We start from the raw sequence: 54,584 nt of genomic DNA, 5'->3' as shown, positions 1-54,584 counted from the left end.
GCGCCGTTGCCGCGGCAGAGCAAACCTGCGGAAGGTTCTTCTGAATCGCAGTGTCGATTGAGGTCGTCGAGGTGCAAGCGGACAGCACAAAGGCCGCCGCTGCCAGAAGCAGAAAGCGCATGTGATTTTCCTTCGATGTTGGAGGTGGTTAGAGACGTTCTTTGACTTCGGCGCGCATCTTGTCGCCGCATGCTTTGGCGCCGATGACGTTCGGCGCGAACGGAAGGCGGGTGAAATCCCACTTCCCGGCTTGCTGGATGCCCAGGTTCGGCTGAACCTCAGCATGGGAAACGATCGTCTTCGGAGTGACCGGGATCTTGTAGAACTCGGCCAGGTGCGCGATGACGTCCATGGCGCGGTGCCACTGTGTTTCCGTCATCGGGAACTTGCCGGCGTGGAACGGGCTTTCGACTGCGCCGGCCATGCAGGCGAGTGAAACGCCGATCGATCCGGTGTTGCAGCGGCGCGTATGGCCCGCATAATCGTCGTCGGTCGTGTTCACGTTGTCCGCAATCGTGTGATCACCGCGGACCACATTGCCGGATCCCTCGACGATGAAGTGATAGTGCTCCTTGTCGAGCTCAGAAGCTCGATAGGCGCCGGCGCTCCAGTGCGCGATGATGCGCGACATCTTCACCGGCTGGAGCCATTCCAGCGGTAGGCGGTAGGTCATAGCGATGTCCTTGTTGAGAGTGAACCTTGCCAGCTCGACAACTTGCCGGCGATCTGGTTGATTGCCCTGTCAGTTGTGGGGGCTTTCATGAAAATACGCATACTGTCCGCGGTCATGGCCGCGGCGTTTCTGGCCGGCTGTCAAACACAGACCGTCGAGGAAATGAGCTTCACCCAGCGCAAGCAGCTTGCCGAAGTCATCAAACAGCGCTGCTACGCCCAGGGCGTTACAGAGAAGTCAGGCGAGTTTGGCTGGTGCATCAAGACTGAAACCGAGGGTGAGATCGCCCGGCGTCAACGTGCAAGCGCGCGCGAGGATATGGCCGCGGCACAGCCACGCATAACCGTTCAGCCCCAGCCGCAACAGGTCACCTGCACCAGATGGGCTTACACCGGTGACATTACCTGCCGTTAACTCGAAGTGATCTGCCGCCCGGCATACACCGGGCGGGAATCATCCCCGAACATTCGAGAGCGACGGGAAGAGTTTCCCGAGCCAGTGCATTTACCTCTTCGTTAGGAAAACAGGCCACCATCCAAGGCACGGCATGATGCCGGCTGGGGGAACATGATGGGCTATGATTGGGATGGCGCTCGCGGGCGCCGAATGAAGATCGCGCGATTTGGAACGGCCGTCGCACTGGCGGCATTGCTGGTATCGGTCGCGGCTCAGGTGGTGACGCGAGCGATCTGAGCGCCTACTCGGACGGCAATTCCCCTCCGAGCATCGCCGCCCGCTCCATCGGCCAAACGAAGGGGCAAGCCGCCTCAAGCTCGCCCATGAACTCGGCGACGGTCGGCTGCGGCCGCTCTCCCGCCATCACCTTCGCCAGCTCGGCCGAGGAGAACGTCCAGACGGCCGAGCGCCATGCAAACAGCGCGGTTGCCTCGGCCGCAAAGTTCGGGTTCGGATCGTCCCGGTAGCCGATCGCCGTGTGGATGCCGTCATACTGGCGCTCGCGGGCTTTGGCGTCGAGATGCGCCTGGATCGCGGCGGAGTAGTCGGCCTGGGTGACTGGTGGCGCCGGTGGATAGTATGGCACGACTGCCGTGCCGTCCCATTTGCGGCGGCCGGTATTGGAGATGAATTCCATCCACTGCTCGTCGGTGATCTCGATCGCGCCGGCCGGGATCTTGCAATCGGGATTGGGCTCGTCGCCAATCACCTCGCGTTCTCCCGTCTCCTCGTCGGGCTCGCTGTAAACCGGGCGTTTCTTCGGGCCGTGGATGCCCTCATTGTAAAACGCCGCCGGGAAACCGTCGTTGAACTCCGCAAATTTTCTCATTGTTAGTATCCTACCGAGATCCAAAGCGCGCCTTGACCAGCGCCGCCCACCGCTCCGCCTGAATTGACGGCTCTTGCTCGGATGTCGAACCCGAACTTATCCACGTTGCTTGTCGACACGGTTACGGCCGTTGTTGTCGGCAGATCAGATGAGGCCATGGTCGCAACTGCTGCGAAGCAGGTTGTGGTGAAGGCGACTGGGAATACTTTGCGAAAGTCCCCCGACCCAGTAGGTTCATAGCCCCACTGCAGCATGAAGCCGTTTGGGAATTTGTAGTAACCGGCGCTCGCCGCATTCCACAAAACTGCGCTATCGGTCCAGACCCTGCCAAGATCGAAGGCATCGACCGTCGCCTTCAAAGCACTGGTTCCGTTCCAGCCGATGTAGAGTTTGTTCCCCGTCTGCCCCACGCCCCCACCTTGCTGCACCGGCGTAAAACCGAGCGCGGCTTGTGCCCCGATAGTCCCTCGCATTGTCGCCTGGTCGGGATCGTTGAGCAGATTGCGGGCCAATGCGGTCAGGCCTGTGAGCGCCGCCGCGCCCACGTCGGAAAGATAGGGCAGCTTGTCGGCCGCAGCGTTCCCAGCCAGATTGAGCAGCGCCTTTGCCGCGTCCGTGACGGTGAACCACTCCATAGCATTGGCGCTGAGCCCGCGCGGCACTTTGCCCGCCGCCATCTGAGAGGCGATCGCCGCAAGCGCAGCGATGGACGGCCGATCGAGATCGAGGCTGACTTCAAGCAGCTTGGTATGAATGGCGTCGACTGTTTTCAGGTAGGCGGTGTCCTTCACCAAGGCGTAGGGATAGGTGCCGCTCGCCCCTTTCCACTTCGTCGCAGCGACCGCCTGCGTGTCGCTATCGATGCTCCAAATCGGCAGCGGGTTTCCGCCCGGTGCTTCGGGATAGATGATGCCGCCAGAAACGCCTGCCGTCTGCCAGTTGGTGTCTGTGCCGGCAATGATCGCCGAGTTTTGCGTAAGCGTTATCGTGCCGCTGGTGTGGGGGATGGTCATGGCTGCTCCTAAGCCGGGATGCCGAAGATGTAGTAGCGGATGCCGATGGGCGGATAGGCGCCGGAAGTGCGCCAGTTTCCGGGGCTGTCACCCCGATTGTAGTAATCGCCGACGTTGCCCCTGAAGGTATGGAACCGGACGTTGTTGGCTGTCAGTTCGCAATAGGTGCTTTCGCCCGCGTGATACTGATTGCCGCCGTAGATGTATTTGAGCCGCTTCACGAACGGCAGCCGGTACATCGCGTTCCAGGTTCCAGAGACCGTGAAGCCGAGCGTCTGATAGGAGCCGCCGCCGTGGGTCGTGATGTACTTCACCATGGGGAACATCCCGGTTCCGTCGAAGGGGATATCAACCATGAGGTCGTTGCCCTCCGCGACGTCGAAGTAGCCCTCTTTCAGGATCTGCACCTGCGGCCACCGGCTATCGATGATGATGTCTGCCCATGAAGGCGGGTTGGCCGCGCCAGGACGAAGGAACTGAGTGACCTTCACACCGTTCTCGATGAACTGCCGGAACACCATGAAGGAGCCACCGGTGGGCGCGCTGTTGTCCTCAAGGTAGAGGTAGAACCGAGCGCGCATTGCCTGTGTGGCGTCGAAGTAGATCTTGGTGCCGTCGAACCAGTACTCAGCACCGAAATCGAGATCGACCGGCGACGACGGGTAGTGGATCACCGAGCCCGTGTAAAAGTGCACATCAAGCGCGACCATGTCGGGAAGCGCAATGCCGGTCTCGTAGAAACTGACGCCAGCCGGAAGCGCGATGTCGGCCGCCTTGATCACCTTTACCGGAAGGCGATTATTGGAGAACGCAAGCTCCCGAACTGTTGCTGTCCGAACGTCATAGCCCGGCTTGCTGGCCCCCACGAAGTTCGGGCTGACCTGAATGATCCTGCTGCCGTTCGGAGGCAACGGCGGGGCTTCATCGATCGGATCGCTGTTGCCCGGCAGGTTCCAGACGTTCAGCCGCTTGTCGCGTGACAGGAACTTGTTGAACCCGTCAATCGTGTCGTTGGCATAGAGCCTGGTCAGAGCGCCGAACGCCATCGAGCCGTACTGGCTGACCGTCCCTGTGAAGCCTTGCACCCAACCAACTTGAGCCCAGTTTCCAACGGCGTAGTAGCCGCCCTGGCCGCGATAGTAGGCACCGCTGTCGGCCCAGGCGACCATCTGCTGGTTATAGCGGTTGCTGCCGCCGCCCTTCTTCGTCTTCCAGTCAAAAAGCGGGACGTTGTAGCGCAACGTCGGGAACGCGGAGTTTCGATAGAACCACTCGCTTAGGCCGCTGCCCGAGCCCTCGCATCTCTGGTAGTTGCCCGAATTCGAGCCGGCGGGGTGGTAGTTGTAGACCGCGCTGTCGTTCAGGCCGGGGCGGGATATGACGTTGCACAACTCCATATCCGCGAAGTTCGCCTGGATAGAGAACTTGCTGTTGTAGCGGAACTTCCAGCGCTCGCTGTCAGGCGTGGTGCGCGGATCGTCTGCATCGTTGGTCATCTTGATGCAGGGATAGCCGGTCGTATCGAGGCCGAAGAAGGTTCTAACCATCAGTGATTGACCGCAAAGCCGTTGGCGTCGAGGATCACCTTGCCGCCGCCAAAATTGATCGTGCCGGCGTAAACGGTGCCGATGTTCGCAATGTTGAGCTCGAGCACACCGCCCTCGTAAACCATCGGATAGTTCCGCGTCGTGCCGTCCGAGACCACCCACTGATCGGCGATCGTCGCCGAACGTGACTTGAGCACGCCGTTGACGGTGTAGATTTCGAGGTACTGGCCGACCTCCTTGTAGGCGTCGGCGATATTGGCGCGAGCCACCATCGCGTAGCGCACATTGACGCCCGACTGATCCGCCGCCGCGCTGAACTTGACCATGCCGCCAGCGAAGCGGTCCTTGAGTTCTGCGCTGATCGTGAGCGTGCTCTGGCTGAGGGCGGCGGTCTCCGTTGCCCGCGTGATTTCCTCCTGCGCAAGGCGCGCGTTGGTCGTGTTGAGACTCGCTTGCATGACAAGGACCGACTGCGCCAACGCCTCCTCGGTTGTGACGCGCACCCGGCGTTCCTCGTCGATGCGCGCGAGCGCGTTGCCGAGCTCCGCTCGCAGCGTCAGGCGCTGGCGCTGCCCAATCGCGTTCGCCAGCGAAAACTCCAGCATCTTCGTGTCCATCCGATCGATCGAATCCGAGAGTTCCTTCTGGAGATCCTTGAACCGATTGAGCACGTCTTCGCGGGTTTGCCCGAGGCCGACCGAAACATCGGTGATCAGGATGTTCGGCGTCAGCACATCGAGCCACGCGGAGGCTTCCGTTTCGCGCGTTGAGAACGGCACGTATCGCCCCTGCGCCTGATAAAGGCTGACCGGCAGGCACCAGGCGCCCGACAGCACCCATTCGTAGCTCGCTCCTGTACCCGGCCGCGGATAAGGCGTCTGGTCGCTATCGAACACGACGATACCGGTCGCCTTCACCCGAACCGTGACATGAATACGGGCGACATCGTCGAGATCGGCGGAGCAGGCAATCTTGATACCTGGACGCCGAGCCGCGCCGGTCGCATCCGGAACCTCCGCGGGGGAAACGGCCCATCCCGTCATCGGCTGCGGCGGCGGCACGATCGGCCCGGTCGGCCCGATCGAGACTGGCAACTCCTTGTCCGACGACCAGCTGTAATCGGCCGGGTCGATCTCACGGAAAGCCACCACCTGGTTGACGCCCGGCAAATCGTCCATGTCGCCCATGAGGAAGGCTTTGCCATCGTACCCGTTGCGCGCCGAGGTCCACTCGATCGGGTCGAGCGGTTCCAGCAGCCAGGCTTCCGGCGGCAATGTGCCGGTGTGGCGAATGAAACGGCGCTCTTCCGCGATCGCCGCATACATCAGCCGCTGCACCTGCGTGCCATAGGGCACCATCGGATAGGAGAGGTCTGCAATCAGGCGCTGGCCGTCGTCGGCCGCCTCATAGGCCGCATTGTAGCGCGGCGGGGCGTCCTTCGTGGTCCAGTCTTCAGCCGGCTCCGGATAGCTGGCATGCGCGCCGTTATAGGTCTGCTCATGTGCCGGAAACGGATCCTGCTGCTGTTCGCTCGTGATGACGATATCCTCGTCAGTGAACGAATAGACAGGCAAGCCCGGCATGCCGCAGATCGTCTTGTAGATGCCGCCAAGCGCGGCGGTGCGGCCATTGCAGCTCTTGTCCAGCTCCTTGATCGCCTCGATCGGCTGATAGTTCAGCGCGATTTCGGCGCCGCAGCGGAACTGCCTTTCCGTGCCGCCGGCAGCAATCGCCACCTGACGGTCGCACTCGTTCATTGCCGCCATCCAATTGGACGCCGGCAACTGGAACGCTGCAAGGTTCTGCCCGCCGTAGAACCATTCGCCGTTGTAGGAAAGGCCGCGCAGAAGGTTGTACTGGGCGACCTTCGTGTTGTCGCTCCATTCCCAGGTCGCCGGATCGCTCCACCGATGCGAGCCCGAGCCGCCGGCTGTCGTATCCTTGCGGATGTCATAGAGCTTGATGCCCTGCAGCACGAACTTGCAGCGCGGCGGACTGGTCATGACTTCGCGGTTGACGCGCGCGGTAATGATCGCATAGGCGACGCCGCGGCCGATCATATCTGCGAGCCACGGCCGCGTGGCGTCGATCCCGAACGTGGTCAACAGGTACGGATCGACAGCCGTCTGCGTGCCGTCGCGGAAACGCACCCAGAGGTGATCCTTGCCGCTTTGGCGATACTGCAGCACCGGATAGCCCGCATCCGTGGGTGCGGCGTTCCAGTCGATCGTGCATTTCTCGCCGTTGATCCAGACGGTGCTGGACATGCCGGCAATCGGCAGATCGGAGAGCGAAACCACCTGCACGAGGTAGGCATTCGGCGTCTTGCCGGCCTGACCGTAGGAGTTGACATACTCAAGCTGGCCGGCCGTGGCGTAGGTGCCGATGATGAACGACATCGGATTGTCGCCACCGACCGTCATCGAGCCCTTGACGCCAGCCGGGCGCTGTTCCTCTCGCTTCGAGCGCGCACGCGCCAGCAGCGACATACCAGCCTTGAGCGCAACACCAAGAACGAGCTGCCCGATCGTGCCGATCTTGGCGACTGCGCTGATGATGCCGACGATCGCCGAAACCGGATCGGCATAGGCATGGGAGGTCGTTGCCAGCAGGAACCAGCCCGCCAGCAGCAGAACGGAAAGACGCATGAAGGATCAGACCCGGAAGAGGCGAGACGCCGTGAGAAGGTCGACAGAGCCGAGGCCGGCGCTATCCGGTTGCGTGACGAAGATGCGGGAGCCCTGCACGAGCCCGAGCGACCAGGCGCCGCCGAGGTCGAAGGCGGCGATGTCGCCGATCTGGGCGAAGGCCGGACCCTCGATCACTTCGGGCAGGATCGATGCTGCGAAGTCGGCGTGATTGTCGAACCCCAGACGACGGAGCTTCTTGAGCCCGCCCGCAAGCGTCGAATACTTGCCGCGGAGCTTTGCGGCCGGGTCGATGCCCGTCATCGCCGCGACCGCCCCGGCCGCAAACAGCGCGCAGTCGTGTCGACCGTATTCGAAGGGCAAACGGCGCACGCTCGAGACATAGGCGGCAAGCCGCGGATACCAGTCGTCGAACCGCTTCATTGGCCGCCCCTGAACTGTTCCTGATTGCTGGATGCCGGCGGCGGCGTCAGCGTACCCTTGTGCTCGCCCCACCAGAATTCCCATTGGCCGGCGACGCCGCCATATCGGCGGAAACGATCCCCGCTCCGGCGCTTCTGGCTTTCGTCCGACTTTTTCGCCGGGTTGGTGCGGGTAAGCACGCGGGCATGCGAAACGACATCGACGGCAATCCCGCCTTCGCCACCCTTGGCCGGCGTTTTGATCGGCGCCTTGTTGATGAAGCCGAAGTGCTGGATGACCGGCGGCGCGATAAGCTCGTGCGTGTCGAGATCGAGGAAACCACGATGGATCTCGATTGGCGCCAGCCGAGTGTTGTAGCCGCGAAACGCCTGTTGCACGGCGGCGCTCACCTGGCTGAGCACGAGCTGCACCGTGCGCACGGCAATTTCCGGCGACCGCTTGATCTGGCCGACGCTCAGGAGCGAGCCCCAGGCGTGGTAGGTGCGCGTGACCGGCAAGCCCGTCTCGCCGGACATCACGGTTACGTCGACCGTATCCTCGCCATTCCAGAACCCGATCGATTCCGGCGCACCCGTGGTGCGGTTCTTGGCCGTAATCCAGACGAAGCTGCGCGGGATTACTCCTTGGCGCGCCTGCACATAGGCAGACGTTGCGCCGTCTACTGCTCTGACCACGTCTGATTTCCTTAGAGGGTCTGCTGCGCCTGAAAGCGCATGCCTGATGTAAAGACGTTTTCGCCGGTCCCCGGATCGAATGAGCCGGGAATGATCTTCATCTTGGGCGCGGGCTTGACCAGCTTGATCGCCTGCCCGACCGCCGCACCCGCCTTCAGGTGAGGGCGGATTTCGAAGGGGTTCGTGATGCCGCTACCGTTCGCGGTGGCGACTTCCGCGACGCGATGAAACGCGCGGCGCGCGGGATTGCTGCCGTAGTCGAAATGGAAGAGGTCGCCGACCGAAAGCACGTATCCGGCAGGCAACCCCGAAACTGACAGTGATTTCCGGTTTGCACCGATTGAGGCGATCACCGGATTGGCGGCCCCCAAGGTGACGCCACCGCGATCGAGCCGCGGATACTGCTTGCGGATGTCGTAGAGATAGAACGTGCCGATCGAACCATCCATGCTCTCGATCAACGCCTGCACCTCGGAGGCATCGGCGTGGCGCAACTCCGTGATCGTGACATCCGCCTTCCAGATCTTCGGACCAAGGTCGGCGGCCAGGAATTCACCGGAGCCGAGCCCCGAAAATTCCTCCTGCCCATCCAGCCAGAATTTCACCGAGGACAGCCGGAGCTTGTCGGCAAACTCCGCGACCGGCCGAGGAAAAACGAGTGCCATAGTCAGCCCACCGCATAAGGGTCGTTGTTGATCTCGCTGACGCGGCCGGGTAATACCGCCCGCGAAAACTCGTCGAAGCCCGCCTGCATCTGCTGTTCGGTCGCGAGCCTCATACGCTCCATCAGCTCCTTGTCTCCGTTGCCGGAGACCGAGATCTTGCTGTGAAATTCGAAGCGCACGACGCCGCCCTGATTTGTCGGGCGACCGACTGCGGCCAAAACTCCCAGCCGTCCGGTCGCATCCCGCCGCAATGGCATAATCGCTTCCGGCCCGGCCTCTCCCATCAACCCCGTGCCCTTCGCAAAAGGAAAGAGCGTCGGGCGATCGACAATCTGGTTGGTGAAGGCGCCGCCCTTGGCGAACGCGGTCAGTCCCGTACGGCCGAAGACGCCGCCATTGGCGTAGAGACCCAAACCACCTCCCGAGGCGATGCCCCACTGCGAACGGCCACCACCGAAGAGCGCGGCAAGAATGCCGCCCGAGCCTCCGCCGCTGCCCAACGCTCCATTGACCTGCCCAATCGCATCAAGAGCGTCATTCAGCAGTTTGTCGGTCAGCCGATCGAGCACACCCATGCCCGCGTCCCCGAAAGCCTCCCACGCCTTGCCGCCGCGCTCGATCGTCGAAAAGAAATCGCGGATGGCTCCGCCGGCAGTGTCACGAACCATCCGAGCATGTTCGTCTGCCTGTTGCGTAACGAGCTTCAGCTGTTCGGAGACGGTGCCCAGCGGCTTTCGCAAACCATCCCAGGCGTCGCGGCTTTCGACAGCAGCTTGCCTCACGGTCAATCCGGCCGCCCTCGCGTCGGAACCGGCGGCGTTGAAGGTCAGCTTGAGGGCGTCTTGCAGCCGGAGGGCGGCGACTTCGTTGAGGGCCAGTTCCGCCTGCATCTTCTTGAGCTCGAGGGAGATTGGGCTGGCATCAATAATCTCCTGCGTCTTTCGTAGTGCGGTGATTTCGTCGGGGAGACGAACAAGATTCCCCACTTTAGGGTCGTAGAAGCCTCCCCGCTCGACCTCCCCCATGTTAGGGAAAACGGACTGCGCGATCTCCTTTTTCAGTTCATGTCCGGTCCGCCGTATGTCGGCACGCTGGCTGTCGAGAAGTGCCTGCTGATAACGAAGCTGGATTTCCAGCAGGCTCTTCTTCGCATTGAACTCTTTTTCCGTATTGGCGAGGATCGTCGCCGTCATTGCGCCATGCGTCCCGGCGGTGGCCGAAAGCGCACGGTCGTAGGTCGTCTGGATACTCGTCAGCTCGGAAATCATGCTTGTGACGGAGCCGGCGGAAACCGCCTGCTCCGCAAGCGCCCGCGTCAGGCTCCCGACTTCGTAGGCTGCAGCTGCGGAGTTCCGCGTCAGAATTTCATAGGCGCCGTAGACACCGGCTGCGGCCGCCGCCAACGGCCAAAGACGCGCGATCAAGCTCGTCGCCATCGTCGCGGTTTCGCGGAACGCGCGGCCGATGCCGCCTTCGCCCGGGCCGTAGATCTGCGCGATCTGTGGACCCTGCTGAAGTAGGATCTGGATGATCGGCATGCCCAATGCCCAGGACTGGAAGACATCGTTCAGCTGGAACGCTAGTTGACGTTGCCCAACTCCATTATCGTTCGCCGCCATCGCAAGCCGGCGGTGCGCGAGCGCGGCGGAATCCAACGCAGCCTCTTCGGCCGCCAACTTCGCATGAACGACTGTCGCCGCAGCCGCAAGCTGGTGCTGTCCCGCAGCGGCGAGATCCGCGCCGTTGGCAACCAGGCCGTATCGACGATAGATCCCGGTCAGGATCGTGTCGACGCGGTCCATTGGCACGGCGCCCTTGTCGATCGCCCTACCAAGCCTTGAAACCGCCTGTTCGAACCCCGCCGCATTCTTGTAACCGTCAATGTACATGCGCGAGAGCATCGCGAGGGCGCCACCGGACGTGCCGGCCTGCGCATCGGTGCGGGCAAGCGCCGCCCCGACCTCGTTGCTCGATGCCGCGCCCGCCTTGTCCGCGGCAATCTTCTGGTTCATGCCCGTCAGATACTGCCGGGTGTCCATCTGCGCATCGACTCTCAGAGATCGAAGAGCTACCGTCATGACCTATCCACCTATTTAAGGTTGTCGTGATATTTGGGGAACTGGGATGAACTTGAGAATTGCCGCTGTGAAAATCGCAGCCTGCGTTGCGGTCGGAGTTTTGCTGTCCGCTAGCGGATCTACCGCAGCGATGACATGCCCTGAAGGCTCGCGAGATGTGCTTAAAGTGGTGCGATGGAGCATCTCGGCCCCCGCCAGCGAAAGTTTTGCAGCCACCGTTACGGTAGACAGCATCAACGGAAAGATCATCTCGCTGACGCGTGGGCGAGTATACTTCTCGGACGAGTTAGGCGCCGCAATCGGCTCGACGGAGATCGACCCAGACGAAGTCATTATTCCGAAGGTAGGAGCAACAACGTGGTTCGATGCGCGAACCTTTCCAAGACTTCGAAGCGTCAAGCCCAAGCACGTGGGGGCCGTCGCCTGTGTAACGGGCGTCGTCTATTCAGACGGCACCAAGGAGATGTTCTAGGGCCGCTTTTCCTTCTCCGAACGCCAGTCTAACCACTCCGCATCGATCGCCTGAAGGAAGGTCAGGAAATCACCGAAGTGATCGCCGCCAATGCCATGGTCGGCGGCGTACCGGCTGATCGCCGTGTAGGAAATCGGCCCTTCGCCGCCGAACGCGCCATAGAAACGATCAAAGCGCAGTGCCTCCCATGCCCGGAAATAGAGGCCGTGCCATGGTTCGATTTTCGCATCGGCGGGCTGCTCCGGTACTTCTATAAAGTCGGCCTCGCCGGGGTTGTCGTGTGCCAGCTTCCGCAGCCACTCGGACTGGCCTTCCTGTGTCAGCCGCCAGCGAAAGCTGGCTCGGACTTTTTTACGGTCATCTCCGTAAATTCGATGTTCATGCGCGCAATCTGGCTGGCGCACCACTCCACCGCCTCGGTGACATATCGATAGGCCGGGTCCGTCAGGATTTCGAGCGCGACCGATGGCGAATATTCGACATCGAGGCCGCGCCACCCATTCAGCACCTCTGCGCAATAGAGCGCGCCGGTCTCCCGCGCCGCGACATCTGCCGGAGGCGTTTCATTGCCGTAGGTCCGTGCGAGCCGTTGCAGCACAAGGTCGCGCTTAGTCACGTAGCTCGGCGCTCGGAGAGAACGCACATTGAAGGCAACGCCCGGCAGTGGCGGATAATCGATCCAGTCGCCAACCACCTCGCGCTCCAGATCAGCGCGCAGGGATGCAAGTTTTACAGTCATTATCAAATCCCTTGTCGGAAGGAGGCGAGGCGGCGCCGACACGCCGCCTCGCCGTGATGCGCATCAGTTTCGTTCCCGTGGTCGGCGGGAACCTCGTCAAGCCTGGTAGTATTCGAAGCGGTCGAGCAGGAGGTGCGCTTCGGTCAGCGCGTCCTTTGAGGCGGTCGCTGTCAGCGGAAGCATAGTATCCTGGTTCTTGCCACCGGCAGAGACCGAACCCTCGGTGAAGGTGATGCGGGGCACACCGTAGACCAGCGCCTGGTTGTCCTTGGCGATACGGGCATTAATGTTGGTCGGGACCGAATTGAACAGCTTCTCCAGCAGAACCTTCGAACCGAAAAAGGTCTCCATCGAGACCGTCACCGTCGCGCTACCCATGCCGATATCGACCGCGCCGACTTTTTCGTCGCTGCGTATCGCGTTCAGCATGCGCTGATTGTTGTTGAGCGTGATGCCGAGTGTACGAACGAAGTTCGGCCCGCCGACCGGCACCCCGTTTTCGGCGATACGGCCAACGTTGACCGCCGCCGCCATCACGCGGTTCTGTGTGACCGGCTCCGGCGTGGCGTCGAGCGAGGCCGTCGCGAGTTCGCCGGTCAGACCGTTCAACGTCAGCACATAGCGGGCGATCTGCTCACTCTCGAAGCTGAACTCGATCTGCCCCACCTCCATGCCGCGCTGGATGATGTAGGTCGGAACTGTCTGCCCCATCCAACCGCGCTCGATGGTCTGAGCGAACTGCGTCACGCCGTTCTTGATCCGGTCGCCGAAGAACACGCGCAGCGTCTTGCCGGCGCCCGCATCCGCAGCCCATCCGGTCGGCAGGTTGTCGAGCGTCAGCTTGGCTGCGGCGATCCCGACGATACGTGCCCAGCCGTTCAAAGCTTCTGCGCCGAACCGATAACCGGCCCCGGAGCCGCCAATCTTCACCCACTGGCCCACCGCGAGACCGAGCGTCGTGAAATCAAGCGCCGTCGACGCAAGGCCATCGGCAGCCGCCGTGATATCGCCAGCAATACCCTCGAAACCGACCACCTTCATGCGCGCCGCAGCTGCCGGCGCCGCCTCGTCCGTCAACAGAGCGGCGCCGACTGCCGGAACGGTCGCCGACCCCGTGGCGATCTTGAAAAGCCCGTTGTTTCCGGCCTGAGCGAACCCTGTCAGCCGCACCAGATGACCGACCACGAAGGCCGGGCCGACGAGGACGGTAATCACACCGGTCGCCGCAGAAACGCCGGTGATCACACTATCCGCCGTGCCGTCATTGTCCCGCTGTGGCGTGTTCGCCCAGGTATTGGCAAAAACGCTTTCAATGAACAGCGAAAGCGGCGATCCGTCGACCGGGTAGGAAAGCTCCCCGTTGATCGTGCCCTGATTGGTCTCGTTCACCTTCACCGGATCGGAATCCATGCGATCGTCACGGATCTCTTCGGAGTTGGTGAAGACAGGCTGAAACTGCAAAGCCTCGCCGGTAAAGCGATGGGCGCGCATGCGGGGATTGGCGGGCGTTTCGCCGCGCGTGGTTTCGCGGGTGACGGTCATCCGCACCCGGTTCGTATCGGAACCAGCCATAGGTTTTCTCCGTGGTGATGATGCCGCGAGCAGCGGCCAAGGTTCATTCGTCGCGCTGCCAGTCGATGGTGACCGTCATGCGGAAATAGCTGCCATCCGCCTTGCCGGGTTCACCGGCTCCAATCGAGGCGTCGCGAAAGACAACGCCGGCAATTTCCTGCCCGCGAAACAGGTCGGCGATCTGGCTGGCATACAAGCGTGCCGTGCGCGTTCCGGCGCCGCGGGGCGTCATGACATGCACGTAGATCTGCCCCGCTTCGCGCCAGAGGTTGGCGGCTTGCGTTTCAGCACCAATGCTCTCTTGCGCGAAAAGGTCGCCGAACACCTCGACGAACAACCACGTCTCCGCGTCGGTCGGTGGCTCGAAACGGTCATTCTCAAACGCGATGGGCGTCGTCGACCAGTTGGCGATCAGATAGTCATGAACGGCATCGTAGCTCTGAGGGGTCGACATCACTGCACCATGTTCATGATGATCGCCGGATAGGTGATCGGCATTCCGGCTTGCCTATCCTTGCGTCGCCCCTGATTGCGCTTGAGCCGGTAGGGGATCAGCGGATGGAGCCCGGCGCCGAGATCCAAGAACCGCATCTCGAAACTGAAATTCTGCGAGCCATAGCGGCGCACCAGGCTCGTCTTGGCTTTGTCAAACATGCGGGCGGGAACGCTCATCTGCATCGCACCCACCTGCACCTTGCGGACATAAGGCTGCGTGTTGGTGATGATCACCTCGGCCGAAGGCGCAATGTCCTCGAAATCGATCACCACCTTGCCGCCGACGATGACAATGAACGACGAGGCATAACGCCCGCTCTTTCGCGGGCTGTGTTTCACCAGGGCATCGAGCGCGTAGCGGATGACCACCCGCCACCATGAAAACTCATAAAGGATCGGCCCCGGCGCCTGCACCGTCTCTTCCGAGACTCCCCGGCGACCGTTGACGAACACATCATAGACCGGCGTCGCGGCGCCCGTCTGGATCGCCTCTGCGAGCTGCTGGCGCGCAAATCGTGCCAGATGCGCGGAAATCTGATCCTGCGCGATGTCCGCCGTCGCAAGGCTGATCTGTTTGTCGAAGGTCTCAAACCCTGCCATCAGCCTTTGATCCTCAATTCGATACGCACCACCACATCATTCAGCTTGCGGTGATCGTGTTCCTCAACGACCCGAAACCGGCCATCGACCTCGCACCAATCGCCCTTCTGAGGAAAGGGCCGCGGCCAGGCGGCAAGATCGGATGGGGAAAGCACCACCTTGCTATCGGTCTGCGAGACGCCGCTTTCACCCACGACATCGTCGGCCTTGTAGCCACGAACGAACCCAAGCATCGCGGCAATCGCGACCTGCGCGTCCTTTGGCCCACGGCGAACCCGCACGGCCTGACCGTGTCTGGCGAGCTGCCTATCGAGCGCGGCAATCGCTTGTGCCGGGGTCATACTGAAAACACCCGTAGAGTGGACAACAGCCGCCCGCACGTGCGCTCGATCACAGCAGCCATCTTGTCGCTGTCGAGATACGTCGCCGTACCGACCCCCTCGACTTCTTCAGAACGGATGTCGGCGTCAGACGCCCGGACGCGCACCAGATCTTGTACCGACAGAATGATTGCTTGACGCGCGCGCTCCGGAACCTTACCCGTCTGGGCCTCTCCAGGTGCCGCGCCCGCCGTGCCGTTGTATCCAGCTGAGTAACGGACGCGATGGCGGTAGTCTGTAACCCAACGCGCTCCAGTCGATACGACAAGCGTGTCGCCGTCCTGACGCCAGGTCGAGGAGTCTGCCGGCGTAGCGTTTCCATCTTCGTCTTCAGTCACGATGCTGATGATCTTGATGACCGGACCAAACGGCAGCTTCTGCCGCTCGCGGAAGAAGAGACCGGCCACCTCGATCGTCTGAGGTCCGAGGCATCGCCCAAGCCAGCCGTCAGGGCCATCGATCTGCTCCGTGGTCGCGGCAATCAGGGCCGCGATTCCGGCGTCAGTGCCCGGGTGCGAACCCGGAACATCCGAAGGCGTCACGATGGGCGCCGGAGGAGTGATGACCCTGACGTCCATGGTTACTCGGACTCCAATGCAGTTGCAGCGCCGATAGCGACCAGCCGGTCGGCTTCGTTCGCGTCGAGTTCGATGACCGAACCCGGTCCGCTTTCGCCGTAGTAGGCAGAAAGCAAGACGGACTTCAGATCGATATGCACTTCAGCATCATTCCCCGATGCATCGGGGTTCTTTTTGGTCGTGGTCATGGGAGGTTTCCTTTCGCTGAGAAAAAGGGACGACCGGTCGGAGCTATCGCCCCGGACCGCGCATCGCCAAGTTCGACGGGTTACGATGCGGCGTTGACGAAGACCTTCACGGCGCCGCCGACATCGAGCAGATTGCCGCCCGAACGCATCCAGGCGAGGAAACCGACCTGTCCGCGCTTGGTGTAAGCGGAGTCCGCAAAACGGAACATCTGGACCGCCATGACATCGCGGATCGTGTAGTGCTTGAAGTCGCCGTAGCCGATCGAGCGCGCGCTTGCCGCCATCTTGGCAACGTTCTGGTTGACCTTGATGGGGTCTCCAAGGAGCCGGTCGGGAGCGCCACCCGGTACGTTCACTTCATAGCCGGGAACGAAGATCGGGCGCTGCTGTCCGTCCTTGATCTTGCGAACGATCCGGACGGTATCGTCGTTCATCATCCAACGGCAATTGCCGCCTTCGCGATAGGCCGGATCGACAGAATGCTGAAGATCCACAAGGCTGTCGTAGGTAACAAGCGCGACCTGAGAGCTTCCGTTCGCCGCCGCGACGCCAACCTGCGCGGCCGTGAATGCTCCGTTCGGCTGGCTGACGCCGGTACCGATGGTGAAATGCTTGTTGGTAACGCGCCCGAGACGCCGGATCAGACGCCCGCGTACGAAGCCCTCGATATCGACGCTGCTGTCGGTCAGCAGCTCCCACGGAACGGCGACGACCTTGGAAGAGTACTTGTAGACCGAGAGCCCGGCCGTGCCGAAACCGACATCCTGATCCGTGGCCGGCTGGTTTTCCGGCACGATTTCGCCCTCTTCATTCGTCCCATCCGAGGTCGGGAACGACATTGCGTTGCCGCCCGACGTCTGGAGCACGTCGGCAACTTCGCGCATGCCGCCGTAGGCCTTCAGCGCATCGAGCGTAGTCTTGGCAACTTCGGTTGCCACCGTGTATCCGCCTTCGGCCGGCGTGGTCGTCGACATCGTATTGCGGATCGTCTGCCAGTCTTCGGCGTTGAGCGCATTGTCACCACCGCGCAGCCACTTGGCATAGACGGCGGCGCCTGCGGACTGCTGATCCTTACCGGCACGCTCGGATGCTTCGATCACGCTGTTTTCCAGCGTGTCGCGGGCAACCCGCTCATTCATATCGGTGATGCGCTTGATACGCGCGTCAATTTCGTCGATCTCGGCCATGCCGGCGTCATAGATCGGCTGGTCGGTTTCCGGCTTCCAGTCCTTCTTTTCGACCAGATCCTTCAGCGCCTTGGCTTTGGCCGCGCGCTGTTCTCGAAGTGCCTGAATAGACATCTCGTCATCCTTTCAACGATGTAGGAGAGCGGCCGCGAGCGCGGCCAGTTACCTGCTCAGCGCGGCGCGCTTAGGCAGCTTTTTCCAGCATGCGTGCGGCATGAAGCCGAACGCGATGTGAAACTTCATTCTCGTCAGCAGCGGCAGGCGCCGGGGGGGGCGACGACGGTTCTGGCAACGCGGGCGCGGCGTTGAAAGCGCTCAAATCCCATTTCGCGGACGCCTTGCCCTGCCCTTCGGCCACTGCATCGGCAAGCCCGAGCGACACCGCCTCCGAAGCCGTGAACCAGGTCTCGGCAGACATGTAATCCCGGAAGATCGCAGCGTCCTTCTCGCTCTTGGCGGCGTAAGAATCGGCGATACTGCCGTCGATCTTGTCGAGTAGTGCGGCCGAGGACAGTAAATCTTCCTTGTTGCCGACGACGAAGGTCCAGGCGTTGTGGATCATCATGAAAGAGCCCGGAGCCATGATGACCTTGGGAGCGCATACGGCGATCACGGAAGCGGCCGAAGCGGCATAACCATCGACATGCACGGTGATCGCGCCAGTGTGTTCACGCATCGCCTGGCAGATGGCGACTGCACCGAAGACGTCGCCACCCGGAGAATTGATCCGGATGGCCACATCCCCCTTGATCGTGCGCAGTTGCTCGATGAAAGCCGCTGGCGAAACACCGCCCCACCACTCGGCCTCGAACTCGTCGGCCACGATCATGTCGTAGAGGTAGATCGTGTTTCCTTCAGCCCGGAATGACCCTCGTTTCTGGTTTGCGGCAAGGAGTGCGCGAAGCCTATTCATTGCGAGGGTTCCTTCTGTTCGGTCGGTGCCCGACCCGGATTGGTGCCGACGAAACCGCCCTTGTCGTCACGCTTCAGGCGCAGCCTTTCGCGAGCTTCGTTGGCCGACATGATTTGCGGCTCGCCAGCGCGGCCGACAGCGATGCGGAGAGATTCGAAGAGAGACTTCATGTCCGCCCGCTCAAGTTCGGAAGTATCGAACTCGGCCACGCGCGAGGCCGTGCGGAAGAGTTTCCGGTTGATCTCGTTTTCGATCTTCGTCAGATGCTGCCGAAGCGCGAACCGAACGAAGCCGATCGACATCGCTTCGACACCGGAACCCCAGCTTGTCGTCTTCTCATTGTGACCGATCATGAAGGGAGGAACGCCATAGATGCGTGCGATCTCCTCGATCTGGAGGTGCCGCAACGCGACCAACTCCATGTCCTTCATCGGCATTGTGATCGGCAGGATTTTCAATCCGCCGTGGAGCAACATCGGCCGATGGGAGTTTTGCACGCCCTGGTGCTTCCTCTCGATCTCGTCGCGAAGATCATCGACCTGCGGCTTTGTCAACGTCTGGTCGGTGCCAAGCGCATAGTCGGGTCGCGCCGAGTTGGCGAAGAAGTTTGCCGAAAACTCCTGCATCGCGATCGACGAAGCGCCGGTTATCCGCAGGGCATGGCGCAGCGGAGACAGACCGCGAAACCCATCAAAGCCGAAGCCGGCGATATGCAGCATGTCATCCTGGTCGTAGATCTGAAAGCCGTCCTTGTCGGACGCGGTCAGTTCGGGCGCCACCGCATAAACGAGCCTCGATCCATCCGGCCAAAGCCCAACGGTCACGCGGTCGGGATGAACGGGGGTGAAACCGATCGGCTTGTCGCCCCGACGCTGGATCGGCGCGAAGGCGTCGCCCTGAAGGAGCAACGACTGGCATAGGAACTCCCAGCCACTCGCTGACATCCACCGCGGGCTCATTTGCTCATTGAAGACCCAATGCAGATCATCGTTGTAGATCCGGCCACGCTCGCCATTCTCGCCGTTCACGCGATAGATGTTCACCGGCAACGACGATATGGCTCCGGCGATCAGGTTGACGCACGCGTAAATCGCCGAAACCATGAGCGCCGTCCGCTCCGTCGGCGCCGGCAGCTTCCCGACTATCTCGACGAAATCACCCCACATCGACGTGCCCGGCAAGATGGCCGGCAAGGGCGTAAAGTTCTCCGTGCCGCCCTTGTCAAAAACAGGGTCCACCGCCCGATCAACGACCGGTTCGGCCACGTCTCGTCCCGCGACCCATCCAGCAATACGGTTCCGCCACGCGCTCATAGAAACTCCAGGGCTGGCCGCGAGGGCTCTTCTTCCATCATCGAAAGGCCGACGCCCATGACGGCGGCGACAATTCCGTCGATCTTCTCGGCGCTCTTCTTTTTGGTCGGCGCATAGTTCAGGTTCTCGTCAAAGCGAACCGCGACGTTGCCAGCCATCCAACGAAGGATCGGGTGGCCGCCGTGGTCGAGATGTCCCGAGATGACCAGTCGCTCGAAGAGCTTGGTCGGTTCGCCAAGCGTCGGGATGCCCTGACGCATGGTCACAAACATCCCTTCCTGCACGCCGTCTTTCTGCATGTCCGTGACGAGCTTGGTCGCGTTCCACGGGTCATAGCCGATGGACGCTACGTCATACCGTTCCAGATCTTCGGCTAGCGCCTTCCGCACATAATCCTGATCGACGTAGTCGCCCGGCGTCTGCTCTAAAGCCTCGATGCCGAGCCATTTGTCGTAGGAGACACGATCCTGCCGCGATCGGCGCGCGATCGTGTCTTCGGGAACCCAGAACCGTGCCGACAAAATCCACCGCTTGATCTTGTCGTCTGGCGGAAAAGCGAGCAGCCGCGCGGTGATGTCCTGATTGGACGATACGTCAATCGCCGCGTAGCATTTTCGCCCTTCGAGGCCGCGCCCATCACGCCAGCCTTTCCAAGCCTCGGTGTCCGTCGCGCATGCGTCCCACTTCTTCAGGCTGAGCCAGCGCGTTACCGCGTCGATCCACTGATTGAGGTGGTAGCAGCGGAAATGTTGTTCGGCGCGCGGGTTATCTGCAGCGATTGCCGCCTCGCGACGCAGAAACTGCATCGTGGGCGAGATGCCGAGCGACGGGTTAGCCTTCGGCCAGTTCGCTTCGTCGGCCCAATCGTCATCAGGATCGAGCGCAAAGATAACAACCAGCGTCGAGGGGTCATCGATCCGCCCTTCGAGGATCGACAGGCTTTCCTCCCAAAGAGCATAGCCGGTCTTGTTCGACTTGATGCCGGCAGTCGACGCGTAGAGTTCGATCGGCTCCAATCGGGTGCCGGTGCCCTGCCGCAGGAAGTTCGCCAGATCCGGCGTCTCCCATTCGTGCATCTCGTCGCCCGCTATGACGGTCGGCGATTTCCCGTGCTTTCCCTCGGGCTTTCCTGTCAGAAGTTCGAACAACGCCCGGATTTTCGGGAGATAGATCGACTTCTTGTAGATCTGCGTGTCACCCATGTTGGGCGCCATGCTGATCATGGCCTTCATCTTGTTGAAGATGATCTTGGCCTGACTTTCGTCGCGGGCGAACACATAGCCTTGTCCGCCAACGACACCGTCGAGAATGAAGAACAGCAGCGCCAGCGCCGCCAGAAACTCCGACTTGCCGTTTTTCCGAGGCACCCACAACATGAGGCGTCGGAATATACGGACATGGACAAAGGCGGGTTGCCCGGTCTGCTCGTCAACGATCTCGATCGGCGCCTTCCAGCCGACGAGAAGGCGAACGATACATTCTTGCCATAGGCCGAGGCGAAAGGGCTTTCCGGCAAAACGGTCATCCGTGAGCCGGAAGACCTTCGGAAACAGGTGAATGGCGGCGGCCGCTTTCGCCTCGTCGAACCAAGAACCGGCTACGCGGGAGCATCGCTCCCAGGCGAGACGAACCCACGCCCACCCCTTCGCGTCTGCAGCTTCCTTGACCCACTCCGGTTCCGGCCACAACCGATGGCCGGCAGCAGCCTGCACCGCAACAGCAGAGACTTCCATGGCATCAGTTCAGCGAGCCGGGAGGCATCGAGTTGTGGGCGCCGAGAATGCCGATGATGTCATCAGGGTCGGGCTGCGCAGCTGCCGGCGCACCGTCTCCCGATTTCTCCTCATCCCTGTCGGGCGTATTGCCCCAGAGCGGAAGGTCACCCAGACCACGCGCCGCCGCCTGGTCGCGCATGATCTTGTAGCGGGCATCCGGACGCATACCGAAGGTCGCCTCCAGATCGCGCAACATCTTTTCGATGTCTTGTGCCGCCTGCCAAGCCGGATGCCGTTTTTTGGTCGGCGCCCCGTTCGTATCGGTGGTGTCGAACCAGGTGCCTTCCTTCTGGACGGCCACGTCCGCCGCGATCCACTCGACGACGTATCGGCAGTAGCGCGCGAGCGGTCCGGCGTCGAGGTCGGTCAGGAGGTTAAGGCGCTGAAGCTTTGGCGCAAGATCGTTCCACACCTCGGTCGCCTTGCGGCTCCGCTTGAGCCACTTCGGCGGGCGGACGTTACCGATGGAGATCGGCTCCGCCGCCTTTTTCGACCGAACTGTCGCAACATCCTTCTGGGTCATCCGCTTTCCGGGCGCACCTTTATCCGCCTGCTGCTGGTCGGTGTCAGGCTTACGACCACGCGTCATCTCGCCCTCCATCGGTTGGCGTGTCAGAAAAAAAAAGATTTCGCTATTTTCGCGGCGACGTGAGCGAGCACACCCACCGGTCTAGCCCTCTGGCGGCCTAGACTTTTGACCCACCCCCGGTCCCCTGCCGCTCTTCGGCCTGGACGTCGATGTCGTGGTGGTCGGGGCACAATGGCTCCCAATTGTCCCGGTCCCAGAACAACACCTCCTCGCCGTGATGCCGCTGCACATGGTTCACGACCAGGTGCATACGACGACGGTTCGTTTCGAGTGTGCCGTCCTTGCGGTAGATGCCGGGATTGAGCAGTCCGTTTGCTTGGCAACGAACACAGAACTGGTTGTCCGGATCAGCCAGGAAGTCGGCTCGCGCCTGCTGCCACTTGGCCGTCTTGTACCATCTCCGCCATGGCTGCTGATCCCGCTCCCGATCGTACGCTTGTTCGCGTTGCACCGCTGATGGCCTGCCGTTCGGCCGGAATGACTTGGGCTTTGCGACCATCGTACCCGATAGCGAAAAGGCGACCTCTCGGCCGCCTGTCGTTTTCTCATAGCTTTCGCACTGACCCTGAATCGATGCGTCTCGCTTGGGAGACTGTCAGGGTTGGGGCTGACCGGCGTACCTACCTCGGGATTTCTCCCCGCTGTTTAGGCGTTCTCAGAGGCTCACTACAGGATCATCAGCTTGTCCAATGGCGAAATAACTCTCACAACCTTTCGAGCAATGCAAGAGGCACCGTCACAGGAACCTCTCCCCCCATGATGCTGATGGAAACGACTACGTCACCCCGACCACGCTTATTCGGAGTAATCACTGTCGCCTTGAAGTTGGTGAATGGACCGGCAGTCACTCGAAGGCTCTCCCCCGCCGATACCATTAGGTCAGCGGGGCGCTCGAAATCATACTTACCGCCGCGAGCAAGAGCACTGAATCTGCTGACTTCTTTGTCACTCAACCGCATCGGCTTTTCACACCCACCGAGCACGTCAATGGCATGCTCTATGCCCTGCAACCCGGCGAGATATTCGGGCTGGGCAAGCAACTGCACGAGCACGTAACCATGAATGACAGGCATCATCTGGCCCTCGATCAGACGATGGCGACGACGCAGATCCGGGCCTTTCCGCATAGGTACGAGCGACCGAACACCCATTTCTTCGAGCGATTTTTCCACAACCCTCTCCCGGCCAGTCCATACCCGAAGGGCAAACCAAGGCGCTTTCCCGCCGTTTATTCGGCAATTCACCGTCAACAGCGCCCCTTCATCGAGGAGGCTGTCCGTGATTCGCCGCATCCGATCCCTGAACCCGTCCTTCGACTCGGTCGCGATCGGCGCTCCCGTCATTCCCCTATGCTGCATCATTATGGCTCCGATCTACCGCAATGGCTGCGCGCGCAGCCGCTTCAAACTCTTTCAGGCCCTGCGGCCCGCCCTTCGGGAACCAAACGACTTCCATCGAGACCGGGTCTGGAACGAAGGGCCAGACCATTGCGGCATGGTGCTCGCGCCAATGCTCGTACATTTCGCATCCGACTGGCACGGCCTCGCACAGCTCCAGGAACACGCTGCACCAGGCAGGCACCCTCTCGGGTCCGCGAAGACGGTCGAGCCTGCTGACCTCTGCGTAGCCGGTCTCAAGGACGCGTTTGCGATACTCAGTACCCTCGAAGTCGATTGGGAAAACCAGTGAGCCGTCGTCATCCAGGCGGATGCCCTTCCGCGCGAGATAGGCTTGCGCGTGCGCGTCATTCAGCTCGCAGAGACGATCGAAGGTGCTGCGCGCCGTCTGCCGGGGATCAACCGGCATTTCGACATCCACCGGACCCTTGAGCAGCCGCAGCATCCGCAGCCCCGCCCAAACCGGCCCGAAGGGCTTGCAGAGGACGACGGATGCCTTCCCTGCATCTCGCTCGCCGTCCTCGGGCAGCTTCTCCCAACGCCGCTCCTTGCAGTAGATGGCGAAACTGCAAATCTTTCCCTTGGTGCGCCGAACAGCCGCCACATACACGACCTGCCGCTCCGCAGCCACGTGCTGGTCATCCTCGGACAGCGCGAAGAACGCCCGCTCTGCCGCTGGCCCGCTGTCGGAGAGAAACGTGGGCCAGTCCCGGTGAGCCTTCCGGAAGAGCCGCATGACACTGTCGCGCTTCGGTGCATCAACCGCGGTCATTTCGCACCGCCTTCCATCGCGCTCACGTCGTGACCGGCCTGGAACGCCCTCACGAGCTTGCGGACGCGCGCCTTCGCCTCCTCGCTGTGCTTCGGCAGCTGCGCATCGTTTGCCTCGATCATGCGACGGCGATGGTCTTCGGGAGAGAGATATCCCGCCTCGCCGGGATGGCGGGGCTCGGCCCGTAGCGCGACAGCGAGCTGCGGCAGCTTGGGGGGAAAGTCGAGCGACTGCCCGTCCACCTGCCCGAGGCGGTAGCGGTCAACGACACGCGAGACCAGGCTGACCGGATAGGCATCGGCGACGACGATCATATCCCTGATTACGGCCTCACTCACGGTCGCCTCCGATGAGCCGAAGGCCTCCATCAAGCGGCTGATCTGTTCGGCGATTTCCAGTCTCATCTCCGGTCTCCTTGGCAATCTGGATGGCATTTCGAAGCTTCTGCGCAGGTGATGGCGGCTTGTCGGGCAGTCGTGGCGGCGCACGGCCTCCCTTCCGGTTTTCCAGCCATTCGGGCTCGAAACCCTGCCAGCCATTGCCGATCATCGCGTCGGCCGCTGCGTTCGGGTTCGGCATCAGGGCGAAGCGGCGAGCAAGGAGCTTGGCCGCATGGGGCGTCAACCGGCGCCGCATCGCGACGCGATGGTCGATCACCGCTTGCGCATGGTCGCGGTCGAGCACCGTCATCAGCTCCGCAAGCACGGACCCGCGCGGCGGCGGGCCACCAATCCGAACAGAGTGAGGATTGGTATCGTTAATAGAAGATACGTTAATTAGGTGCCGATCTGGATCGGCAGGGGGTGCCGGTGTATCGGCAGGGGTGCCGACTGGCCGGCAGGGGGCTGAAGGTGAAACTTCATCCCGGTCACGAACATCGAGAACGACCCGATACTCGTGCGCACTGTCGCGTTGTCCGGCCTCGCCCGGAACCTTGAGCATGCGCCGTTCGACCCAGCCGGCATCGACAAGGCGATTGATGGAGGCCTGCACCGTCGAGCGCGCGACCTCCAACTGCTTCGCCATCTTGACCTGACTGCGCCGGCACCAGCCTGTATCGGTATCGGCAGAGATCCCGAGCAGGCAAAGCACATCGAGATCGCCGCGCATCAATCGACGGTCGAGCACCGCCCCAGACGGGATCACGGAGAAACGTGGACCGCTCATATGCTGCCGCCTTCCGGCGCGAGCTGCGCCGCGCCCAGGAAAGCCTTGAACCGTCCACACATCAAAACAAACCTGTAACCTTCATCATGCCAGTTCATGCCGCCGCCCTTTGCACTGCCAGATGGTTGCAATTGGCCGCGACCAGGGCGCGCGCGACGGGCGGGCAAACGCTGTTGCCGACGCACGAAACCTGCACGGATTTGGAGAAAGGCACCCAGACCGGCCCGCCATTGTGGCCGATGCCCGGAGGCTTCCAGGCGCCGTCGATGATGTAGTCCGAGGGGAAGCCCTGCGCGTTGTAGAGTTCGCGCGGCGTCAGCATCCGCATGCCGATATCGACGATGACAAATGTCAGTCCGTCGATCTCGACCGTTACAAACTCGCGGTCGTCCCACAGGCCATGCGCGCGCATGAAATCGGCAACCTGACGTGCGCGATAGGCCTGCGCCTCGGTGAATGGCGGAACATCAACAACCGCCTCGACGAGCCCGTGCCGGGGCTTCACCGTCGCCGTGCGCATCGCCTCATCGGCCCGGCTACCCTCGCCGGTCGCGTAGTAGGATTGCAGATAGGGCATGATCAACTGGCTCTTGCCTTGCCCTTCGGTTGTGATCGTGCCTGCCGCGCGCTCGACGCTGTGACATGCCCCCGTCCCAAACTGCCGCGCGATATAGGCTGAAACCACCTGCTGGTGACTGCCAGACTGCGTGATCGTCGAAGCAGCCTCGTCGACGCTCCGGCCGGGATTGACGCCGCCGATGCGACGGCTGTCGTTGTTGGCCTGCGCCATGAAGGCGCACATGACTGAGTTTTGATCCTTGTCGCTGGCGGTGATCGTGTGAGCCTGCCCCGCGACCGAGCGCACCGCCCCGCCTTGCTGCGCATAAGTCAGTACAGGCGCGAGAAGCCCAAGCGGCGCGGCGCCACCCGGGCGCTTGATGTAGCCGTTTGCCGTTATCGTCGGCAGTTGATCGCGCACGTCGCAACCAACGGCGCCGCCATTGAAGCGTTGAACGGATGGGGAGATCAGCGCCTTTTCGCCTCGATGAGCGGCGGTGATAGTCCGCATCGCCTCATCGACACTTTCGATGCGCCCACCGTGAGTGAGATTGACGAGGAATGGCCGATTTGCCCGGATCACGAAACGGTCGAGGCCGCGCGCGATCCGCTCGTGCGAATTGCCGGCCAGCGGACGCTTCGCCCGCACCTGGTGTTTTTCCCAGATCTCGTCGGCCGTGTCGAAGATCGAAGGGCACGGAATGCTCCAGTCGATGCAGTCGGCGACGATCGGCCAAGGCAGCTTGCGGCCGGCGATCACGTCACGGTCGTTCGGGTCGCCGTGCGTTGGCTGCGGCCAGACGATCTTTTGCCCGTCAAAGCGCATGATGATGAACAGGCGCTTACGGATCGTCGGCGCGCCAAAGTCACGGCCCCGTAGCTCCCGGCTTTCCATCTTCGCGCCGAGGCCGCGCAGCGTGCGGCACCATTTGCGATAGGTCGCGCCCTTCCGTTCGGGATCGGGACGAAGGCCGTTACCGGTCTCGATCAGAGGGCCGTAGTCCTTGAACTCCTCGACATTCTCCATGATGACGACATCGACCTTGCCGCCGCTGTTCTGGATGCGCTCGACCCAGCCGGGAATGATCCAGCAGAGGTCGCGAATGTTGCGCTCCACCGGCTTGCCGCCCTTGGCCTTCGAGAAGTGCTTGCAGTCAGGCGAGAACCAGGCGAGCCCGATATGCTTCCCGCGCATATGGTCGAGCGGATCAACCTTGTAGACGTTCTCGGACAAATGCAGCGTGTCGGGATGGTTGGCCGCGTGCAGCGCGAGAGCGTCGGCGCTGTGGTTGATCGCGATGTCGGGCGACCGACCCAAAGCCATCTCTATGCCGGTAGAGGCACCGCCGCCCCCGGCAAAGCTGTCTACGATCAAGGGAACATCGCCCCATCCGGACGACATTGCGGCCATGCTGGTTTCCGCGAAGAGTTCGGCCCGAAACATCAGCAGCCTCCCTTCGCGATATCCCGTGCCGCATGCAGCGTGCGATAAACAGCGTCCTCACCACAGCGAAGGGCGGCGGCGATATCGGCGGTATCGAAATGGCCGGAGTTCCAGAGGATGATGGCGGCAAGCGCCTGCCGCTCATCCATTTTGCCGCTCATGGCGGCAGATCGGGAACGACGAGGGTCGCCCCGGTTAAGACCCAGCATTCTCGGCCTCCAAAGTCTCGATATCATCGGAAGGTGAAAGTTCACCGGGTCGAACGGCCTGCCACCGGCCCTCCCCGTCAGGTACGATCAGCCCTTCGCCTTCAAAGCCGGCCAGCAGGGCACCGGCCACCAGTCCGCGAATGGCCACGCCGCGCCGCATGGCGGCGATGTCGAAGGGTTCAGTCTGTTCACGAAGCCATTCAAGCGCCCGGTTTCGCTCCTCGGTCACACGCTGGTCGAGTGGCTTGCGGGGCGTCTCTCGGGCAAATTCGTCGGGCTTTGCAGCAAACGACATCGGCGAGATGGAGCCACCGGCCCCGGGCAACAGCGGCTTGGCTTCCTCGAAGTCCTTCCAGTCCACGCGGATGATGCGCGGGAAACCGTCGCCATAGGTCCCGTCGTCGTTGCGCTCCCAGACGAAGAAAGCCGTGTTCATCTGGCTCGAAGCTTCGGGTCCGTCCCACCCGTCCCGGTGCATCATCGGCAGGCGACGTGTGAAGACATAGATCCGCGACGGCGGGTTTTCGTCCATCAGGTAGCGGCGATCTGGATCGTCGAAACCGCACATGAAATTGAGATTGAGCAGCGCCGCGATCTTGCGTGGCTTATGGACGCGCACGGCGTGCGCCAAGAAGGCATTGGCGACGCTGCCATAGGGCGGATTGATCACCATATCCATGCCTTCGGTCTCGCCGGGCATGGACTTCAGGAAGTCGCCGACCTGCTGCAGCTCGCCGTGGCGCGTGGCGGTGCCCCGGTCGCGCAGATCCGAAATGATCGCGTCATACCCCGCCGCCTCAAGCACACGGAGGATCGCTCCGCGTCCGACTTCCGGCAGCTTTACGACCGCCGAGAAGCTTTCGAGCGCCAGAACTGTCCTCGTTGCCTCGACCGGCGTTTCGTAAAGCTGATCGCCCTTTTCATCCGTCGACGCCGATCGCGTGCCGATCGCATGGCGTATGGCATTACGGGTCGGGGCAAGTCCCGCCTCGATCCGATCAGCGATAGCGCGCTCGACGACGCCGGGCGCCTTTAGTTCCGCGTCGCGAAGCTTTCGCGCCTGGTGAAGGGCACGACGATCGACGCCGATTTCCTCAAGCTTGAAAATGTCGTCAGTCTGGACATTTTTCGGACGACCCCGGCCCGACACTTCACCGCGCCCTTGCGCGGCATCGACCAGTTCCGCGAGCCGGATGGTCGCATAGGTCTCCACCTTCAGCGCGTCCGCCTGGATGGCGCGAAACTTCGTGATCAGTTCCCGGCTGGCTTTGACCTTCTCGGCATAGTTCGCCGCCGCCTTGGCCTCTTCGTAGGCGCCGCCCGAAAGCACCAGGGCGTGGCGAACATCGTCTTCGGTCAACGCGGTGCGCGCCCGCTCGACGGTTGCCAGCAGTTCGTTTTCGTCGCCGCGAGCCGCAATGACGGCCGGCTCTCTCGGCTTCGAATAGGAGGCGCACGGCGGCGAAATCGTCAAAACTTCAACGCCGCCGCCGTCGAGCCCGATATCAATGCTGACCGGAAGCACTGCATGCACCGTCGCGTGGTTGGCGGCGTGGCGGGCGATGGCCTCGCCGCCGTGGTCCACAAGGTCGGCATCGAACGCCGGCCGGTCCACGCCCGTCAGTTCATACGCCCTGTCGGTCGGATACCAGATGCTGGCGTCCTGCTGGTTTCGCCGCAACAGTCCGCGACTGTTGAGGTTCCGGCAGGTTCTCATGTCCGCTTCGGTCCCGACAACCAGCACACCCTCGGCCATCGCGGCGGCCATGAACCGCTCGGCCTTCTCGCCCATGTTTTTCGGAAGGTTGCCGGTCACGATGCCGCCCCCTCGTCGAGACCGGCGTCAACCTCCTCCAAGGCGCGGATTGCCTCACGCAGCTCCTTGCGGATCGTCTTGCGGTCCAGCGCATCCACATTGCCGTCACGGAAGGCGTCGAGGATGGCGCGCGCGACGTCCGTCGCCTCGTAGAGCACCCGGTGCGCGTCTGCCTCGGTCACCGCGGCGCATGCCTGCTGCGACGCCATCGGCACCAGATCAAAGCCGAGCACCCGGGCCATTGCCTTGACAATCACGGGAGATTTCGCCCGCCGGTCCGCCTCGATCGCAACGTCGATCGGGATCAGCCGCTTCTTGTTGCGCTCGTCGAAGCTTGCGTACTCGGAGAGCTTGCCGGTGGTTACACGGGTCAGCGGCTCGAAGCCGGTCACGCCGCCGCCGAGCTTGTAGCAAGCCTCGGTATCCGCTTTCAGCGTACGGATCTCTTCATCGGAAATTGTGCGAATGCCGGACATGCGAAAACACCCCGCAGAAGTGGCAAGGGAAGGATTTTGGGAAAGGATTCGATGACGCTTAGCGGCGTCGCGCGTAGGGTCAGGCCATCAGATCAAGGGAGGCCCGCATGGATAGGCGGAGACAAAGACAGAGGCAGGGACGCGACGGTAGGAGATGTCGCGCCCCCGCCAGCCAGCAAGGCGCCCGGGCGGGAGGAGGAAACCCAGTCTTCTCGCGCCTTGCCAAGACAAATTCATCATTAGGCCGCCTCAATCGAGTGGAGGGGCAATACAAGCGGAACTCCGCGAGCAAGGCAGTTCGCACCGTAGAGTTCAACGGGTCCGTACTCCGTCATGCCGATAATGACGGGCCAGTGGCGATCGGGGATGCCGGTCTTGCTCCACTTGTACACAGCGTCTTTCGAGATATCGCCGCCCAAACTGACGATGGCTGTCGCGATGACTTCCGCGCCGCCTGCGTCCTTTATGATTTGTCGAACCGTTGTGCTCATGCATGCAGCAATACTGGATTTTAAATCCATCTTCAAGACATCGAAATCCAACCCGGAAAATAATTCCGAAATTATGATAGCGACCATGACAACCTGGTGGAAAAGATTAGACGAACGACGCAACGAGCTTGGCTGGAACAAAGCCGAGCTTTCGCGGCGATCGGGCATCCCCTACGACAACATCAACAAGTATCTGCGCGGCGACATCGAGCAACCACGCGGCGACGTCATGGAAACCCTAGCGAGAACCATCAAGCGGCCTTTAGCATGGCTGCGTGATGGGGTTGAGACCGCCAATGCCGAACTCACTTTAGCGCCAGGCCGAATGGTTGCGGCGCAAGTCGTCGGCCGCGTCGAGGCGGGGGCATTTCGCGAGGTGGATGAGTTCGATCAGTCTGAGCGAGAAATAATCTCGGTACCGCCAGACGAGCGTTTCCCTAACGCGCGGCAAATGGTCTACGACGTGACGGGCGATTCCATGAATAACCTTCGGCCACGCCCGATCTTTGATGGTGACAGAGTTATTGCGGTCGCCTACGAGGATGTGGCTCATGAGGCTGTGTTGCGTGACGGCATGGTTGTGGTCGTTGAGCGCACCCGCGATGGCGGCCATACGCGCGAATGGTCAGTTAAGCAGGTCGAGATTTACGAGGGGCGCACCGAATTTCACCCTCGATCGACCAACCCAAAGCACCGCCCTATCGTGGTTGAGCGAAATCTAGAAGCCGACGACGGTACGCGCGTCGAGGTCATTGGCCTGGTTCGCCGCATCCAAAATGATCTGCCGTTCTAGGCAGCCATGCGCCGATCTCCGAAGGCATGGCAGGCGCTACGAATCTCGCCTATCAGCCAATTCGGCGGCTCGTTGCAGACATAGCTCCGGTTGTCAGCACCAATGAAATTCATAACTGGATAGATCCCAAAGCGATCACCAGCGTCAACTGGGGCAATCGCCGCCAACTTGAACGAATACCCCGGAAACAGACGGCGCAGATGCGCCATGAGGCGTACGCTTTCCCGCCGCCCTCGAAGCGGCGGCGGAACGATAGTGAACGCCGTTACATCCTTTGGATCATGCATAGCTGCGCTCCTGACTAACTCCAATCACGCGCCCAATCTGGCAGTCGCAATGCCGGCAACGAAATCCCAGCGTATCCATAAAACCACTCTCCGCTAGCTCGTCCGCGTCGCACGGCGCGTCGTCGACCGCCGGCACCTCGATCGCCCGAGAAACCTCCCGCAGGCAATTGTCGCACCGGATGTGCAAGGCAAAAATCCGCGGCTTGTGGCGTAGTGCAACGGTCATGTTTGTTCTCCTTTCGTTCTCATAATCCAGAGAAACGCAACCGAGTCGAGTCGATTTCATGAGTTGGAAAATAAATCCATACACCGATTGACACTATCCAATAGTTGGATTTATTTTCCATATCGTTGAAAACTCATTTGTAGGAGATCCACATGCAACCGAACGGCGGACTTAAGACCCGAAACACTCTCAACCGCATGGTTCTCGCCATGGTCGAACATGGCGACGGCTGCACGGCCGAAGATCTGAAGCGCAAAAACTTCACCCCTGAAGAAATTCGTGTGCTCGGCCCGAAGGCCGCAGACCTCGCCACCGCCCGGGCGAACGCGGCGTAAAGCCCGTGGCGAAGAGAGCCCGCCGCCACGATCCGCAGGTGTCCCCTGATAACGATACGCCTGTCTGGATCGTGCGCGGCGCGCTCGGCGCCATCGCCTCAAGCCTCATCCTCTTTGCGGCCTTCTTCTGGACCCTCTCATCATGACCCAATCCACGAACGGTTGGCTTCAAACTGTCCGCCAATCCCACGGCACGCGGCTCGCCGCTGCCCTCGTCGACTGCCGCCTTGGTAGCCTGAGCGACGCGACCGAGAGCTTCCAGGAGATCGCCGACCGCCACGGCGTCGATCCGCACGACCTCTGCGCCCTCTGGCTCGATGATCCCACCCGGCCTTTCGCCACCGATTTCAAGCCACCGCTCCAGACACCGGCACCTCGGCCGACCGCGGGCGCGTGCTCAGCTAAGGAGCAAGCAGCATGAGCGTGATTACCAAGGAAATGCGAGAAGCAGCACACGCCGTCCTTTGGGAGCGTGACAGCGCAGTATGTAGCCCCGACGCCGTCGACGCTGCTTTGCGCGCCGCCCTCAGCCATGTGTCGGAGGAACCGGTAGCGTGGCTCCGCCCCGGCGAGTACGAACCCATCCAGAACGCGCCTTTCGGCGCGATGTGGATCAGCGACAAAGACGATCTGCGCGCGTTCCCGGTCTACGCACGCCCGCCCTTCGATCAGCCGTCGGCGGCTGTGCCGAAGGTTTGGCAACTGGTCCCGACCGAGCCTACCGATGAGATGCTGAAAGCCTTAGCTGGCGGCCACAGCGTCACCGAGGGACACTATGCCGCGTCAATGCGCCGGGTTGCCTTGAGACAGTACGCCGCCCTGCTCACAGCCGTTCCCAATCTCGCCGCACGGGAAGATCTGGTGACTTACTACGCGCGGCAAATCGAGTGGTCCCGTGAGACGTTCGGCCCCGCGCTCCGCACGCGCGGTATCATAGACCATATCCGCAAGGAGCTTCGCGAGATCGAGCAGGATCCACGCGACCTATCGGAGTGGATCGATGTTGTCATTCTCGCCATGGACGGCTTCTGGCGCCATGGCGGGCAGGCAAGCGATCTGATGCCGGCCCTTCTCGGTAAGCAGAAAAAGAACATGGCACGTGTTTGGCCCGACTGGCGGTCGATGAGCGAAGATCAGGCCATCGAGCACGACCGCTCCGTTGACCAGCCTGAGCTTCCTGTGACCGATGAGAACGACAACCCGCCGAGAACATTGGAGGACCTCGAGCCCCCGATGCCCGAATGGGTCGAGCGCGTTTACCGCTACATGGCCGAAGGCGACCTTGCCGCCGCCATGGACGAGTTTTCCCGCGAGTTCGGGCTTGCCGCCCCGTCCCATGCAAAAGCGGTCGCGGACATGCTTTCCGGCGCAAAGGTCTGATCTGATGGCCGAGATCTGGTTTACCCTCCACCGCTCAACGCTCCACCAGGCGCTTTCCCGCGTCATGGGCGCGATCGATGTCCGCAACACGATCCCGATCCTCTCCCACGTGCTGCTGGAGCCGATTGGCGAGGCGGTGCTGTTGCGCGGCTCCAATCTCGACCTGCAGATCGACGCCGAGTGCGAGGCGATCGCGATCAAGGAGCCTATCCCCTTTGCGATCCCCGCCGACAAGTTCAAGGAAATCCTCGCCAGCCTGCCGGAGAACGCCGAAGTGAGCTTTGGTCCCGGCCGCAGCAAGGACAGTATCGCGATCTCGGCGGGCAATTCGCGCCTGTCCATTCCCTTCCTGCCAGCCAACGACTTTCCCGCGATCCCAATCAAGGCGGAACTCGGCTGGACAGAGATCGCCGGTAAGCCCTTGGCGGCTGCACTCGACAAGGCTTCCTTCCCTCTCAAGAAGGTGGACGATCGCCCGTGGATTACCGGCTACTGCATCCATGCCGAAAAGGGTGGGGACGGTATGGTGGTGGCGACAACCGATGGCCTTAGCCTCGCACGGATCTCCGCCCCTACTGGCGCATGCCCGGCCCTCCCGACGCACAATCATTCGGCCTATCCGCACATCATCCTGCCGCCCCGCGCAGCGGAGAGCGTGCGCAAGCTACTCGATGCCTCAACTCAAGGAGCACTGATCGCCGCGACGGATTTCATTCTGGCGGTGAAGTTCGATGGCGTGACCATCACCGCCAAGCTGATCGACGGCACCTATCCAGAGTACGAACAGGTCATTCCCGTCCCCGGCACGTCCCGCCTTGGCGTAAAGACCGAGACCCTTTCGGCTTCGATCAAGCGTGTCTGCATCATGATCGACGATGCGTCGGTCGATGCGCTCTACATCCGCACACGTGATGGCCGCATCACCGTCGACATGGTGGGCCGCGACGGCGGGGCCGCGCACGAGTCCATGTCCGGCGAAATCGACGGGCCGCAGGATCTCGAAATCTGCCTGAACGGCGAGCAGCTGAAGAAGATGCTAGCCAACGTCACCAGCCCGGAAATCGACCTCTACGCCATACCGGACGCCAAGCGCGTCCTCGCCCGCCCGATAGGCGCGCCCGGCGAGACCTACGTGCTCAGCATCATGAAGCCCCGCTTCTCCGCCATGGAGCAGGCGGCATGACCAGCACCCCGAAGCGGCGGCGCGACGCCGCATATCGCAAGGGCTTTCGTGACGCCTTGGCGCGCGCGATCGAGATCGTCGACCGCTGCATAGAGTGCAAAGGCGACGACGATCCGGCCGAGCTGCCCGCGCGCCTGCGCGAGATCACGCTGGAGGAGCGCAAGTGAACCTTGAGCTTGCGAAGGCGAAGTATCGAGACGCGCGCCAATTGCTCGGCCTTGCCAGTGAGGAATGGTGCGAATCCTACGATGTCGAACGCGGCCAAATCGAGCTGTGCTCCAAAGAACCGATGACCGGCGAAGTGGAGACAATCGCCTTGATCCTGCCGGTTTGTGGCAGGGAAGATCGCCGCCTGATGACACACGCGCCGACCTACATGCGCGCGATGGACACCCTTCTGCAGTACGCCTTCGACGAGATCATCAGGCTACGCCGCCGACTGGAGCAGCGCGCGGAGAAGCCGAAGGACTTCGCGGCCGAATGCGCGATGAAATGCGCCGAACCGGCCTTCAAGAAGTATCTCGAAGAGAAGCACGGACTGGAGGCGCCGCTGACCAACGACCGAGCGGCGACGCGCGTGCGCTCCGTCCTCGCGATCACCTCTCGCAAGCAACTGAACGACGAACCCGCTGCCGCCGAGCGCTGGAAACAGCTTCGCTCCGATTTCGATCTCTGGAGGCGGCACGGATGAACGGCCGTCGTCTGGAAATCTTCCAAAAGATCATGTCGCGGGTTTTTATCGACCCCGTTTCGGGCTGCTGGATCTGGCGAGGCCCCACTTCGGGAAAAACCGGCCGGGGCAAGGACTACCCGCGCATGTCGCTCGGCGGCCAGACGGTCGCTGTGCATCTGGTCATGTGGACCAACGAACACGGTTATATTCCCGGCAAGAAGCAGCTCGACCACAAATGCCGCAACCGCCTCTGCGTCAATCCGGACCCCAAGCATACGGAGCTGGTGACGCATAAGGAAAACCAGAAGCGCCGCGACCAGGCGCGCGCAGCCGCCATGCTCGGCCACAACGGCGGACCACCGCTCGAATGCGAGGAGGTCGCCTGATGGTAGCTCTAAGTCGCTCGACGCCCCGAGTCACAGCCTGCCCCTTGCCGCCCGTGCGCGGGCTCAACCGAGAGCAGGCATCGGCCTATGTCGGCGTCTCGACCAGCCTGTTTGACGAAATGGTGAAGGATGGCAGGATGCCCCGACCGAAGAGGCCTAACGGACGCACCGTTTGGGACCGCCTTCAACTCGATCGGGCATTTGACCGCCTGCCCGGTGGAGACATCGACGAGGGCGGGGAATGGGATGTCGAAACCTGATGCCACGAAAGCTCAGACGAAAGTACCTGGTCGAAGACAAAACCGATGGAGTGTTGCGGTTTTACTTCCGCAAGAAGGGCCAGCTCAAAATCCGCCTTCCTGGTCATCCGGGGCTACCCGAGTTTGAGGCGGCCTACTTCCAGGCGCTAAACGGCGAACTCAAGGCCGACAAGGTCGGACCCAAGCTGTCGACGAAGGGCACGCTGCGTTGGCTATGCGAACAATACTTCCAGTCGGCAGTGTTCAAGCAGCTCGATGCCGGCACGCGCAAGGTGCGCAAAGGCATTATCGAGCACATATGGGCCGAGCCCACTAAGCCAGGCGGAACCCGTCTGTTTGAAGACATGCCCCTGCCGTCGTTCGGCGCCAAGGCCGTGCGCGTGCTGCGTGATCGTAAGGCGGAACTGCCCGAGGCCGCCAACGGTCGCGTCAAGGCGCTGCGTGCGGTGTTCAATTGGGCGACCAGCAAGGACGTCGAACTTGCGCCGGCTAACCCGGCTCGCGACGTCGACTACTTCAAATCTGAGGGCGACGGCTTTCATTCTTGGACTGACAACGAAGTCGCCCAGTTTGAGGCGCGCCATCCGGTCGGAACTAAGGCAAGACTGGCGCTGACCCTCATGCTCTACACGACCCAGAGGCGCAGCGACATCATTGCGTTTGGCAAACAGCACATGTCGAACGGATGGTTTCACTTCACCCAGTTCAAGAACCGGCGGCGCAAGCCGGTGAAGCTCTCGATCCCGATCCACCCGACCCTTGCCGATGTCATCGACAAGAGCCCGTGCGGAGACCTGACACTGCTGGTGACCGAGTTCAACAAGCCGTTCACATCGAACGGTTTCGGCAACTGGTTCCGCAAACGCTGCGATGAAGCAGGACTGTTCCATTGCGCTGCCCACGGCCTGCGCAAGGCCGCCGCTTCGCGCCTCGCCGATCGCGGCGCAAGCGAACATCAGATCATGTCGATGACCGGCCACACGACCTCGAAAGAGGTCAAAAGATACACGAAAGCCGCCCGCCAGAAGGTGCTGGCAAAGGCGGCTGTAGCGATCTTCGATAACGAGGCAATTGACGAGTGACACGCGCTCAAAGCGGGAACAAAAGTGTCCAGCTTTTAAGGGTAGTGTGAATTTTCTGGACGTTTAGGGCGAGAAACCACAATAAAATCAATGGCTGATTTTAGTGATGGTGCCCGGAGGCGGATTTGAACCACCGACACGCGGATTTTCAATCCGCTGCTCTACCAACTGAGCTATCCGGGCATCCTGCCGTTTCGGGCAGCGGCTCCTTGCGGAACCCTCGGGGCGCTTGTGTGTGCCCCGGAAGCGAGCGGGGTTATAACATCTTGTTCGGCGGTGTCCAGCGCCAAATGAAAGTTTTTTGACCGAAATCCTGTGGACAGTCCAAAAACCCGAAAAAACAAACGGATTCAGAGAGATCGCGTTCGCTCCCCTCATCTGCGTGTGAGAGAAAAAGCCATTGGAAAACCGAAAGCACGGGCGAAAATCACGCACCTCGATGCCGGCGCGGTGACGGACGTCTAAGACGGAGAAGATGCCGGAAACGCCGAGACGATGCTACATGCGCTGCGCCACTGCCTTAGCGCTCGTCGTCGTCGGCCTTCGATTCGTCGTCGGCGACCGGGATGGCATAGGATCCGGAGAGCCAGCGGTTGAGGTCGACGTTGCGGCAGCGGTCAGAGCAGAAGGGATAGTGTTCGCGATGCGACGGCCGTCCGCATTCCGGACAGGGGCGCGGCGCGCGCAGGGGCGCGACGTTCGAACCGCTCTTCCTTGTCTCGTCGTTCTTTGTTTCGTCAGTCACCGGCGTCAGCCTTCCAGCCAACGATTGTGCACGTCATAGCCTTCGCCGACAAGCAGGCCGACGGTCTCGTAGAGCGGCAGCCCGACGACGTTGCTGTAGGAGCCGACGAGCTTGACCACGAAGCTGCCGGCGATGCCCTGGATGCCATAGCCACCCGCCTTGCCGCGCCACTGGCCGGAGGCGAGATAGCTTTCGATGTCGAAACCGGACAGGCGCTTGAAGCGGACCTTGGTGTCGACGACCTTCTGGCGCAGCGTCCTGTCCGGGGTAATCAGGCAGATGCCGGTATAGACGCGGTGGCTGCGGCCGGACAGAAGATGCAGCGTGCTGGACGCTTCGCTGACGAGTTCCGGCTTCGGCAGGATGCGCCGGCCGACACAGACGACCGTATCGGCCGCCAGGATATAACTTCCGTCCCAGCCGGGCTCACCCTTGATTGCGGCAAGTGCTGCCCGCGCCTTTTCGGCCGACAGCCGCCTTGCGAGCGAACGCGGGTGTTCGGCACGCTTCGGCGTCTCATCGAGATCCATCGGCATCAGGCGCGCGGGCTCGATGCCCGCCTGCGCCAGAAGCTCGACGCGACGCGGGGAACCGGACGCCAGTATCAGTTTCTTGGCCACTGTCATCGGAACGAGCCGTCACTCCAAGAGCGATTCCAGCAAAAGTGCGGTGAAGCGGTTTTGCGTCCGGAATTGCGTCCAACCAAAGAGTTAGAGCGTTTTCGCGTTTCGAAGAAAAAGCGGAAATGCCCGGGATTTGCGAAGCGGGATGCGGCTTACTTGAAGCGGTAGGTGATACGGCCCTTGGTGAGGTCGTACGGGGTCATTTCAACGAGAACCTTGTCGCCGGCAAGCACGCGGATGCGGTTCTTGCGCATGCGGCCCGCCGTGTGGGCGATGATCTCATGCTCGTTTTCGAGCTTCACGCGGAAGGTCGCGTTGGGAAGCAATTCGGTGACCACGCCCGGAAATTCAAGGACTTCTTCTTTCGCCATGAAGGACTGTTCTTTCTATCTTTGTTTAGGGATACGTCAGGTATCCCGAAAAATTCGCCGGAAACTACACAATCGACGAGGATTTGTGAACCATCTAAGACCGGCTTTTGCGCTTTTGTGACGGGCTACAGTGCCGCGCGTCCTATAAGAGGCGCGGAGGTCGCTATAGCACTTCGGACTGCTACATGTCTTTAGCCTTAAACCGGTTGGGATTTAAGGAGGGGCGAGGCTCAGAAACCGCCCGCGAATCTCAGCAACGCCCTCAGGCTTCCTCTCGTCTGTGCGAGCCGACCAACCGATGATTGATCAGCGTCGACAGGTGGTCGCGCACGGCGCGATAGGCATCGACGATCTGCTCGCGCGTGCCGACCGCCACTGTCGGGTCCGGCGTCGGCCAGTAGACCACATCCACCGCCATCGAACGCGTCAATTCAAGCGCCTTGTGGTGCGCCTCCGGCGCCAGGGTCACGATGAGGTCGAAGTAATCGTCCTCGAGTTCGTCCAGCGTATGCGGCTGGTGGCGGCCGAGACTCAAGCCCACTTCCGCCATCACCACATCGACGAAGGGATCGCGCTCACCATGCCGGACACCGGCGGATGCGACATAGGTGCCCGCAGGCAGCGCCGCCTTGGCAAGCGCTTCGGCCATCGGCGAGCGAATGGCGTTCATGCCGCACATGAACAGGACCGAGCGGGGCATTTTGAGTGGCGATTTCTCGGATCCCGTCATGCCGGTCCCCGCTCTCATCCGCGCCAATAGAGCACGCAGACGAGCGTGAACAGGCGGCGGGCGGTATCGAAGTCCAGCCGGATCTTGCCCGACAGTCGATCCATCAGCGTCTGCGAGCCCTCGTTGTGAATGCCGCGGCGCCCCATGTCGATCGCCTCGATCTGGCTCGGCGTCGCCGAACGGATCGCCTCGTAATAGCTCTCGCAGATCATGAAATAATCCTTCACGATCCGGCGAAACGGCGTCAGCGACAGGATGTGGGTGGCGACATCGCCGCCATTGTCGGTCGAGATCGCGAAGACCAGCTTCGCATCCAGAAGTGAAAGATTGAGCTTATAGGGTCCGCCGGGATGGCCGACCGGCTCGAACAGGTTTTCCTCGAGCAGGTCGAAGATCGCAACCGCGCGCTCATGCTCCACGTCCGGCGTCGAGCGGCCGATGGTCTCGTCCAGAACGACATCGCAGAGGCGCAGGTTGCGGTCCGCCTTCATCCAGCATCCCCGAGATTGAGGCGAATGGCGACGGAGCGCGCATGGGCCTCAAGGCCTTCGGATTTTGCCAGCACAATCGCCGCCGGCCCGAGGATCCGCAATTGCTCAGGATCAAGCCGCAGGATCGACGTGCGCTTCATGTAGTCGAGCACGCCGAGGCCGGAGGAAAAGCGCGCCGAGCGCGCCGTCGGCAGCACGTGGTTGGAGCCGCCAACATAGTCGCCGATGACTTCAGGCGTGTGACGCCCGACGAAGATCGCGCCGGCATTGCGGATCTTTTCAATCATCGCATCGGGATTGGCGAGCGCCAGTTCCAGGTGTTCGGCGGCGATGCGGTTGGCCAGCGGCACCGCCTTTTCAAGATCGGGAACGAGAATGACGGCGCCGAAATCGCGCCAGCTGGCCGACGCCGTTTCGGCGCGCGGCAGGGTCTTCAATTGCCGCTCGACCGCATCCTCCACTGCCTGACCGAAGGCCGGGTCGTCGGTGATCAGGATCGACTGGGCGCCGACGTCATGTTCGGCCTGGGCGAGCAGATCGGCGGCGATCCAGTCCGGATCGTTGTGCTTGTCGGCAATCACAAGAACTTCCGACGGACCGGCGATCATGTCGATACCAACAGTGCCGAAGACCTGGCGCTTGGCAGCGGCCACATAGGCGTTGCCCGGGCCGACGATCTTTGCGACCGGCGCGATCGTCTCAGTGCCATAGGCAAGGGCTGCGACCGCTTGCGCGCCGCCGATGCGGTAGATTTCCTCGACGCCGGCAAGCCTTGCTGCGGCAAGCACCGCCGGATTGATCTTGCCACCGGATGCCGGTACCACCATGACGATACGGGGAACGCCGGCCACTTTCGCCGGCAGTGCGTTCATCAGCACCGAGCTCGGATAGCTCGCGGTGCCACCGGGCACATAGAGACCGACGGCATCGACCGCCGTCCAGCGCGAACCGAGGCCGACGCCCATGGCATCCTCGTAGATATCATCCTTCGGCCGCTGGCGCGCATGATGAGCCTCGATGCGGGTGGCGGCGACTTTCAGCGCGCCCAGCACCTCCGGCTCGACGGCCACAATCGCCGCATCGATTTCGGCAGCGGTGACGGCCATCGGCGTTGCGGAGAAATCGACGCCATCGAAACGCTTGGAATAGTCGGCGAGTGCCTGATCGCCCCGGGCGCGCACGTCGTCGATGATCGTCTTGACCACCGCATTGACGTCTTCGGACACCTCACGCTTGGTCGTCAGGAATGACGCGAACTTTTGTTCGAAGTCACCGTCGAGAAAATTGAGCCTGATTGCCAAAGTGGACGTCCTTGTATGCCAGTGTCGTTCGGGTCTACAGCGCCGCGCGCTTTGCAAGACGCGCCAAGGTCGTTGTAACACTTTAAAGCTGCTGCACAATTTTGCCCTTAATTCGATACCGATTTAAGGAATTGTGCAGTAGCGGGCTCAAGCGCCTTCGGGATGCTTGGGCTTGAAAGCGGTTTCCCACGCCCCGCCGGTATCCGCAAGCTGCGTTTCGATGCATTCGACGTCAAGCGCGATCGAGGCGTCGCCGGCCAGAACCAGTTCGATCGTGCCTTCCGGCGCCTCGCCGCGCACGGTGAACTTGAGCGCCAGCAGGTCAAGAACCGCCTCGCCATCGCGTCGATCGAAGCCGACGGAGCGCACCGCATTCACCCGCTTGAACAGGAGGAGCGCCCGCCGGCGCTCGAACGAACGACGCTTGCCCTCGGCTGTCTCCCAGACGAAGCGATTGACGACGAGCGAAAACTGCTTGCGGCGGGCGTCATATTCCAGCCCCGATACCTTGAACACGGCATCCTGAACGTGAGCGGAGACAATCGCGAGATCTTCCTCGTCAAGCGCCAGCAGCTTCAGACCATTCATGCCGTCCATTCCTTTCGTTTCGCCGCACATCTTGCCGTGCCACAATTGAAATGGACATAGGATGTTGCGCCTGAAACCGCAACGGCATCAGGCGCAACGGATCAAATCAGTCGCTGACGCGCTCGACATGGGCGCCGCAGCGGGTGAGCTTCTCTTCAAGACGCTCGAAGCCGCGGTCGAGGTGGTAGACGCGCGAGACCATGGTTTCGCCTTCGGCGGCAAGGCCGGCGATGACGAGCGAGACCGAGGCGCGAAGGTCGGTTGCCATGACCGGCGCGCCCTTCAGCCGGCTGACGCCTTCGATCTTGGCGGTTTGTCCAGAGAGCGAGATCTTCGCGCCGAGGCGGGCCAGTTCCTGCACATGCATGAAACGGTTTTCGAAGATCGTCTCGGTGATGTGCGAGGTGCCATTCGCCATGGTCATCAGGCCCATGAACTGCGCCTGCAGGTCGGTCGGGAAGCCCGGGAAGGGATCGGTGACGATATCGACCGGCTTGATGCCGGCGCCGTTGCGCACGACGCGGATACCGCTGTTGGTCTCGGTAATTTCGGCACCGGCGCGGCGGATCGCCTCAAGCGCGGTGTCGAGCAGCGCCATGTCGGTGTCTTCAAGGATGACGTCGCCGCCGGTCATGGCGACCGCCATGGCATAGGTGCCGGTCTCGATCCGGTCCGGCAGGACACGGTGGCGGGCGCCGGAGAGCGAACGCACGCCCTCGATGGTGATCGTCGAGGTACCCTGGCCGGTAATCTTGGCGCCCATGGCGTTGAGGCAGTTGGCGAGGTCGGCGACCTCCGGCTCGCGTGCGGCGTTGCCAAGCACCGTGGTGCCGTTGGCAAGCGTCGCGGCCATCATCAAGACGTGGGTCGCACCGACGGAAACCTTCGGGAAGGTGTAGCGCGCGCCGATCAAGCCGCCAGCCGGCGCCGTCGCGTTGACGTAGCCGCCATCGATCTCGATATTGGCGCTCAGCGCCTGAAGGCCCTCGATGAAGAGATCGACCGGACGCGTGCCGATGGCGCAGCCGCCGGGCAGCGAAACGCGGGCCTTGCCTTCGCGGGCCAGGAGCGGACCGATGACCCAGAAGCTCGCGCGCATCTTCGAGACCAGCTCGTAAGGCGCGGTCGTATCGACGATGTTGCGGCAGGTGAAATGGATGGTGCGGGCGTAGCTTTCGCCCTGGCGCTCGCGGCGGCCGTTGACGGAAATGTCGACGCCATGGTTGCCGAGGATGCGGATCAGCTGCTCGACGTCGGCCAGATGCGGCACGTTTTCGAGCGTCAGCGTGTCGTCGGTCAGTAGCGACGCGATCATCAGCGGCAGAGCCGCATTCTTGGCGCCGGAAATCGGGATGACGCCGTTAAGCTTGTTGCCGCCTACAATCCTGATGCGATCCATGAGGCCTCTTCAACGGGCTTGGCCCGCCTTTCCAAAAAAAATCCGATGTTGTCTGAAGGCGCCTCTTTAGTGGAGATGCCGCGAAATTAGAAGTGCCTAGAACGGCGCCCTTCCATGCAAGCGTGCAAAGGTCGCCGTAACAATTCAGTCGATCTCCTCAGATCAGTTTCGATCCGGGGAATTATGCCATAAAACGCCGGACGGCCGTGCCGCCCGCAATTGGAAAGCAGGCGGCGTACGCCGCCCCTTGCCCCTACTAATCTTGGGATTCGTCCGTTTTTGCGGCAGGCAGGCCGCTGATCTCATCGGCAGCACCGGACCGGCGCGCCCGCATCTGCTGCTTGCGGCGCATGAGATTGTCGCGCAAATTCCTGGCGAGACGTGCCTTTTTCAGGTCGGCCTCGGTCGTGTCCTTCATCTTTTTCGGGCGAACCTCACCTGCGGCCTGCCGCCCCTCAGGCGCCGGCCCGCTTTTCTCGCCTTCATCGTCGTCTATCTGCATGGACATGCCTTAGCGCAAAACCAGGGGCTTCGGAAGCGGCAAGGACTTTTCTCACAGCTCTTCACGAAAAACTTCGAAATGCGGCTTGCACTCCCCGCCAAGCTATGGCAATAGCCCCCTCGCTTGATGCGGCTGACACACGAACCGGCCGCCAGATGCTGCTATAGCTCAGGGGTAGAGCACTCCCTTGGTAAGGGAGAGGCCGAGAGTTCAAATCTCTCTAGCAGCACCAGTTTTCCTAGAAAGAATACAACCAGTTCATACAGTAAAAAGCATTTCTGCTACTGCGTGCGATAGACCCATACATATGGGCGGTCTTCTCTACGGCACGGCTGGGCAGTACCCCAGTTTATCGCTTCACTGGCTGCAACAAGGCCTCGCTATATCTAAAGGGCGCTCATAACCTTCTCGTAGAACCTATCGAACAGTCACGGTCGCCAGCGAGCAAAACTAACCAAGAGCACCAGCAATCGCAGAGACCATCGCGATAGCGCCTTCTGCCGTGAGATTCCCTGCAGCACCTGTCAGAATTGTCCGAGTATCCTCCAACAGCCCTTTCAGCCGGCCGCGCTTGGGTTCCGCAGAATTTGCCTCTGCCTCAAGCTCCGCGAGATTTGACGAGAGTTGATGCCCATCAATCCCGCCGTCTACCAATGCAGTACTTGATAGCCTGATCTTCTCGATCACATCCTTGACTCTATCGACAACATCGATCGATGCGACGATATCTCCGGACGTATTTCCAGCTCCCAAGTTACCTACAAAGCTTCCAATGTTACCTATGTTGAATGTCGTCATCGCCTGCTTCGCCTGAATCTTCTCATTCGTATCGAACGACATACTGTGACCGAGCACACCTTTCTTCTCCATCTGGATAGCCCACTCCAGAACCATGTTTCGAACGGTATCCAGTATCCCGATGATGTGACCCCGGCCGAATTGAAGAACCATGCGAGAGGTCTGGAAATTCATAAGTTCGTTGAGCTTCGCGACTAGTCCGGACGGCAGAGGGAAATGCAGCGAGCCCCCAGCGTTGTTGTCGATGAGATCCTGCAACGTGGCAACGGATTGCCGAATCGGAGCCTCACTTATTAGCTCCATGAACTTCTCATCTGAGGAAAATACAGGAATCCATCCATTGTAAGGATTCCATGCGGCCGGCTGCCCGATGATTTTTCTGTAGTCTGGAAGCTCTCCTCTATAGCCATTCAATTCGTGCTCAACCCATATTTCGAGTGTGTCAAGTTGGAGCTTCGCGGCCGCGAGCTTGACCCTGCGCAGCAGGGCGTCTGTCGCCACACTTTTGTCGAGCGCATCTCTTTGTATTTCTTCGATCAATCCGGACATCGATTTCCCCAACAACCTTCTCATCTAGATAGTGAGTTGCATATCACATTTCCACTCCCTCTATGCGGGAACCACAAAAATCTCAGGGCTGGTGTGCTGGCTAGGTTTTTAAGACGCTTGAACGCAAAACACTTGATATCTCGACCCACAATTACCTCCTGCGCTATCCTCCGATTCGGGCGCGCCCACGCCTCCCCCCTCCGCATAGGGAAAGTAGATTTCATACGGGGCACTCTCACCATCGAACCGACTGTCCGGGCATTGAGCATAAGGAGGGGCTGCGAAGATCGCTCGCATCAGGAGGTTACCGATGAGACTGTCTGCGCCGATCTATCACTTGAAGCGCAAGGCCAAGCGCCTGGCCCGTGACCAAAACATCCCGCTCCATGAGGCGCTCAATCGTATCGCCGTTGACGAGGGCTATGCCGACTGGAGCCTGCTTGCCGCGCGACACGCAGCGGCCAATCCGGCCGCCATGCTTTTGACCCGGCTGAGACCTGGGGATCTTGTTCTTCTCGGCGCGCGGCCCGGACAGGGCAAGACGCTGAAAAGCCTTGAGCTCGCCGTGGATGCGATGAAGTCAGGCCATCGGGCGTTCTTCTTCACGCTGGAATACACGGTGAACGACGTGATCAACCGGCTTTCTGCCATGGGGGTGGACTATGCCCGGTTTGCCCCGCTGTTCGAAATCGACTGCTCCGATGCGATCAGCGCCGATTACATCATCGGGAAGCTGGCCCTGGCGCCAAGTGGTACACTGGTGGTCGTGGACTACTTGCAACTTCTCGACCAGAGGCGCGAAAATCCTGCGGTCAGCGATCAGGTCCGCACGCTGAGAGCATACGCACGTGAACGCGGGCTTATCTTCGTTTTCATATCGCAGATCGACCGGTCCTATGATGCTGCGACGAAGCCGTTTCCCGACATTGGCGATATCCGGTTGCCGAATCCGCTGGACCTCGGACTTTTCGACGAGACCTGGTTCCTGAGCAAGGGAGAGTACCATGACGTGAGGCGCGCCAACCTGCGCGGCTGACGCGGGGAACGTATTCCCCGATGCCGCGTTACCGTTTCAAAGGCAGTAACGCGGAGGCTTCTCGATGAAAGGTATCGTTCTCTGGCTGATGGGCGTGCCGCTCATCGTCATCATCCTTCTCTACATGTTCGTGTTCTAGAGAAGAAAGCAAAACGCAACGGCAGGTTGGCGCCTTAACGCAACCTTAAGATTCCACTGCCAGATTTGACATTGCGATGATGGACAGTCGCAACATCTTTGATCCCCTTTTGAAACCGGCATCTGCCGGTTTCTTTTTTGGCAACGTGATTGCAGACAGAAAACCGCGCCGCGCCTGTCCGGGATAACGTGACCTCAGACCTTGACCGCCTGCTCGACGAAATCCTGTGAGCCAAAGAACTTGAGGTAGCGTTCGACCTCCGCCGGGTCGCCAGTGGCTTTGCGCGGATTGTCGGAGAGTTTCACCGCCGGGCGGCCATCGGCCTCGCTGACCTTGCAGACGATCGAGATCGGGTTGAGGCCACGGATTTCCGTCGGCGCGCAATCGGCGAAATCATTGGTGAGGTTGGTGCCCCAGCCGAAGCTCATGCGCACGCGCCCTTCGAAATGCCGGTAGGTCTCGATGATCGTCTCGACGTCGAGACCATCGGAGAAGATCAGGAGTTTTTCGCGCGGGTCGCGGCCCATCTTCTTCCACCAGGCGAGAATCTTCTCGCCGCCTTCGATCGGCGGCGCGCTGTCCGGCCGGAAGCCCGTCCAATCCGCCACCCATTTGGGCGCATCGCGCAGGAACGCCGCCGTTCCAAAAGCGTCGGGAAGCACGATCAACAGGTTGCCGCCATAGAGCTGGTTCCAGTCCTGCAGCACCTTGTAGGGGGCGGCGGCGAGTTCCTTGTCGTTGCGGGCAAGGGCTGCCGCCACCATAGGCAGCTCATGTGCGTTGGTGCCAAGCGCTTCCAGATCATTGTCCATGGCGAGCAGCACGTTGCTGGTGCCGGAGAAGGAACTGCCGATCCCTTCCTTCAGCGCCTCGACGCACCAGCGCTGCCAGAGGAAGCTGTGGCGGCGGCGCGTGCCGAAATCCGAGATCCTGAGGTTCGGATACTGCCGAAGGCGCTCGACCTTCGACCACATCTTCGCCTTGGCGCGGGCATAGAGCACGTCGAGCGTAAAGGGGCCGAGGCCCTTCATCGCCGAGCGCGAGCGCAGTTCGTTGATGATCGCCAGCGCCGGGATTTCCCACATGGTCGTCTCGGCCCATCGGCCACGGAACGTCAGTTCGAACTGGCCGTCGCGGCGCTTCAGCTCGTAGTCCGGCAGGCGGAACTTGGAAAGCCAGGCGAGAAACTCCGGCGAGAAGATCTGCTTGCGACCATAGAACGTGTTACCGGCAAGCCAGATCATCTCCTTCTTGGAGAAGCGCAGTTCGCGCGCATGGTCAAGTTGCTCACGCAATTCCTGCTCGTCGATCTCGTCGGCAAGCCGCACCGTCTTCGTGCGGTTGATCAGCGAGAAGGTCGCGTCGACTTCCGGGTAGAGCTGCCAGATCATCTGCAGCATCAGGAGCTTGTAGAAATCCGTGTCCAGCAGGCTGCGCACGATCGGGTCAAGCTTCCAGGTATGGTTGTAGACACGCCTGGCAATATCGGTCTTCGTCATCGGTGAAACTGCTCCTTCCTCAGCGCGCCGCGCCCGACCCTAGTTCAGCTCAACGCCGGCATCACGCATGCGCGTGACCATGGCGTGGAGCGAACCGTTGAGGTCTATACCCCGACAGGCATCGAGAATGACTGATGTCGAGAACCCCTGCGCAACCGCGTCGAGTGCCGAGAAAGCGACGCAAAAATCCGTCGCCAGGCCGCAGAGCGTCACCTTCTTGATGCCGCGATCTCTGAGATAGCCGGTAAGGCCGGTCGGGGTTCGACGGTCGTTCTCGAAGAAGGCGGAGTAGCTGTCGATCTCGGGTCGAAAGCCCTTGCGGATCACAAGCTCGGCGCGAGTCCATTCGAGCGCCGGATGGAATTGCGCACCGGCGCTGCCCTGAACGCAGTGGTCCGGCCAGAGCGTCTGCGCACCATAGGGCATCGCGATCATCTCGAATGGGGCTTTGCCCGGATGGCTGGAGGCAAAACTCGAATGGCCGGCCGGATGCCAGTCCTGCGTCAAGACGACATGCTGAAAGCGGCCGATCAGGCCGTTGATGACAGGCACGATCTCGTCACCGCCGGCCACCGCGAGCGCTCCGCCCGGGCAGAAATCGTTCTGCACATCCACGACGATCAACGCTTTATCCGCCATCACTTGACCCCTTGGCCGATCAACTTTCACCGATCACAAAAATCGATTTAAGTCCAAGATCAATCACAGAATTTGAGTGACGACAAGCCGGTTCCGCATGCTTCGCCGCGCAAGTGGCAAGACAAAAGCAAAGGGCGCCGACCTTTCGGTCGACGCCCTTTGCATCGGGCCCTTGGGCGACTAGTTGCCCAAACTGTTGATGTTGTCGGCGATCGAGAAGCCGGAATTGGCGATGCCGACCGGCTGGGCGATGAAGTTCAGGAATTTCGAGAAATCGACCGACGGATGGCGCGACGCATAAATGACGTCGCGGTTCTTGATCGGGAAGGTCTGGCCAACGATCAGGCTATCCGGCTTGCTCATGTCGAAGCGGTAGACGATCGGGTAGCGCCCCATGCCGTCGGTCTTCATGCCCTTACGCAGCATCTCGTTGAAGCGTTGCTGGCCGAGCAGGCTCATGACGACATCGGGCTCTTCGTAACGGAAGATGAAGTAGCCCTTCATGTCGAGCGTGTAATCCGAGCCGCCGCCGGCAAGGCCCATGGCTTCGAGCAGGTTCAGGTCGTTGGCGCCGAATTCAACGCGCTGGTTGGCCTTGACCGCGCCAAGGATGGTGAAGCGGCGCGGATCACGCGTCACGAAGATCTGGTCGCCAGGCTTGACGTGAATGTTTTCCGACGGGTTTTCGATAATCGACTTCAGGAGGACCGTTCCGGTCTTCTTGCCGCGCACCAGCGTGACATAGGTCTCATAGGGCTGCGCAGCCGGACCACCGGCCTTGGCGATGACTTCGTTGATCGTTTCGTCGACCAGGCTCAACGGCACCACGGACGACCTGCCGACAGCGCCGGAAACCGTGACGTTGCGCGAAGCGGTGCTCATGCTGGTGACGATAACATCAGGCTCGACCGCCTTCTGCTTCAGCGCCTCAAGGATCTCCTGGCGTGCCTGCTCCAGCGTCAGACCGGCAAAGCGGACGGGCCCCACGTAAGGAATCGCAGCCTTGCCATCCGGCTGAACGACGAGATCGATGCTCGTCTGCTTGGACTCGGCGGTCGAGAACAGCCCATCGCTGCCGGCCTCGAAGATCGAGACCTTCAGCGCGTCGCCGACGCCGATGACGACCCGGCCAACACCGCCACCGACGCCGAAACGGCGGTTCAAAGTCGAGGAGACGTAGTCTGAAACGAGACGCGCGGAGCGGCCATCCACATCGACGATATCGAAGACGGTCGCATTCTGGCGACCGATCTCGGCGCCGGACTGGCCGGCATCCTTGACGATCGCTCCCGCCAGCGGCCCCTCAGCCGGAACGGCCTGGCATCCCACGAGGGCGGAACAAAGCAGAAGGGCACTGACTCGTTTCACTACGACACTCCAAATTCAGCACAGCCATGATTTTGCTCACAGTTCTGCACCGCATCATCTCCCGACAGGGATTTCGCCGGTCTCTGAAAAGCACAATCGCCGTCCCACAACAAGTCATCCAAGGACCAAGACGGGCAAATTATTTGGACCCGCGTCTTTCTGGTCATACCTTCGATACCTTGAGCGTGGTTTGTCGCCCTGTCCGACTTGGACTGGCGTTGACAGCGTGTATATCTTCAGCCTTTGGGGTTGAAAGCTAGGGACTTTAAGTTAAAAGCTGACTAATGAGGCGGAACGAATATAACCGGGGAAAGCTCGGTAGCATGACGATTGGCGATTGCATTTCGGCTTCCGACCGGCAATTGCAGATGCAACTTTAACGGCAGTTTAGAGCGTTCGATCATACATGGCTGTTGAGATTATTGGGCGTGCATGCCTCGCCCCTGGAGCAGAATCGCCTTCGGCGTTGTTCAAACTTCTTCGTCAGGGCAAGTGCACCGTCACCAGCATTCCATCGGATCGCTGGGACGTCGCGCGATTCTGGCATCCGGTCATGGGCACGCAGGGCAAGACCTATTCCTTCGCCGCCGGCGTGCTCGACCAACTCTATGATTTCGATCCTGCCGTCTTCGGCATGTCGCAGCGCGAGGCCATGTATATGGACCCGCAGCAGCGCGTGCTGCTGCAGCTCGCCTGGCGGGCGCTTGAGGATGCCAACATCTCTTCGACGTCGCTGCACGGCGAGAATGTCGGCGTCTATATCGGCGCGTCGAGCCTCGACCACGCCAACCTGACGGTCGAAGATCCGGCTGCAGCTGGTCCCTATTTCATGACGGGCAACACCCTGTCGATCGTGTCCAACCGCATCTCGCACATCTTCGGTCTCAGCGGCCCGAGCATGACCGTCGATACGGCCTGTTCCTCCTCGCTGGTCGCACTCGATCAGGCGATGCGTGCGTTGACATCGGGCGAGATCGATACCGCCATCGTCGGCGGCGTCAACATTCTTGCTCACCCGCTGCCCTTCGTCGGCTTCGCCCAGGCGCGCATGCTGTCACCGGAGGGGCTCTGCCGCGCCTATGACAACGATGGCGCTGGCTATGTGCGCGCCGAAGGCGGCGTCGTCTTTGTCCTGCGCCGTTCCGACCGGGCGCGCCGGGAAAAGGACCGCAGCTATGCGCGCATCGTCGCGACCGGCGTGAATTCGGCCGGCCGCACCAATGGCATCTCGCTGCCGTCGCGCGAAGCACAGGCCAATCTTCTCAGGGCGATCTACGAAGGAAACGGCATCGACGCCAACCAGGTGGCCTTCGTCGAAGGTCACGGCACCGGCACCAAGGTCGGCGATCCGGCCGAGGTCTGGTCGATCGGCACGGTCATCGGCGCCAAGCGCCGCGCGCCGGTGCCGATCGGTTCGATCAAGTCCAACATCGGCCATACCGAACCGGCGTCCGGCCTCTTCGGCATGCTCAAGGCCGTAATGGCGCTCGAAAACAACTACCTGCCGGCCTCGCTGCACTTCGACACGCCCAACGAGCATATCGACTTCGATGGCCTCAACGTTCGCGTCACCGCGAACCCGATCGAGCTGCTGCGCGGCAAGCGCGCGCGCCTTGCCGGCATCAACTCCTTCGGCTTCGGCGGCGCCAATGCGCATGTCGTCATCAGCGATCCGGAACCGGCAGCCGACGAAAAGACGTCGAATCCATCCTCGTCGGGCCATGTCTTCCTGGCAAGCGCGCATACGGCCTCCAGCCTGGAATCCCTGCTCAAGGACTACAAGACGGCTTTCGCCGGCGCCTCCAAAGGCGACGTCCGCTCGATGGTCGCCGCATCGGGTGCCAACCGTACCCATATGCGCCATCGCTTCGCTGCGCGCAGCGACCAGCCTGAGGATATCGTCCGGGCGATCGCCAGCCATCTGGAAAAGCCGGGCTCCGACATCGGCGAAGTCGGCGAAGCCGTCGTCCGCGACGCCAAGGTCGCCTTCGTTTTCTCCGGCAACGGTTCGCAATGGGCCGGCATGGGCGTGGAAGCCTTCCGCGAGAACCTGCATTTCCGCCAGTGTTTCACATCGGTCAGCGCACTGTTCAAGTTCCATTCCGACATCGCGCTCACCGAGCTCTTGACCGATCCGGATCTCGACCGGAAGCTTGCGGACACGAAAATCGCGCAGCCTTTGCTCTTTGCCGTGCAAGCCGCACTCTCCGATTCGCTTGTCGCCATGGGCATCAAGCCGGTGGCGGTCTTCGGTCACTCCGTCGGTGAAATTGCCGCCGCCTACGCCGCCGGCGCGCTCTCGCTCGTCGACGCCGTTTCGATCGTCGCCAAGCGTTCGCTGCACCAGGATCTGCTTGCCGGTCACGGCACCATGGCCGCCGTCATGCTCGGGGAAGAGGCCGCGCGCGCCTTTGCCGAGGCCCGCGGCTTCAATGACCTCTGCGTCGCAGCGGTCAACGCCCATAATTCCGTGACGATTTCGGGGCCGGCCGACCAGATCTCGCTCTTCCGCGACGCCGCTCGCAAGGCGAAGATCCCGGTTCAGATCCTCGACATCAACTATCCATTCCACCACCCGATCATCGACCGGGCGAAGGATGCCTTCCTCTCCGACATTCCGGATATCGCACCGCGTCGGACGGAGCTCACCTATCTCTCGACGGTCACGGGTGCAGCACTCGAGGGCACGCAGCTCGACCCGGACTACTGGTGGAAGAACGTTCGCGAGCCGGTCCGCTTCGAGGCAGCTGCCGAAGCCGCGATCGAGATGGGTTGCCGCCTGTTCATCGAAATCTCGCCGCGCCCCATCCTGTCGTCCTACGTCAAGGAGACGATCAAGCAGGCCGCAGCCCCCGGCATGGTCGTACCAACCCTCCTGAGGGACGTTGGTGAAACCGGCCAGGATCCCATTTCTGCCGCTATGGCGCGTGCCGTCGCACACGGTGCAGTCGTCGACACGACCCGGGTCTTCGGCAAGCGCAATGCGTCGATCGCTCTGCCCAGCCTGCCATTCGAGCCCGTCGAGTTGCGCCCCGCAGCGACGACCGACGCCACCGACCTCTTCGGCCGAACAGCCAGGCCCTATCGCCTGACCGGCTGGCGCAGCGACCCGAACAGCGGCAGCTGGAAAAACCACATCGACGCCCACCTCTTCCCGGACCTTGCCGAACACATCGTCGACGGCAAGGCTATCCTGCCAGGCAGCGGCTTCATCGAAATCGCGGTGGCGGCAGCGCAACAGTTCTACGGCGCCGACGAGGTCGAGATCACCAATCTTGAGATTGTCCGGCCGCTGGAGCTGAGCGACTCGAAGATCATGGAACTGTCGACGGTGCTCTCGGCAGAGACCGGCGACATCGAGATCCGTTCACGCGAACGGCTGTCTGAAGACGATTGGGCTGTGCACGCCGTTGCCCGCTGCCGCAAGCCATTGCCGACAGCAGAGCGCGCATATCCCTCGCTCGCGGGCCTCGCGAAGACCGCAACGGTCGCACCGGCCCGCGCCTATGAGACGGCAAGGCAATTCGGTCTCGACTATGGCCCGCGCTTCCAGCTGCTGGCAAAGGCGACGGCCTATGGCGATCGATTGGTCGATGTCGAGCTGAAGTCAGCCGATGACGCCGGGCACCCGCTGGTCAGCTATGCGCTGAACCCGATCTCGGTCGACGCGACTTTCCACGGGCTGGTGGCCCTGTTCGACCGCTTCACCGGCGACAAGAGCGGCGCTCCATACATTCCCGTTCGTTTCGGTTCGGTGCGTGTCGTCAATGGCGGCCTGCCCATTGCACGCGCGATGATCGAGATCGAGCGCGTCAGCGCCAATTCCATCAAAGCCAAGTTCCACTTCTTCGGCAAGTCGGGTGAACCTATCGCCCATTTCGAGGATTGCCGCTTCCGCCGCACCTATCTGCGCAAGCACAAGACCCTCGATGCGTTGTCCTTCCACTATGAGGCAGTGCAAGCGGAAGCCACCCTGCCAGGTCTTCAGCGGCAGCTAACCCCGGTTTCGATCGCCATGCCGGCTGCCAATGAGGCTGGCGTCGACAATGCGACGTTGCTCTTCAACGCGGCCATCTATCGCGCCTGCCAGGAGATCGCCCTGAAAATGGGCAAGGGTCGCTCGATCGTCCATGGCAACAACCTGCCGGGCGACTTCGCCTTCCAATGCTTCCTGACCAGTTGCCTCTACGTGCTGGAGGATGCCGGGCTCTGCGAACACAAGGACGGCGTCTGGACGATCGCAAGAGAATTCAACCTGCCGGGCGTCCCCGAAATCCTGCGTGAACTCTACGGCGAGCGGCCGGATCGCGCCGTCGAGGCGGTGCTGATCAACAATGCCTATGCGGAAGCATTGGCGCGCCTCGACGCGCTGCAGGCCGCTGACGACGACGCTGCCATCGCAGCGAGCTTCATCAGCGATGCGACACTCGACCATCAAGCGGTTCATTCCGAGGCGAGCCGCCAACGGATGGCCTTCGTTCTCGAGGCACTCGACAAGGCGCTGGACGCGCAGCCTGCCGGCGCGCGCCTTCGCATCGTTGAACTCGGCAGCGTGTCTGCCGGTTTCACCCGGCGCCTGGCGACGCTTGCGGAAAAACATGGCGCAAGCCTGACCGTGTTCGAAGCGCGCGACAATGCCCAACGCGGCCTTGAGCTTGCCTTCGAGAACGATGCGCATGTGCGCATCCTCAAGAAGGGTGAGCTCGCAACACTTGCGCCCTTTGATCTGGTTGTCAGCGCCTCCGACGGGCTCTACAGCCTGATCGAAGACGACGTCGCAGCCCGAACGGCGCTTCGCTCCACGCTCCGCGACACCGGCGGCGTGATCGCCGCTGTCAGCGCACCGTCGCTGTTCAACGATTTCGCGCTCGGACTTTCCGAAGGCTGGTTCGCCCGCAGCCAGGCCGCGGAGTTCCCGATCGGCAGCCTTGCGGCCGTGCCGCACTGGCAGAAATGCCTCGGCGATCTCGACCTGCGCGACGTCGACATTGCCGACCTTGAATGTGCAAGCGGCAACATCATCCTGATCGAAGCCAGGGGCGCGGCAACGACCGCGGCCCTCGT

At 61.5% G+C, this 54,584-nt stretch carries 62 protein-coding genes, 2 tRNA genes and 1 pseudogene (2 of these 65 cut by a window edge); 16 read left to right on the top strand and 49 right to left on the bottom strand.

All coding sequences use genetic code 11. The features are described from left to right. Both BBX50_RS06225 and BBX50_RS06220 read right to left on the bottom strand, forming a co-directional pair. A protein-coding gene (locus BBX50_RS06225; protein ID WP_065774450.1) for a cell wall anchor protein crosses the window boundary here: on the bottom strand, positions 1-121 show its 5' portion. Its footprint begins 197 nt before the window's first position; the window shows 121 of its 318 coding nt (coding positions 1-121); it begins with the start codon at positions 119-121; its stop codon lies off the left edge, out of view. 27 nt (positions 122-148) lie between these two features. Beyond that, positions 149-673, bottom strand: a complete 525-nt coding sequence (locus BBX50_RS06220; RefSeq protein WP_065774449.1) for an N-acetylmuramoyl-L-alanine amidase — start codon at positions 671-673, stop codon at positions 149-151. Between the two features lie 87 nt (positions 674-760). Here BBX50_RS06220 and BBX50_RS06215 point away from each other — a divergent pair, with 87 nt between their 5' ends. After that, on the top strand, positions 761-1,087 hold the full coding sequence (locus BBX50_RS06215; RefSeq protein WP_065791981.1) for a hypothetical protein: 327 nt from the start codon (positions 761-763) through the stop codon (positions 1,085-1,087). Between the two features lie 283 nt (positions 1,088-1,370). Here BBX50_RS06215 and BBX50_RS06210 read toward each other — a convergent pair. The 8 genes and pseudogenes from BBX50_RS06210 to BBX50_RS06175 all read right to left on the bottom strand — a co-directional run. After that, positions 1,371-1,682: pseudogene (locus BBX50_RS06210) on the bottom strand (hypothetical protein); the annotation flags it as partial. A gap of 278 nt (positions 1,683-1,960) precedes the next feature. Then, positions 1,961-2,971, bottom strand: a complete 1,011-nt coding sequence (locus tag BBX50_RS06205; RefSeq protein ID WP_065774447.1) for a hypothetical protein — start codon at positions 2,969-2,971, stop codon at positions 1,961-1,963. Positions 2,972-2,979: 8 nt separating this feature from the next. Next, positions 2,980-4,518, bottom strand: a complete 1,539-nt coding sequence (locus tag BBX50_RS06200; RefSeq protein ID WP_065774446.1) for a hypothetical protein — start codon at positions 4,516-4,518, stop codon at positions 2,980-2,982. Next, complete coding sequence (locus tag BBX50_RS06195; protein ID WP_065774445.1) at positions 4,518-7,166, bottom strand: phage tail protein; 2,649 nt, start codon at positions 7,164-7,166, stop codon at positions 4,518-4,520. Before BBX50_RS06195 ends, BBX50_RS06200 begins: the two co-directional genes overlap by 1 nt. Before the next feature lie 6 nt (positions 7,167-7,172). After that, a complete protein-coding gene (locus tag BBX50_RS06190) occupies positions 7,173-7,589 on the bottom strand; it encodes a hypothetical protein (protein WP_065774444.1) in 417 nt (138 codons plus the stop codon). After that, positions 7,586-8,263: a hypothetical protein gene (locus tag BBX50_RS06185; RefSeq protein ID WP_065774443.1), complete on the bottom strand. Its 678-nt coding sequence runs from the start codon at positions 8,261-8,263 to the stop codon at positions 7,586-7,588. The genes BBX50_RS06190 and BBX50_RS06185 overlap by 4 nt, the downstream gene beginning before the upstream one ends. Positions 8,264-8,274: 11 nt before the next feature. Beyond that, positions 8,275-8,928: a hypothetical protein gene (locus BBX50_RS06180; protein ID WP_065774442.1), complete on the bottom strand. Its 654-nt coding sequence runs from the start codon at positions 8,926-8,928 to the stop codon at positions 8,275-8,277. A 2-nt stretch (positions 8,929-8,930) separates the two neighbouring features. Then, positions 8,931-11,006, bottom strand: a complete 2,076-nt coding sequence (locus BBX50_RS06175) for a phage tail length tape measure family protein (protein WP_083213558.1) — start codon at positions 11,004-11,006, stop codon at positions 8,931-8,933. Positions 11,007-11,052: 46 nt separating this feature from the next. On the opposite strand from BBX50_RS06175, the gene BBX50_RS06170 reads away from it, so the two are divergent. Further along, entirely contained in the window at positions 11,053-11,478 is a 426-nt protein-coding gene (locus BBX50_RS06170) for a hypothetical protein (protein ID WP_065774440.1), read from the top strand. On the opposite strand, the gene BBX50_RS29665 is transcribed toward BBX50_RS06170, so the two are convergent. The 23 genes from BBX50_RS29665 to BBX50_RS06060 form a co-directional block, all read right to left on the bottom strand. Further along, positions 11,475-11,882: a hypothetical protein gene (locus tag BBX50_RS29665; protein ID WP_139108371.1), complete on the bottom strand. Its 408-nt coding sequence runs from the start codon at positions 11,880-11,882 to the stop codon at positions 11,475-11,477. The two genes, BBX50_RS06170 and BBX50_RS29665, sit on opposite strands and share 4 nt — an antisense overlap. After that, positions 11,798-12,217, bottom strand: coding sequence for a hypothetical protein (locus BBX50_RS06165; RefSeq protein WP_065774439.1), 420 nt, complete (start codon positions 12,215-12,217; stop codon positions 11,798-11,800). The genes BBX50_RS29665 and BBX50_RS06165 overlap by 85 nt, the downstream gene beginning before the upstream one ends. 96 nt (positions 12,218-12,313) lie before the next feature. After that, on the bottom strand, positions 12,314-13,789 hold the full coding sequence (locus tag BBX50_RS06160) for a phage tail tube protein (protein WP_065774438.1): 1,476 nt from the start codon (positions 13,787-13,789) through the stop codon (positions 12,314-12,316). A 43-nt stretch (positions 13,790-13,832) separates the two neighbouring features. Continuing rightward, positions 13,833-14,243 (bottom strand): phage tail terminator-like protein, encoded by a 411-nt coding sequence (locus BBX50_RS06155; protein ID WP_065774437.1) that lies wholly within the window; start codon positions 14,241-14,243, stop codon positions 13,833-13,835. After that, entirely contained in the window at positions 14,243-14,884 is a 642-nt protein-coding gene (locus BBX50_RS06150) for a hypothetical protein (RefSeq protein WP_065774436.1), read from the bottom strand. The genes BBX50_RS06155 and BBX50_RS06150 overlap by 1 nt, the downstream gene beginning before the upstream one ends. Continuing rightward, positions 14,884-15,225, bottom strand: a complete 342-nt coding sequence (locus BBX50_RS06145) for a hypothetical protein (protein WP_065774435.1) — start codon at positions 15,223-15,225, stop codon at positions 14,884-14,886. The genes BBX50_RS06150 and BBX50_RS06145 overlap by 1 nt, the downstream gene beginning before the upstream one ends. Continuing rightward, positions 15,222-15,842 (bottom strand): hypothetical protein, encoded by a 621-nt coding sequence (locus tag BBX50_RS06140; protein WP_065774434.1) that lies wholly within the window; start codon positions 15,840-15,842, stop codon positions 15,222-15,224. The genes BBX50_RS06145 and BBX50_RS06140 overlap by 4 nt, the downstream gene beginning before the upstream one ends. Positions 15,843-15,844: 2 nt before the next feature. Further along, complete coding sequence (locus BBX50_RS06135) at positions 15,845-16,030, bottom strand: hypothetical protein (RefSeq protein WP_065774433.1); 186 nt, start codon at positions 16,028-16,030, stop codon at positions 15,845-15,847. 80 nt (positions 16,031-16,110) lie between these two features. Continuing rightward, positions 16,111-17,331, bottom strand: a complete 1,221-nt coding sequence (locus BBX50_RS06130; protein ID WP_065774432.1) for a phage major capsid protein — start codon at positions 17,329-17,331, stop codon at positions 16,111-16,113. A 70-nt stretch (positions 17,332-17,401) separates the two neighbouring features. Continuing rightward, the gene (locus tag BBX50_RS06125) at positions 17,402-18,130 is read right to left on the bottom strand and encodes a head maturation protease, ClpP-related (protein WP_065774431.1); all 729 of its coding nucleotides are present in this window, start codon (positions 18,128-18,130) and stop codon (positions 17,402-17,404) included. Then, the gene (locus BBX50_RS06120; RefSeq protein ID WP_065774430.1) at positions 18,127-19,395 is read right to left on the bottom strand and encodes a phage portal protein; all 1,269 of its coding nucleotides are present in this window, start codon (positions 19,393-19,395) and stop codon (positions 18,127-18,129) included. The genes BBX50_RS06125 and BBX50_RS06120 overlap by 4 nt, the downstream gene beginning before the upstream one ends. A gap of 44 nt (positions 19,396-19,439) precedes the next feature. After that, positions 19,440-21,176 carry a terminase TerL endonuclease subunit gene (locus BBX50_RS06115; RefSeq protein WP_083213556.1) on the bottom strand — a complete coding sequence of 579 codons (1,737 nt, stop codon included), beginning with the start codon at positions 21,174-21,176 and terminating at the stop codon, positions 19,440-19,442. Between the two features lie 4 nt (positions 21,177-21,180). Then, entirely contained in the window at positions 21,181-21,807 is a 627-nt protein-coding gene (locus BBX50_RS06110; protein ID WP_065774429.1) for a phage terminase small subunit P27 family, read from the bottom strand. 97 nt (positions 21,808-21,904) lie between these two features. Beyond that, positions 21,905-22,258: an HNH endonuclease gene (locus tag BBX50_RS06105; RefSeq protein WP_139108372.1), complete on the bottom strand. Its 354-nt coding sequence runs from the start codon at positions 22,256-22,258 to the stop codon at positions 21,905-21,907. Between the two features lie 253 nt (positions 22,259-22,511). Next, a complete protein-coding gene (locus tag BBX50_RS06100) occupies positions 22,512-23,099 on the bottom strand; it encodes a transcription termination/antitermination NusG family protein (RefSeq protein WP_274533982.1) in 588 nt (195 codons plus the stop codon). A 55-nt stretch (positions 23,100-23,154) separates the two neighbouring features. Next, positions 23,155-23,976: a hypothetical protein gene (locus BBX50_RS06095; RefSeq protein WP_065774427.1), complete on the bottom strand. Its 822-nt coding sequence runs from the start codon at positions 23,974-23,976 to the stop codon at positions 23,155-23,157. Beyond that, positions 23,973-24,314, bottom strand: coding sequence for a hypothetical protein (locus BBX50_RS06090; protein WP_139108835.1), 342 nt, complete (start codon positions 24,312-24,314; stop codon positions 23,973-23,975). Before BBX50_RS06090 ends, BBX50_RS06095 begins: the two co-directional genes overlap by 4 nt. Continuing rightward, a complete protein-coding gene (locus BBX50_RS06085; protein WP_065791979.1) occupies positions 24,307-25,086 on the bottom strand; it encodes a hypothetical protein in 780 nt (259 codons plus the stop codon). The genes BBX50_RS06090 and BBX50_RS06085 overlap by 8 nt, the downstream gene beginning before the upstream one ends. A gap of 151 nt (positions 25,087-25,237) precedes the next feature. Further along, positions 25,238-27,145 (bottom strand): DNA cytosine methyltransferase, encoded by a 1,908-nt coding sequence (locus tag BBX50_RS06080; protein WP_065774424.1) that lies wholly within the window; start codon positions 27,143-27,145, stop codon positions 25,238-25,240. Then, entirely contained in the window at positions 27,145-27,306 is a 162-nt protein-coding gene (locus BBX50_RS06075) for a hypothetical protein (protein WP_244513103.1), read from the bottom strand. Before BBX50_RS06075 ends, BBX50_RS06080 begins: the two co-directional genes overlap by 1 nt. 34 nt (positions 27,307-27,340) lie before the next feature. Then, a complete protein-coding gene (locus BBX50_RS30415) occupies positions 27,341-29,170 on the bottom strand; it encodes a hypothetical protein (RefSeq protein WP_065774422.1) in 1,830 nt (609 codons plus the stop codon). Beyond that, entirely contained in the window at positions 29,167-29,646 is a 480-nt protein-coding gene (locus BBX50_RS06065) for a phage regulatory CII family protein (protein ID WP_065774421.1), read from the bottom strand. Before BBX50_RS06065 ends, BBX50_RS30415 begins: the two co-directional genes overlap by 4 nt. 239 nt (positions 29,647-29,885) lie before the next feature. Next, positions 29,886-30,224, bottom strand: a complete 339-nt coding sequence (locus BBX50_RS06060) for a hypothetical protein (protein WP_244513104.1) — start codon at positions 30,222-30,224, stop codon at positions 29,886-29,888. On the opposite strand from BBX50_RS06060, the gene BBX50_RS06055 reads away from it, so the two are divergent. Next, a complete protein-coding gene (locus BBX50_RS06055) occupies positions 30,112-30,930 on the top strand; it encodes a S24 family peptidase (RefSeq protein WP_065774420.1) in 819 nt (272 codons plus the stop codon). The genes BBX50_RS06060 and BBX50_RS06055 overlap by 113 nt on opposite strands. Here BBX50_RS06055 and BBX50_RS06050 read toward each other — a convergent pair. Together BBX50_RS06050 and BBX50_RS06045 are read right to left on the bottom strand one after the other, a co-directional pair. After that, the gene (locus tag BBX50_RS06050) at positions 30,927-31,217 is read right to left on the bottom strand and encodes a hypothetical protein (RefSeq protein WP_065774419.1); all 291 of its coding nucleotides are present in this window, start codon (positions 31,215-31,217) and stop codon (positions 30,927-30,929) included. The genes BBX50_RS06055 and BBX50_RS06050 overlap by 4 nt on opposite strands. Next, positions 31,210-31,443 carry a hypothetical protein gene (locus tag BBX50_RS06045; protein WP_065774418.1) on the bottom strand — a complete coding sequence of 78 codons (234 nt, stop codon included), beginning with the start codon at positions 31,441-31,443 and terminating at the stop codon, positions 31,210-31,212. The genes BBX50_RS06050 and BBX50_RS06045 overlap by 8 nt, the downstream gene beginning before the upstream one ends. Positions 31,444-31,595: 152 nt before the next feature. Here BBX50_RS06045 and BBX50_RS06040 point away from each other — a divergent pair, with 152 nt between their 5' ends. From BBX50_RS06040 to BBX50_RS06005, 10 genes are read left to right on the top strand one after another with little or no spacing between them, the layout of a single operon-like run. Next, positions 31,596-31,778: a hypothetical protein gene (locus tag BBX50_RS06040; protein ID WP_065774417.1), complete on the top strand. Its 183-nt coding sequence runs from the start codon at positions 31,596-31,598 to the stop codon at positions 31,776-31,778. A gap of 5 nt (positions 31,779-31,783) precedes the next feature. Beyond that, positions 31,784-31,924 carry a hypothetical protein gene (locus tag BBX50_RS30215; RefSeq protein ID WP_161490849.1) on the top strand — a complete coding sequence of 47 codons (141 nt, stop codon included), beginning with the start codon at positions 31,784-31,786 and terminating at the stop codon, positions 31,922-31,924. Continuing rightward, positions 31,921-32,199, top strand: a complete 279-nt coding sequence (locus BBX50_RS06035) for a hypothetical protein (RefSeq protein ID WP_065774416.1) — start codon at positions 31,921-31,923, stop codon at positions 32,197-32,199. Before BBX50_RS30215 ends, BBX50_RS06035 begins: the two co-directional genes overlap by 4 nt. Further along, entirely contained in the window at positions 32,196-33,158 is a 963-nt protein-coding gene (locus tag BBX50_RS30700) for a dATP/dGTP pyrophosphohydrolase domain-containing protein (RefSeq protein WP_065774415.1), read from the top strand. Before BBX50_RS06035 ends, BBX50_RS30700 begins: the two co-directional genes overlap by 4 nt. A gap of 4 nt (positions 33,159-33,162) precedes the next feature. After that, complete coding sequence (dnaN, locus tag BBX50_RS06025) at positions 33,163-34,341, top strand: DNA polymerase III subunit beta (protein ID WP_065774414.1); 1,179 nt, start codon at positions 33,163-33,165, stop codon at positions 34,339-34,341. Further along, a complete protein-coding gene (locus BBX50_RS30210; protein ID WP_161490850.1) occupies positions 34,338-34,508 on the top strand; it encodes a hypothetical protein in 171 nt (56 codons plus the stop codon). The genes dnaN and BBX50_RS30210 overlap by 4 nt, the downstream gene beginning before the upstream one ends. Beyond that, positions 34,505-35,032 (top strand): hypothetical protein, encoded by a 528-nt coding sequence (locus BBX50_RS06020; RefSeq protein WP_065774413.1) that lies wholly within the window; start codon positions 34,505-34,507, stop codon positions 35,030-35,032. Before BBX50_RS30210 ends, BBX50_RS06020 begins: the two co-directional genes overlap by 4 nt. Next, complete coding sequence (locus tag BBX50_RS06015; protein WP_065774412.1) at positions 35,029-35,400, top strand: HNH endonuclease signature motif containing protein; 372 nt, start codon at positions 35,029-35,031, stop codon at positions 35,398-35,400. The genes BBX50_RS06020 and BBX50_RS06015 overlap by 4 nt, the downstream gene beginning before the upstream one ends. Then, the gene (locus tag BBX50_RS06010) at positions 35,400-35,660 is read left to right on the top strand and encodes a hypothetical protein (protein ID WP_065774411.1); all 261 of its coding nucleotides are present in this window, start codon (positions 35,400-35,402) and stop codon (positions 35,658-35,660) included. The genes BBX50_RS06015 and BBX50_RS06010 overlap by 1 nt, the downstream gene beginning before the upstream one ends. Beyond that, positions 35,660-36,742, top strand: coding sequence for a tyrosine-type recombinase/integrase (locus tag BBX50_RS06005; RefSeq protein ID WP_065774410.1), 1,083 nt, complete (start codon positions 35,660-35,662; stop codon positions 36,740-36,742). The genes BBX50_RS06010 and BBX50_RS06005 overlap by 1 nt, the downstream gene beginning before the upstream one ends. 107 nt (positions 36,743-36,849) lie before the next feature. Here BBX50_RS06005 and BBX50_RS06000 read toward each other — a convergent pair. The 10 genes from BBX50_RS06000 to BBX50_RS30410 all read right to left on the bottom strand — a co-directional run bounded on the left by BBX50_RS06000 (position 36,850) and on the right by BBX50_RS30410 (position 43,408). After that, positions 36,850-36,925: transfer RNA gene (locus BBX50_RS06000), tRNA-Phe, on the bottom strand. Positions 36,926-37,262: 337 nt separating this feature from the next. Then, complete coding sequence (gene yacG / locus BBX50_RS05995; RefSeq protein WP_065774409.1) at positions 37,263-37,487, bottom strand: DNA gyrase inhibitor YacG; 225 nt, start codon at positions 37,485-37,487, stop codon at positions 37,263-37,265. A 5-nt stretch (positions 37,488-37,492) separates the two neighbouring features. Next, entirely contained in the window at positions 37,493-38,113 is a 621-nt protein-coding gene (locus BBX50_RS05990) for a Maf-like protein (RefSeq protein WP_065774408.1), read from the bottom strand. A gap of 149 nt (positions 38,114-38,262) precedes the next feature. Continuing rightward, positions 38,263-38,481 (bottom strand): translation initiation factor IF-1, encoded by a 219-nt coding sequence (gene infA / locus BBX50_RS05985; protein WP_004435948.1) that lies wholly within the window; start codon positions 38,479-38,481, stop codon positions 38,263-38,265. Positions 38,482-38,743: 262 nt separating this feature from the next. Beyond that, positions 38,744-39,211 carry a low molecular weight phosphatase family protein gene (locus BBX50_RS05980; protein WP_065774407.1) on the bottom strand — a complete coding sequence of 156 codons (468 nt, stop codon included), beginning with the start codon at positions 39,209-39,211 and terminating at the stop codon, positions 38,744-38,746. Positions 39,212-39,225: 14 nt separating this feature from the next. After that, complete coding sequence (locus BBX50_RS05975) at positions 39,226-39,702, bottom strand: UPF0262 family protein (protein WP_065774406.1); 477 nt, start codon at positions 39,700-39,702, stop codon at positions 39,226-39,228. Continuing rightward, positions 39,699-41,003 (bottom strand): histidinol dehydrogenase, encoded by a 1,305-nt coding sequence (hisD, locus tag BBX50_RS05970; RefSeq protein WP_065774405.1) that lies wholly within the window; start codon positions 41,001-41,003, stop codon positions 39,699-39,701. Before hisD ends, BBX50_RS05975 begins: the two co-directional genes overlap by 4 nt. 147 nt (positions 41,004-41,150) lie before the next feature. After that, a complete protein-coding gene (locus tag BBX50_RS05965; protein ID WP_065774404.1) occupies positions 41,151-41,591 on the bottom strand; it encodes a DUF2948 family protein in 441 nt (146 codons plus the stop codon). Between the two features lie 106 nt (positions 41,592-41,697). Continuing rightward, positions 41,698-42,990: a UDP-N-acetylglucosamine 1-carboxyvinyltransferase gene (gene murA, locus BBX50_RS05960; protein ID WP_065774403.1), complete on the bottom strand. Its 1,293-nt coding sequence runs from the start codon at positions 42,988-42,990 to the stop codon at positions 41,698-41,700. Positions 42,991-43,246: 256 nt separating this feature from the next. Beyond that, positions 43,247-43,408: a hypothetical protein gene (locus BBX50_RS30410; RefSeq protein ID WP_139108375.1), complete on the bottom strand. Its 162-nt coding sequence runs from the start codon at positions 43,406-43,408 to the stop codon at positions 43,247-43,249. 241 nt (positions 43,409-43,649) lie between these two features. Between BBX50_RS30410 and BBX50_RS05950 the strand changes: the two genes are divergently transcribed. After that, positions 43,650-43,724, top strand: a tRNA-Thr gene (locus tag BBX50_RS05950). 218 nt (positions 43,725-43,942) lie between these two features. Here BBX50_RS05950 and BBX50_RS05945 read toward each other — a convergent pair. After that, the gene (locus BBX50_RS05945) at positions 43,943-44,839 is read right to left on the bottom strand and encodes a hypothetical protein (protein ID WP_065788375.1); all 897 of its coding nucleotides are present in this window, start codon (positions 44,837-44,839) and stop codon (positions 43,943-43,945) included. 310 nt (positions 44,840-45,149) lie between these two features. On the opposite strand from BBX50_RS05945, the gene BBX50_RS05940 reads away from it, so the two are divergent. Further along, entirely contained in the window at positions 45,150-45,875 is a 726-nt protein-coding gene (locus BBX50_RS05940; RefSeq protein WP_065774400.1) for a DNA helicase, read from the top strand. Between the two features lie 333 nt (positions 45,876-46,208). Here the strand turns inward: BBX50_RS05940 and pncB are convergent, their stop codons facing one another. The 3 genes from pncB to BBX50_RS05925 form a co-directional block, all read right to left on the bottom strand. After that, on the bottom strand, positions 46,209-47,513 hold the full coding sequence (gene pncB, locus BBX50_RS05935) for a nicotinate phosphoribosyltransferase (RefSeq protein WP_065774399.1): 1,305 nt from the start codon (positions 47,511-47,513) through the stop codon (positions 46,209-46,211). 39 nt (positions 47,514-47,552) lie between these two features. Next, positions 47,553-48,152: a bifunctional nicotinamidase/pyrazinamidase gene (pncA, locus tag BBX50_RS05930; protein WP_065774398.1), complete on the bottom strand. Its 600-nt coding sequence runs from the start codon at positions 48,150-48,152 to the stop codon at positions 47,553-47,555. Between the two features lie 180 nt (positions 48,153-48,332). After that, positions 48,333-49,520: a polysaccharide biosynthesis/export family protein gene (locus tag BBX50_RS05925; RefSeq protein WP_065774397.1), complete on the bottom strand. Its 1,188-nt coding sequence runs from the start codon at positions 49,518-49,520 to the stop codon at positions 48,333-48,335. A 406-nt stretch (positions 49,521-49,926) separates the two neighbouring features. Between BBX50_RS05925 and BBX50_RS05920 the strand changes: the two genes are divergently transcribed. Further along, on the top strand, positions 49,927-54,584 hold the 5' portion of the coding sequence (locus BBX50_RS05920) for a type I polyketide synthase (protein ID WP_065774396.1). Its footprint extends 2,851 nt past the window's final position; the window shows 4,658 of its 7,509 coding nt (coding positions 1-4,658); it begins with the start codon at positions 49,927-49,929; the stop codon falls past the right edge of the window.

Origin of the sequence: Ensifer sp. LC11 (assembly GCF_001695835.1) — a bacterium.
In the GTDB taxonomy this organism is placed as follows: Bacteria; Pseudomonadota; Alphaproteobacteria; order Rhizobiales; family Rhizobiaceae; genus Ensifer.
The sequence above is the reverse complement of the archived record's forward strand: the minus strand, read 5'-3'. Positions and strand labels throughout refer to the sequence as shown.

What these genes read in the sequence shown, in the direction of transcription:
- BBX50_RS06220 (WP_065774449.1), bottom strand. Translation starts at nt 673, where the DNA reads ATGACCTACCGCCTACCGCTGGAATGGCTCCAGCCGGTGAAGATGTCG.
- BBX50_RS06215 (WP_065791981.1), top strand. Translation starts at nt 761, where the DNA reads ATGAAAATACGCATACTGTCCGCGGTCATGGCCGCGGCGTTTCTGGCC.
- BBX50_RS06205 (WP_065774447.1), bottom strand. Translation starts at nt 2,971, where the DNA reads ATGACCATCCCCCACACCAGCGGCACGATAACGCTTACGCAAAACTCG.
- BBX50_RS06200 (WP_065774446.1), bottom strand. Translation starts at nt 4,518, where the DNA reads ATGGTTAGAACCTTCTTCGGCCTCGATACGACCGGCTATCCCTGCATC.
- BBX50_RS06195 (WP_065774445.1), bottom strand. Translation starts at nt 7,166, where the DNA reads ATGCGTCTTTCCGTTCTGCTGCTGGCGGGCTGGTTCCTGCTGGCAACG.
- BBX50_RS06190 (WP_065774444.1), bottom strand. Translation starts at nt 7,589, where the DNA reads ATGAAGCGGTTCGACGACTGGTATCCGCGGCTTGCCGCCTATGTCTCG.
- BBX50_RS06180 (WP_065774442.1), bottom strand. Translation starts at nt 8,928, where the DNA reads ATGGCACTCGTTTTTCCTCGGCCGGTCGCGGAGTTTGCCGACAAGCTC.
- BBX50_RS06175 (WP_083213558.1), bottom strand. Translation starts at nt 11,006, where the DNA reads ATGACGGTAGCTCTTCGATCTCTGAGAGTCGATGCGCAGATGGACACC.
- BBX50_RS06170 (WP_065774440.1), top strand. Translation starts at nt 11,053, where the DNA reads ATGAACTTGAGAATTGCCGCTGTGAAAATCGCAGCCTGCGTTGCGGTC.
- BBX50_RS06165 (WP_065774439.1), bottom strand. Translation starts at nt 12,217, where the DNA reads ATGACTGTAAAACTTGCATCCCTGCGCGCTGATCTGGAGCGCGAGGTG.
- BBX50_RS06160 (WP_065774438.1), bottom strand. Translation starts at nt 13,789, where the DNA reads ATGGCTGGTTCCGATACGAACCGGGTGCGGATGACCGTCACCCGCGAA.
- BBX50_RS06155 (WP_065774437.1), bottom strand. Translation starts at nt 14,243, where the DNA reads ATGTCGACCCCTCAGAGCTACGATGCCGTTCATGACTATCTGATCGCC.
- BBX50_RS06150 (WP_065774436.1), bottom strand. Translation starts at nt 14,884, where the DNA reads ATGGCAGGGTTTGAGACCTTCGACAAACAGATCAGCCTTGCGACGGCG.
- BBX50_RS06145 (WP_065774435.1), bottom strand. Translation starts at nt 15,225, where the DNA reads ATGACCCCGGCACAAGCGATTGCCGCGCTCGATAGGCAGCTCGCCAGA.
- BBX50_RS06140 (WP_065774434.1), bottom strand. Translation starts at nt 15,842, where the DNA reads ATGGACGTCAGGGTCATCACTCCTCCGGCGCCCATCGTGACGCCTTCG.
- BBX50_RS06135 (WP_065774433.1), bottom strand. Translation starts at nt 16,030, where the DNA reads ATGACCACGACCAAAAAGAACCCCGATGCATCGGGGAATGATGCTGAA.
- BBX50_RS06130 (WP_065774432.1), bottom strand. Translation starts at nt 17,331, where the DNA reads ATGTCTATTCAGGCACTTCGAGAACAGCGCGCGGCCAAAGCCAAGGCG.
- BBX50_RS06125 (WP_065774431.1), bottom strand. Translation starts at nt 18,130, where the DNA reads ATGAATAGGCTTCGCGCACTCCTTGCCGCAAACCAGAAACGAGGGTCA.
- BBX50_RS06115 (WP_083213556.1), bottom strand. Translation starts at nt 21,176, where the DNA reads ATGGAAGTCTCTGCTGTTGCGGTGCAGGCTGCTGCCGGCCATCGGTTG.
- BBX50_RS06110 (WP_065774429.1), bottom strand. Translation starts at nt 21,807, where the DNA reads ATGACGCGTGGTCGTAAGCCTGACACCGACCAGCAGCAGGCGGATAAA.
- BBX50_RS06100 (WP_274533982.1), bottom strand. Translation starts at nt 23,099, where the DNA reads ATGCGGCGAATCACGGACAGCCTCCTCGATGAAGGGGCGCTGTTGACG.
- BBX50_RS06095 (WP_065774427.1), bottom strand. Translation starts at nt 23,976, where the DNA reads ATGACCGCGGTTGATGCACCGAAGCGCGACAGTGTCATGCGGCTCTTC.
- BBX50_RS06085 (WP_065791979.1), bottom strand. Translation starts at nt 25,086, where the DNA reads ATGCGCGGCGATCTCGATGTGCTTTGCCTGCTCGGGATCTCTGCCGAT.
- BBX50_RS06080 (WP_065774424.1), bottom strand. Translation starts at nt 27,145, where the DNA reads ATGTTTCGGGCCGAACTCTTCGCGGAAACCAGCATGGCCGCAATGTCG.
- BBX50_RS06075 (WP_244513103.1), bottom strand. Translation starts at nt 27,306, where the DNA reads ATGAGCGGCAAAATGGATGAGCGGCAGGCGCTTGCCGCCATCATCCTC.
- BBX50_RS06065 (WP_065774421.1), bottom strand. Translation starts at nt 29,646, where the DNA reads ATGTCCGGCATTCGCACAATTTCCGATGAAGAGATCCGTACGCTGAAA.
- BBX50_RS06055 (WP_065774420.1), top strand. Translation starts at nt 30,112, where the DNA reads ATGATTTGTCGAACCGTTGTGCTCATGCATGCAGCAATACTGGATTTT.
- BBX50_RS06060 (WP_244513104.1), bottom strand. Translation starts at nt 30,224, where the DNA reads ATGGTCGCTATCATAATTTCGGAATTATTTTCCGGGTTGGATTTCGAT.
- BBX50_RS06050 (WP_065774419.1), bottom strand. Translation starts at nt 31,217, where the DNA reads ATGCATGATCCAAAGGATGTAACGGCGTTCACTATCGTTCCGCCGCCG.
- BBX50_RS06045 (WP_065774418.1), bottom strand. Translation starts at nt 31,443, where the DNA reads ATGACCGTTGCACTACGCCACAAGCCGCGGATTTTTGCCTTGCACATC.
- BBX50_RS06040 (WP_065774417.1), top strand. Translation starts at nt 31,596, where the DNA reads ATGCAACCGAACGGCGGACTTAAGACCCGAAACACTCTCAACCGCATG.
- BBX50_RS06035 (WP_065774416.1), top strand. Translation starts at nt 31,921, where the DNA reads ATGACCCAATCCACGAACGGTTGGCTTCAAACTGTCCGCCAATCCCAC.
- BBX50_RS30700 (WP_065774415.1), top strand. Translation starts at nt 32,196, where the DNA reads ATGAGCGTGATTACCAAGGAAATGCGAGAAGCAGCACACGCCGTCCTT.
- dnaN (WP_065774414.1), top strand. Translation starts at nt 33,163, where the DNA reads ATGGCCGAGATCTGGTTTACCCTCCACCGCTCAACGCTCCACCAGGCG.
- BBX50_RS30210 (WP_161490850.1), top strand. Translation starts at nt 34,338, where the DNA reads ATGACCAGCACCCCGAAGCGGCGGCGCGACGCCGCATATCGCAAGGGC.
- BBX50_RS06015 (WP_065774412.1), top strand. Translation starts at nt 35,029, where the DNA reads ATGAACGGCCGTCGTCTGGAAATCTTCCAAAAGATCATGTCGCGGGTT.
- BBX50_RS06010 (WP_065774411.1), top strand. Translation starts at nt 35,400, where the DNA reads ATGGTAGCTCTAAGTCGCTCGACGCCCCGAGTCACAGCCTGCCCCTTG.
- BBX50_RS06005 (WP_065774410.1), top strand. Translation starts at nt 35,660, where the DNA reads ATGCCACGAAAGCTCAGACGAAAGTACCTGGTCGAAGACAAAACCGAT.
- BBX50_RS05990 (WP_065774408.1), bottom strand. Translation starts at nt 38,113, where the DNA reads ATGACAGTGGCCAAGAAACTGATACTGGCGTCCGGTTCCCCGCGTCGC.
- infA (WP_004435948.1), bottom strand. Translation starts at nt 38,481, where the DNA reads ATGGCGAAAGAAGAAGTCCTTGAATTTCCGGGCGTGGTCACCGAATTG.
- BBX50_RS05980 (WP_065774407.1), bottom strand. Translation starts at nt 39,211, where the DNA reads ATGACGGGATCCGAGAAATCGCCACTCAAAATGCCCCGCTCGGTCCTG.
- BBX50_RS05975 (WP_065774406.1), bottom strand. Translation starts at nt 39,702, where the DNA reads ATGAAGGCGGACCGCAACCTGCGCCTCTGCGATGTCGTTCTGGACGAG.
- BBX50_RS05965 (WP_065774404.1), bottom strand. Translation starts at nt 41,591, where the DNA reads ATGAATGGTCTGAAGCTGCTGGCGCTTGACGAGGAAGATCTCGCGATT.
- murA (WP_065774403.1), bottom strand. Translation starts at nt 42,990, where the DNA reads ATGGATCGCATCAGGATTGTAGGCGGCAACAAGCTTAACGGCGTCATC.
- BBX50_RS30410 (WP_139108375.1), bottom strand. Translation starts at nt 43,408, where the DNA reads ATGAAGGACACGACCGAGGCCGACCTGAAAAAGGCACGTCTCGCCAGG.
- BBX50_RS05945 (WP_065788375.1), bottom strand. Translation starts at nt 44,839, where the DNA reads ATGTCCGGATTGATCGAAGAAATACAAAGAGATGCGCTCGACAAAAGT.
- BBX50_RS05940 (WP_065774400.1), top strand. Translation starts at nt 45,150, where the DNA reads ATGAGACTGTCTGCGCCGATCTATCACTTGAAGCGCAAGGCCAAGCGC.
- pncB (WP_065774399.1), bottom strand. Translation starts at nt 47,513, where the DNA reads ATGACGAAGACCGATATTGCCAGGCGTGTCTACAACCATACCTGGAAG.
- pncA (WP_065774398.1), bottom strand. Translation starts at nt 48,152, where the DNA reads ATGGCGGATAAAGCGTTGATCGTCGTGGATGTGCAGAACGATTTCTGC.